The organism is Psychrobacter sp. Ps6, from assembly GCF_022129235.1.
GTDB lineage: Bacteria > Pseudomonadota > Gammaproteobacteria > Pseudomonadales > Moraxellaceae > Psychrobacter.
On sequence record NZ_JADQAI010000009.1, the window covers coordinates 1 to 57,671 of the forward strand.

Annotated in this window: 41 protein-coding genes and 1 tRNA gene (1 of these 42 running past the window's edge); 32 read left to right on the forward strand and 10 right to left on the reverse strand. The window is 43.5% G+C overall.

Features of this window, described 5'->3' with window-relative positions; all coding sequences use genetic code 11:
• Positions 1 to 424: 424 nt before the first annotated feature.
• The 10 genes from I3255_RS10645 (at position 425) to I3255_RS10690 (ending at position 14,297) form a co-directional block, all read left to right on the forward strand.
• Positions 425 to 500 (forward strand) — tRNA-Trp (locus I3255_RS10645).
• A gap of 51 nt (positions 501 to 551) precedes the next feature.
• On the forward strand, positions 552 to 1,037 hold the full coding sequence (gene secE, locus I3255_RS10650) for a preprotein translocase subunit SecE (RefSeq protein ID WP_238038792.1): 486 nt from the start codon (positions 552 to 554) through the stop codon (positions 1,035 to 1,037).
• 71 nt (positions 1,038 to 1,108) lie between these two features.
• Positions 1,109 to 1,639, forward strand: coding sequence for a transcription termination/antitermination protein NusG (nusG, locus tag I3255_RS10655; protein WP_201599900.1), 531 nt, complete (start codon positions 1,109 to 1,111; stop codon positions 1,637 to 1,639).
• A gap of 90 nt (positions 1,640 to 1,729) precedes the next feature.
• Entirely contained in the window at positions 1,730 to 2,161 is a 432-nt protein-coding gene (gene rplK / locus I3255_RS10660; protein WP_058025423.1) for a 50S ribosomal protein L11, read from the forward strand.
• Positions 2,161 to 2,862 (forward strand): 50S ribosomal protein L1, encoded by a 702-nt coding sequence (gene rplA, locus I3255_RS10665; protein WP_238038793.1) that lies wholly within the window; start codon positions 2,161 to 2,163, stop codon positions 2,860 to 2,862. Before rplK ends, rplA begins: the two co-directional genes overlap by 1 nt.
• A gap of 475 nt (positions 2,863 to 3,337) precedes the next feature.
• Positions 3,338 to 3,865, forward strand: coding sequence for a 50S ribosomal protein L10 (gene rplJ, locus I3255_RS10670; protein ID WP_025652244.1), 528 nt, complete (start codon positions 3,338 to 3,340; stop codon positions 3,863 to 3,865).
• 120 nt (positions 3,866 to 3,985) lie between these two features.
• Entirely contained in the window at positions 3,986 to 4,357 is a 372-nt protein-coding gene (rplL, locus tag I3255_RS10675) for a 50S ribosomal protein L7/L12 (RefSeq protein ID WP_238038794.1), read from the forward strand.
• Between the two features lie 762 nt (positions 4,358 to 5,119).
• On the forward strand, positions 5,120 to 9,238 hold the full coding sequence (gene rpoB, locus I3255_RS10680) for a DNA-directed RNA polymerase subunit beta (protein ID WP_238038795.1): 4,119 nt from the start codon (positions 5,120 to 5,122) through the stop codon (positions 9,236 to 9,238).
• Between the two features lie 151 nt (positions 9,239 to 9,389).
• A complete protein-coding gene (rpoC, locus tag I3255_RS10685; protein ID WP_238038796.1) occupies positions 9,390 to 13,607 on the forward strand; it encodes a DNA-directed RNA polymerase subunit beta' in 4,218 nt (1,405 codons plus the stop codon).
• A gap of 165 nt (positions 13,608 to 13,772) precedes the next feature.
• Entirely contained in the window at positions 13,773 to 14,297 is a 525-nt protein-coding gene (locus I3255_RS10690; RefSeq protein WP_238038797.1) for a DUF6586 family protein, read from the forward strand.
• A gap of 95 nt (positions 14,298 to 14,392) precedes the next feature.
• Here the strand turns inward: I3255_RS10690 and I3255_RS10695 are convergent, their stop codons facing one another.
• Positions 14,393 to 17,038 carry a PBP1A family penicillin-binding protein gene (locus tag I3255_RS10695; RefSeq protein WP_238038798.1) on the reverse strand — a complete coding sequence of 882 codons (2,646 nt, stop codon included), beginning with the start codon at positions 17,036 to 17,038 and terminating at the stop codon, positions 14,393 to 14,395.
• A gap of 192 nt (positions 17,039 to 17,230) precedes the next feature.
• Between I3255_RS10695 and pilM the strand changes: the two genes are divergently transcribed.
• The 11 genes from pilM (at position 17,231) to I3255_RS10750 (ending at position 34,163) form a co-directional block, all read left to right on the forward strand.
• Positions 17,231 to 18,286, forward strand: a complete 1,056-nt coding sequence (gene pilM, locus I3255_RS10700; RefSeq protein ID WP_238038799.1) for a type IV pilus assembly protein PilM — start codon at positions 17,231 to 17,233, stop codon at positions 18,284 to 18,286.
• Positions 18,286 to 18,936 (forward strand): PilN domain-containing protein, encoded by a 651-nt coding sequence (locus tag I3255_RS10705; RefSeq protein WP_238038800.1) that lies wholly within the window; start codon positions 18,286 to 18,288, stop codon positions 18,934 to 18,936. The genes pilM and I3255_RS10705 overlap by 1 nt, the downstream gene beginning before the upstream one ends.
• Positions 18,933 to 19,670 carry a type 4a pilus biogenesis protein PilO gene (gene pilO, locus I3255_RS10710; protein ID WP_238038801.1) on the forward strand — a complete coding sequence of 246 codons (738 nt, stop codon included), beginning with the start codon at positions 18,933 to 18,935 and terminating at the stop codon, positions 19,668 to 19,670. The genes I3255_RS10705 and pilO overlap by 4 nt, the downstream gene beginning before the upstream one ends.
• Positions 19,670 to 20,203 carry a pilus assembly protein PilP gene (locus I3255_RS10715; RefSeq protein ID WP_238038802.1) on the forward strand — a complete coding sequence of 178 codons (534 nt, stop codon included), beginning with the start codon at positions 19,670 to 19,672 and terminating at the stop codon, positions 20,201 to 20,203. The genes pilO and I3255_RS10715 overlap by 1 nt, the downstream gene beginning before the upstream one ends.
• 27 nt (positions 20,204 to 20,230) lie before the next feature.
• Positions 20,231 to 22,600 carry a type IV pilus secretin PilQ gene (gene pilQ, locus I3255_RS10720; protein WP_238038803.1) on the forward strand — a complete coding sequence of 790 codons (2,370 nt, stop codon included), beginning with the start codon at positions 20,231 to 20,233 and terminating at the stop codon, positions 22,598 to 22,600.
• Between the two features lie 205 nt (positions 22,601 to 22,805).
• Complete coding sequence (gene aroK / locus I3255_RS10725) at positions 22,806 to 23,366, forward strand: shikimate kinase AroK (RefSeq protein WP_093071072.1); 561 nt, start codon at positions 22,806 to 22,808, stop codon at positions 23,364 to 23,366.
• 78 nt (positions 23,367 to 23,444) lie between these two features.
• Positions 23,445 to 24,554, forward strand: coding sequence for a 3-dehydroquinate synthase (gene aroB, locus I3255_RS10730; protein ID WP_238038804.1), 1,110 nt, complete (start codon positions 23,445 to 23,447; stop codon positions 24,552 to 24,554).
• A gap of 135 nt (positions 24,555 to 24,689) precedes the next feature.
• Positions 24,690 to 25,778 (forward strand): hypothetical protein, encoded by a 1,089-nt coding sequence (locus tag I3255_RS10735; protein WP_238038805.1) that lies wholly within the window; start codon positions 24,690 to 24,692, stop codon positions 25,776 to 25,778.
• Between the two features lie 880 nt (positions 25,779 to 26,658).
• The gene (gene gltB / locus I3255_RS10740; protein WP_238038806.1) at positions 26,659 to 31,122 is read left to right on the forward strand and encodes a glutamate synthase large subunit; all 4,464 of its coding nucleotides are present in this window, start codon (positions 26,659 to 26,661) and stop codon (positions 31,120 to 31,122) included.
• Positions 31,123 to 31,354: 232 nt separating this feature from the next.
• Entirely contained in the window at positions 31,355 to 32,776 is a 1,422-nt protein-coding gene (locus I3255_RS10745) for a glutamate synthase subunit beta (RefSeq protein WP_238038807.1), read from the forward strand.
• 175 nt (positions 32,777 to 32,951) lie between these two features.
• Positions 32,952 to 34,163 carry an FUSC family protein gene (locus tag I3255_RS10750; RefSeq protein ID WP_238038808.1) on the forward strand — a complete coding sequence of 404 codons (1,212 nt, stop codon included), beginning with the start codon at positions 32,952 to 32,954 and terminating at the stop codon, positions 34,161 to 34,163.
• 82 nt (positions 34,164 to 34,245) lie between these two features.
• On the opposite strand, the gene I3255_RS10755 is transcribed toward I3255_RS10750, so the two are convergent.
• Together I3255_RS10755 and I3255_RS10760 are read right to left on the reverse strand one after the other, a co-directional pair.
• Positions 34,246 to 35,373 carry an extracellular solute-binding protein gene (locus I3255_RS10755; protein ID WP_238038809.1) on the reverse strand — a complete coding sequence of 376 codons (1,128 nt, stop codon included), beginning with the start codon at positions 35,371 to 35,373 and terminating at the stop codon, positions 34,246 to 34,248.
• A gap of 468 nt (positions 35,374 to 35,841) precedes the next feature.
• The gene (locus I3255_RS10760) at positions 35,842 to 36,681 is read right to left on the reverse strand and encodes an HAD family hydrolase (protein ID WP_238038810.1); all 840 of its coding nucleotides are present in this window, start codon (positions 36,679 to 36,681) and stop codon (positions 35,842 to 35,844) included.
• Positions 36,682 to 37,073: 392 nt separating this feature from the next.
• Between I3255_RS10760 and I3255_RS10765 the strand changes: the two genes are divergently transcribed.
• The 4 genes from I3255_RS10765 (at position 37,074) to I3255_RS10780 (ending at position 39,907) form a co-directional block, all read left to right on the forward strand.
• Complete coding sequence (locus I3255_RS10765; protein WP_238038811.1) at positions 37,074 to 37,664, forward strand: hemerythrin domain-containing protein; 591 nt, start codon at positions 37,074 to 37,076, stop codon at positions 37,662 to 37,664.
• A 241-nt stretch (positions 37,665 to 37,905) separates the two neighbouring features.
• The gene (locus I3255_RS10770; protein ID WP_238038812.1) at positions 37,906 to 38,397 is read left to right on the forward strand and encodes a BLUF domain-containing protein; all 492 of its coding nucleotides are present in this window, start codon (positions 37,906 to 37,908) and stop codon (positions 38,395 to 38,397) included.
• Between the two features lie 366 nt (positions 38,398 to 38,763).
• A complete protein-coding gene (locus tag I3255_RS10775; protein WP_238038813.1) occupies positions 38,764 to 39,255 on the forward strand; it encodes a BLUF domain-containing protein in 492 nt (163 codons plus the stop codon).
• Between the two features lie 172 nt (positions 39,256 to 39,427).
• Positions 39,428 to 39,907, forward strand: a complete 480-nt coding sequence (locus I3255_RS10780; RefSeq protein WP_238038814.1) for a BLUF domain-containing protein — start codon at positions 39,428 to 39,430, stop codon at positions 39,905 to 39,907.
• 172 nt (positions 39,908 to 40,079) lie between these two features.
• Here the strand turns inward: I3255_RS10780 and parC are convergent, their stop codons facing one another.
• Entirely contained in the window at positions 40,080 to 42,389 is a 2,310-nt protein-coding gene (parC, locus tag I3255_RS10785; RefSeq protein WP_238038815.1) for a DNA topoisomerase IV subunit A, read from the reverse strand.
• A gap of 782 nt (positions 42,390 to 43,171) precedes the next feature.
• On the opposite strand from parC, the gene I3255_RS10790 reads away from it, so the two are divergent.
• The 5 genes from I3255_RS10790 (at position 43,172) to I3255_RS10810 (ending at position 49,712) form a co-directional block, all read left to right on the forward strand.
• Positions 43,172 to 44,899 (forward strand): AMP-binding protein, encoded by a 1,728-nt coding sequence (locus I3255_RS10790; protein ID WP_238038816.1) that lies wholly within the window; start codon positions 43,172 to 43,174, stop codon positions 44,897 to 44,899.
• A 439-nt stretch (positions 44,900 to 45,338) separates the two neighbouring features.
• Complete coding sequence (locus tag I3255_RS10795; protein WP_238038817.1) at positions 45,339 to 47,138, forward strand: AMP-binding protein; 1,800 nt, start codon at positions 45,339 to 45,341, stop codon at positions 47,136 to 47,138.
• Between the two features lie 182 nt (positions 47,139 to 47,320).
• Positions 47,321 to 48,037 carry a ribonuclease PH gene (rph, locus tag I3255_RS10800; protein WP_058024458.1) on the forward strand — a complete coding sequence of 239 codons (717 nt, stop codon included), beginning with the start codon at positions 47,321 to 47,323 and terminating at the stop codon, positions 48,035 to 48,037.
• A gap of 119 nt (positions 48,038 to 48,156) precedes the next feature.
• Positions 48,157 to 48,648, forward strand: coding sequence for a hypothetical protein (locus I3255_RS10805; RefSeq protein ID WP_238038818.1), 492 nt, complete (start codon positions 48,157 to 48,159; stop codon positions 48,646 to 48,648).
• Between the two features lie 266 nt (positions 48,649 to 48,914).
• Positions 48,915 to 49,712 (forward strand): hypothetical protein, encoded by a 798-nt coding sequence (locus I3255_RS10810; protein WP_238038819.1) that lies wholly within the window; start codon positions 48,915 to 48,917, stop codon positions 49,710 to 49,712.
• A gap of 114 nt (positions 49,713 to 49,826) precedes the next feature.
• On the opposite strand, the gene hemJ is transcribed toward I3255_RS10810, so the two are convergent.
• The 6 genes from hemJ to serB all read right to left on the reverse strand — a co-directional run bounded on the left by hemJ (position 49,827) and on the right by serB (position 55,464).
• On the reverse strand, positions 49,827 to 50,261 hold the full coding sequence (gene hemJ, locus I3255_RS10815; protein ID WP_238038820.1) for a protoporphyrinogen oxidase HemJ: 435 nt from the start codon (positions 50,259 to 50,261) through the stop codon (positions 49,827 to 49,829).
• Between the two features lie 75 nt (positions 50,262 to 50,336).
• Positions 50,337 to 51,449, reverse strand: a complete 1,113-nt coding sequence (gene bioB / locus I3255_RS10820) for a biotin synthase BioB (protein ID WP_238038821.1) — start codon at positions 51,447 to 51,449, stop codon at positions 50,337 to 50,339.
• Positions 51,450 to 51,705: 256 nt separating this feature from the next.
• The gene (locus tag I3255_RS10825; protein ID WP_058024453.1) at positions 51,706 to 52,212 is read right to left on the reverse strand and encodes an SCP2 sterol-binding domain-containing protein; all 507 of its coding nucleotides are present in this window, start codon (positions 52,210 to 52,212) and stop codon (positions 51,706 to 51,708) included.
• Positions 52,213 to 52,400: 188 nt separating this feature from the next.
• Entirely contained in the window at positions 52,401 to 52,793 is a 393-nt protein-coding gene (aciT, locus tag I3255_RS10830) for an AciT family ciprofloxacin tolerance protein (RefSeq protein ID WP_238038822.1), read from the reverse strand.
• 284 nt (positions 52,794 to 53,077) lie between these two features.
• Complete coding sequence (locus I3255_RS10835) at positions 53,078 to 54,085, reverse strand: DUF368 domain-containing protein (protein ID WP_238038823.1); 1,008 nt, start codon at positions 54,083 to 54,085, stop codon at positions 53,078 to 53,080.
• Positions 54,086 to 54,273: 188 nt separating this feature from the next.
• A complete protein-coding gene (serB, locus tag I3255_RS10840; protein ID WP_238038824.1) occupies positions 54,274 to 55,464 on the reverse strand; it encodes a phosphoserine phosphatase SerB in 1,191 nt (396 codons plus the stop codon).
• Positions 55,465 to 55,942: 478 nt separating this feature from the next.
• On the opposite strand from serB, the gene I3255_RS10845 reads away from it, so the two are divergent.
• A complete protein-coding gene (locus tag I3255_RS10845) occupies positions 55,943 to 57,403 on the forward strand; it encodes a hypothetical protein (RefSeq protein ID WP_238038825.1) in 1,461 nt (486 codons plus the stop codon).
• Positions 57,404 to 57,603: 200 nt separating this feature from the next.
• A protein-coding gene (locus tag I3255_RS10850) for a hypothetical protein (RefSeq protein WP_057761656.1) crosses the window boundary here: on the forward strand, positions 57,604 to 57,671 show its 5' portion. It continues 169 nt past the right edge of the window; 68 of the gene's 237 nt are visible here — the first part of the coding sequence; it begins with the start codon at positions 57,604 to 57,606; its stop codon lies off the right edge, out of view.

Here is a 57,671-nt window from a genome sequence, read left to right on the forward strand (position 1 = left end):
TCGTGAAGGCGGCCGTACTGTAGGCGCTGGTGTTGTTGCTAACGTATTGAACTAATCTATAAGTCTCAGTAATGAGCTTATAAGTTAGTGATAAAAAAGCCATCCTAAATAGGGTGGCTTTTTTTGGGTAGTGAGATAGAGGTATTTGCAGAATTAGATCTAAGCTTTGGTAAAATGGTTCTTTTGATAGCATGGCTTTTGATACTAGTCATTTATTTATAATACGTTGTATTGTAATTTGCCGCATAGCTTGCTATATTAGCGCTGCATTTAACGTGTATGGTTAATCTAAACCATAACGAGAAAGCCTATGATTAATATAGTGACTTTTGGTAAATGCAACATCAGGTAAAAATTAACAATTTTACCGCCAAAGGCTTGCATTCTATGATAAATATTGTATAATGCTGTCCTTTACACCCATAGGCGATTGGCTCAATTGGTAGAGCATCGGTCTCCAAAACCGAGGGTTGTAGGTTCGAGTCCTACATCGCCTGCCATCTTCTTATCTCATCTTTGTTGTACCCCACCATCTCCGAAGCGAGTTCTTTATGAGCAATAATCAAGATAACCTCGAGACTAAGTTATCTGATGCCAAGGCGGTTGCTGGTGGAATGCTGTCTAAAGATAAGCACATCTCAGCGAACGGTACTTCTGCTGTTGAAGTTGCTAAGACTGGCTCAATCAAAGATTTGATTTTGTGGCTACTTGCCGCAATTGTTTTGATCGGTGCGACTCTCGTTAATCAGTATCTGCCAGGCTATTGGCAACCTGCCAACGATGTCTGGGTGCGTATTGGTATCATTGTCGCACTTATTGTATTTGCATTAATTTGCTTGGCGCTGACGCATCAAGGCCGTGCTTTTAAAATATTATTAAGAGACGCAGGCGTTGAGCTTCGCCGAGTAACATGGCCAGGTAAAGACGAAACCTTTCAATACACATGGCAAGTCATTGTTGTGATAGCGATTGCTGGGTTCTTTGTTTGGTTATTAGATAACTTTTTTAATTGGTTCGTTGGTATCTTTATCGGTTAATAGCGCGTATTAGTGACTATTAACGAGAGATTTACTTATAACGACTTATTTATAATGATCAGGAGCGTGATATGCGTTGGTATATTGTCCAAGCGTTTTCAGGATATGAAAAACAAGTACAACGTTCATTAACTGATCGTATTAACCGTAGTGACTTCACTGAGTCGTTCGGTGATGTATTGGTTCCTACTGAAGAAGTCGTCGAAATGAAAGACGGCAAAAAACGTAAGAGTGAGCGTAAGTTCTTTCCTGGATATGTATTGATCCAGATGGAAATGAACGACAATACTTGGCACATCGTAAAAGACTGTCCGCGTATTATGGGCTTCATCGGCGGTACGCCTGAGATGCCTGCACCGATTACGCAAGTAGAAGCTGATCGTATCTTAAACCGTTTGAACCAGACTGAAACTGACCCACGTCCTAAGACGCTATTTGAGCCAGGCGAAGAGTTGTTGGTTATTGATGGTCCATTTACTGACTTTAAAGGGTTGGTAGAAAAAGTGGATTATGAGAAGTCTAAGTTACATCTAACGGTAAACGTATTTAATCGACCTACACAGGTTGAGCTTGAATTTAGTAAAGTTGAAAAGCTAGACTAAACCAGCAAAAAGTTCATCAACCGGGGAGCTGTTAGTCAATTAGGTATATACCACGTTGATTTGGCGCTATTACCCATTTAGGAGAGTATCATGGCTAAGAAGATTGATGGTTACATCAAGCTGCAAGTGCCTGCAGGCAAAGCAAACCCTTCACCACCTATTGGTCCAGCTTTGGGTCAAAAAGGCGTGAACATCATGGCGTTCTGTAAAGAATTTAACGCTGCGACCTCAGGCCAAGAGCCAGGTCTACCGATCCCAACTGAGATCACAGTATATAGCGATAAATCTTTTACTTTCATCATGAAATCACCACCAGCTGCGTACTTACTACGTAAAGCTGCTGGCATTGCTAAAGGTTCAGGTACACCGAACACTGCTAAAGTCGGTAAAGTTGACCGTGCACAGCTAGAAGAAATCGTTAAAACTAAGAATGCAGACTTAACTGCAGCTGATCTTGACGCTGCTGTTCGTACCATCGCTGGTACTGCACGTTCAATGGGTATTACCGTGGAGGGTGTATAATGTCTAAGCTAACCAAACGTCAAAAAGAAATCCAAAGCCGTATTGATAACGAAAAGCAATACACTCTTGAAGAAGCCGTTCAAATCCTAAACGATTTGCCAGCGCTAAAATTCAAAGAGTCTATTGATATCGCAGTAAACTTGGGCGTTGACCCACGTAAATCTGATCAAGTGGTTCGTGGTGCAACTAACCTACCTGCGGGTACTGGTAAAACCAAACGCGTTGCTGTATTTGCTCAAGGCGCTGCTGCTGAAGCCGCTAAAGAAGCTGGTGCAGACATCGTTGGTTTTGAAGACCTAGCGGAAGAAATCAAAGCTGGTAACATGGACTTTGATGTTGTTATCGCAGCTCCAGATGCTATGCGTGTTGTTGGTCAATTGGGTACGATCCTAGGCCCACGTGGTCTAATGCCTAACCCAAAAGTTGGTACGGTAACGCCAAACGTTGCTGAAGCTGTGACTAACGCGAAAGCAGGTCAAGCACAGTACCGTGTTGATAAAGCTGGTATCATCCATGCAACTATCGGCCAAGTTGGTTTCACTGCTGAGCAAATCGAGCAGAACGTGCAAGCGATTCTTTCTGATCTAAAGCGTGCTAAGCCTGCTACTTCTAAAGGTACTTTCATCAAGAAAATTACCTTGTCTAGCACGATGGGCCCTGGTCTAACGATCGACGCTGTCCCTTATCGTACTGCAAAATAATTAAAGTCTCTATTTTTGAGTACTTGAACTTCAAGTACTTTGAATGATGAGCACATACTATATTTAAAACATTAGGTCAGCGTAGTATTTGCTACGCTGTCTAAGACCGTAGGTAGAGAGTGGTTTAGTGTCATAAGTAGCAATTTTCGAATGGTTAAATATGATACTGAGTCACTTTTGTTAATCGACGACAGATGAAAATCTTAGTTGTCCTACGCAGACGGTGGCCCACACAGTTTAAGACACGAGCGAATAGGGCGGTAAGGTTATTTATATAATCTTCGAACTATTACTCAACGTCATTCTGATAACGGTGCCGTAATCAGTCGTTACCAGTAGATGCTTTTTTTATTAATTGAATCCGCTGGTAATGTGTCGTATCAAGTCAGTCCCAGCTTAAAATTTAAGCCTGCAGAAATTTCGATTTTTAGCGCTTTTATGATAAGCAGATTGATAAGATTAAAGGAGTCAACTTATGGCATTAACGCTAGAGCAAAAACAACAAGTTGTGGCTGAAGTGTCTGAAGTTGCTGCTAATGCTTACTCAGCAGTAGCTGCCGAGTATCACGGAATTGGTGTTGCTAAGCTTACTCAGCTTCGCGAACAAGCTCGTGATAAAGGTGTTGTTTTGAAAGTGGTAAAAAATACACTAGCAAAACGCGCTTTTGAAGGCACTAAGTTTGAGAGCATGTCAGACCGTATGACTGGTCCACTACTTTTGGCTTTCTCTATGGAAGATTTGGGATCTGCAGCACGAGTCGTTTTCGACTTTAGCAAAGATAACAAAGCTTTAGAGACCAAATTAGTATCAGTCGGTGGTGAAGTTTATGGTCCAGAAGAGCTAGAGCGCGTATCGAAGCTACCAACTCGCGACGAAGCAATCTCTATCTTGATGGCTACTATGAATGCACCAGTGACCAAGCTTGTCCAGACTATGAACGCTGTTCCTGGCAAGTTCGTTCGCACTGTAGCGGCAATCAAAGACGCAAAAGAAGCTGCTTAATTGCTTGTTTTAACGTAACTTTAACATCGCTAATTTTGGTTGAAATTTATTGCCACATTCGGCAATCAATCAAAGCGATATTAGAATCAATTAATTTTTATCAGATAACGGAGAGTTCTCATGGCACTATCTAAAGATGACGTGTTAAATGCAATCGCTGAAATGTCAGTAATGGATATCGTTGAATTAATCAGCGCTATGGAAGAAAAATTCGGCGTAACAGCTGCCGTTGCTGCTGCACCTGCTGCTGCTGGTCCTGCTGCTGCTGCTGCTGAAGAAAAAGACGAGTTTGACGTAGTTCTTGCTAGCTTTGGCGAGAAGAAAGTTGGCGTAATTAAAGCCGTACGTGAAGCAACTGGTCTTGGCCTAAAAGAAGCGAAAGATTTGGTTGAAAGCGCTCCAGCTCCAATCAAAGAAGGCGCATCTAAAGCTGAAGCTGAAGAGTTGAAAAAGAAACTTGAAGAAGCTGGTGCAACTGTTGAACTAAAATAAGTTTAACACTGTACAGAAAAAAAGCTGGTAATGCCTTGCATTGCCAGCTTTTTTTTATTATAATTCGTAGCTTGACCTTTTGTGTCTGCCAACATACGTATGCATTAACGGTGGATACCCATCAAAAGGACAGACGATATACATGCAAGTACACATACCAGTTTTTAAAATCAGTTAATATCAGCTAAACGTCTGTAGATGTTTGGCATTTTTTTGTGTCTGCATGCTTTCCTATCAACACTATAGTTTATACTGATTCTTAAAGTTATAGTTACCCCGATTATTAATCCTGAAAAAAGCGGTATTCTGAAAAAGCTGTTGATCATAAGTTGCCTACTTGGTGTGGCATGACTGTCGATATTTAGTCTTATAGACAGTTTGTATGTGTAGGGAACATAGTTCGGTAATAAGCAGTCTAGATGGCAAGTGGTTTATATGCAATCTTAATAGACGTTATTTTCCAGCAAGGTATTTGTAAATTGAGCCTAATAGGCAATGCATTATAGATTATATAATATTGAATTTTTTGGTTGCAACAGTCATATAGATTGATTCACTTACCATGAATTTAGCAAGCAACGACGAGATTAAGTGAAGTGTGCTAGGTAAGCACTGATGAGTAAAGTAGTAATTGACAGAAAAGACATGAACTGAACACGAAAACCCGTTTTATATTATCGTTTACGTCGCCATGTTTGCATCGTATTTATGCATACTGGCCACGCTTTTAATTTGTTTCCACGTTTACTGTAAGGACTCTCGATGGCATATTCTTATACTGAAAAAAAGCGTATTCGCAAAAGTTTTGCTGAATTGCCCACTGTAATGGACGTTCCCTATTTACTGTCTATTCAAGTAGATTCTTATGAGCAATTTTTGCAAGAGCACAAAAAGCCAAAAGCTCGTGAGAATACTGGTTTGCAAGCTGCGTATTCCTCTATTTTCCCAATTGAGAGTCACTCTGGTAACGCCGAGTTGCAATTTGTTGAGTACTATTTAGGTACGCCTGAATTTGATGAGCGTGAGTGTATCTTACGTGGTTCAACGTTTGCGGCGCCAATGCGTGTCAAAATCCGTTTGATCATCAAAGACAAAGACAGTAAAGACAAAGATAGCAAAGCCGCTATCAAAGATATCCGTGAGCAAAGCGTCTACATGGGCGAGATGCCTTTGATGACTGCTAACGGTACTTTCATTATTAATGGTACTGAGCGTGTTATCGTATCTCAGCTACATCGTTCACCTGGTGTGTTCTTTGATCATGATAAAGGTAAGTCGCATTCAAGTGGTAAAGTGCTTTATAACGCACGTATCATCCCTTACCGTGGTTCATGGTTAGACTTTGAATTCGATGCAAAAGACTTAGTCTTTGCTCGTATTGACCGTCGCCGTAAGCTGCTTGCGTCAATCATTCTGCGCGCACTTGGCCTAACGACATCTGAAATTCTAGATTTGTTCTTTGATAAAGTGGCTGTTTATAAAGCTGAAGAGACGTTTGAAATTGATCTAGTGGCTGATCGCCTACGTGGCGAGATGGCTCAGTTTGACATCGTATCACCTGAAGGTGACGTTATTGTAGAGCAGGGCAAACGTATCAATGCACGCCGTATCCGTCAGCTTGAAGAAGCAGGTATGACGAAAATTGCTGTGCCTGATGAGTATCTATATGAGCGTATTTTAGCTGAAGATATCGTTGTTAATGACGAAATCATCGCTAAAGCCAACACGCCAATCGACCACGAGTTATTGGTGAAATTGAACTCATTTGAAGCCAGTGGTGCCATCAAAGAGTTCAGCATTCTATTCACGAACGATATCGACCAAGGTAGCTATATTGCCGATACGCTACGTGCTGATAGTACCTCAAGCCGTGAAGAAGCATTGATCGAAATCTATAAAGTCATGCGTCCAGGTGAGCCACCAACGGTTGAAACTGCTGAGAAACTGTTTGAGAGCATGTTCTTCAACGCAGATCGTTATGACTTATCTAACGTCGGTCGTATGAAGTTCAACCGTCGTCTTGGTTTGCCATTTGAAAACACCGATGATCCAGACGTACAGCGCGAACGCAGTGTATTGACCAACGATGATATCGTTAACGTTCTAAAAGAACTTATCGAGATTCGTAACGGTCGCGGCGATGTCGATGATATTGACCATTTGGGTAACCGCCGTATTCGTTCAGTGGGCGAAATGGCAGAAAACCAATTCCGTGTTGGTCTAGTACGTGTTGAGCGTGCTGTAAAAGAGCGTTTGAGCTCGGCAGAATCAGACAACTTGTCACCACAAGATTTGATTAACTCTAAGCCAGTAGCGGCTGCGGTTAAGGAATTCTTTGGTTCAAGCCAGTTGTCACAGTTTATGGATCAGAACAACCCGTTGTCTGAAGTTACCCATAAGCGCCGTGTATCAGCGTTAGGACCTGGTGGTCTAACTCGTGAACGTGCAGGCTTTGAAGTACGTGACGTACATGATACCCATTATGGCCGTGTATGTCCTATTGAGACTCCTGAAGGTCCAAACATTGGTCTGATCAACTCACTAGCGACGTTTGCTAAAACCAACAGCTTTGGTTTCTTAGAAACGCCATATCGCCGTGTGGTTGATGGTAAAGTGACTGACGTTATTGAGTATTTATCAGCAATCGAAGAAGTAGGTACTGTGATTGCACAGGCTGACTCTCCAATGACTGAAGATGGCGCGCTATCTGACGAGATGGTCAGTGTGCGTAGCTATGGTGAATTTGTTCGTATGCCGCCAGAAAAAGTGACGCATATGGATGTGTCACCAAGTCAGGTAGTATCGGTTGCAGCAGGTTTGATTCCGTTCCTAGAGCATGATGATGCTAACCGTGCCTTGATGGGCTCGAACATGCAGCGTCAGGCCGTGCCGACCCTACGTGCTGACAAGCCATTGGTAGGTACTGGTATGGAGCGTCACGTTGCTCGTGACTCTGGTGTTTGTGTGATCGCTAAACGTGGCGGCGTGATTGAAGATGTTGACGCATCGCGTATCGTTGTTCGTGTGAACGAAGACGAGATGACTGCTGGTGAAGCGGGTATCGATATCTATAACTTGATCAAATACACACGCTCTAACCAAAACACTTGTATCAACCAACGTATCATCGTTAACCAAGGTGACGAGATTGCTTTGGGTGATATCTTGGCTGATGGTCCATCAACGGATCTTGGTGAGTTAGCATTAGGTCAGAATATCCGCATCGCATTTATGCCGTGGAATGGTTACAACTTCGAAGATTCAATCTTGCTATCTGAAAAAGTAGTTAAAGAAGATCGTTTCACTACGATTCATATCCAAGAACTGACTTGTGTGGCTCGTGATACCAAGCTAGGTACAGAAGAGATCACGGCTGATATTCCAAACGTTGGTGAAGCAGCGTTATCAAGTCTTGATGAAGCAGGTATCGTTTATATCGGTGCTGAAGTTGACGCTGGTGATATTCTAGTTGGTAAAGTGACGCCAAAGGGTGAGACGCAACTAACGCCAGAAGAGAAACTATTACGGGCTATTTTTGGCGAAAAAGCGGCTGATGTGAAAGACACGTCACTACGCGTACCGACTTCAAGTAAAGGTACGGTTATTGATGTACAGGTCTTCACCCGTGATGGCGTTGAAAAAGACGCACGCGCAAGAGCGATTGAAAAATCGCAGCTTGATAGCTACCGCAAAGATTTAAAAGAAGAGCTACGTATCTTTGAAGAAGCGGCACGTGGTCGTATTGGTAACCTATTAGATGGCCAAAAAGTCAGCGGCGGTGCTGGTCTAAAAGCGGGTACAGTTATGGCTTTGGCTGATATGAAAGATATGAGCCTTGAGACGTTGCTTGATATCCAACCAGTAGAAGAAGAAATCTCTGAGCGTCTAACGCAAATCGCTGATTACTTGGTTGATAAGCAAAAAGACATCGATGTGAAGTTTGCTGAGAAAAAACGCAAATTGACTGCTGGTGATGACTTACAACATGGCGTACAAAAAATTGTTAAAGTATATCTAGCGGTTAAGCGTCGTATTCAGCCTGGTGATAAGATGGCTGGTCGTCATGGTAACAAAGGTGTTGTATCGCGCATCATGCCAGTTGAAGACATGCCTTATGATGAAAATGGTAACACCGTTGACATCGTATTGAATCCGCTTGGTGTACCATCTCGTATGAACATCGGTCAGGTTCTAGAGACGCATTTGGGTATGGCAGCGAAAGGCTTGGGCGAGAAGATTGATGGTATGCTCAAATCTCAAGCAGCGATCAAAGAGCTACGTGACTTCTTGGATAAAATCTATAACCAAGTAGGCGGTGAGCAAGTTGATCTTGATAGCTTAAGTGATGACGATATCATGGCGCTAGCAGACAACTTACGTGGCGGTGTACCGATGGGCACAGCAGTATTTGATGGCGCAAGAGAAAGCCAAGTTAAAGATTTGCTTGAGCTTGCTGGTATGGATCGCGATGGTCAGCAGACGTTATATGATGGTCGTACAGGTCAGAAGTTTGACCGTAAAGTAACCGTCGGCTACATGTACATGCTCAAGCTTAACCATTTGGTTGATGACAAAATGCATGCACGTTCAACAGGTTCTTATTCTCTAGTAACGCAGCAGCCATTGGGTGGTAAAGCTCAGTTTGGTGGTCAGCGCTTCGGTGAGATGGAAGTATGGGCACTAGAAGCATACGGCGCGACTTACACGTTGCAAGAAATGCTAACTGTGAAGTCGGATGACGTTGAAGGCCGTACTCGTATGTACAAAAACATCGTTGATGGTGAGCAGTATATGGATCCAGGCATGCCTGAGTCGTTTAACGTACTGACCAAAGAAATCAAATCACTGGGTATTAATATTGAGTTAAAACAAAGCAACTAGCCCGTTGTTTAACTTAGTTGTCCACTAAAGGCAGTCTGCTTTATTGCTGCTGCTTTTAGTGATTTGTCTCAACCCTATTCATTGCCTTCATTCATCTTATCTGCGTCAATGGTACGCTGTCAGATGATTATAAAGATAACGGAGAAGCAACTTGAAAGATTTACTCGATATCATGCAAAGCCCTACCGGCAACGGTAATACAGAGTTTGATAGCATCCAAATTACCTTAGCCTCACCTGACGTCATCAAGTCATGGTCACATGGTGAAGTAAAAAAACCTGAAACCATCAACTATCGCACGTTTAAGCCTGAGCGTGATGGTCTTTTTTGTGCCAAAATCTTTGGCCCAGTAAAAGACTTCGAATGTTTATGTGGTAAATATAAGCGCCGTAAGTTCCAAGGCGTCATCTGCGAAAAATGTGGTGTTGAAGTTACCACTGCTAAAGTCCGTCGTGACCGCATGGGTCATATCGACCTAGCCAGTCCTGTGGCGCATATTTGGTTCTTAAAATCATTACCAAGCCGTATCGGTCTATTGTTAGACATGACGCTACGTGATATCGAGCGCGTTCTATATTTTGAAAGCTACATCGTTACTGAGCCTGGTCTAACTTCTTTAGAAAAGTACCAGTTGCTTGATGATGAAGATTACTTTAAAGCCCTTGAAGAGTTTGGTGACGAATTCACAGCTAAGATGGGTGCTGAGGCTGTCCAAGACCTATTGAAAGATATCGATATGGATCTTGAGATTGATGAGCTGCGTGAAGCGATTCCGCAAACAGGTTCTGAGACTAAGCTTAAGAAGATGTCTAAGCGCCTTAAATTATTAGAAGCATTCCGTGATTCTAATAACAAGCCTGAGTGGATGGTAATGAACATCTTGCCAGTACTACCACCAGATTTGCGCCCGCTAGTACCACTAGAAGGTGGTCGTTTTGCGACATCAGATCTAAACGATCTATATCGCCGTGTGATCAACCGTAACAACCGTCTTAAGCGTCTGCTTGAGCTAAGCGCACCTGATATCATCGTACGTAACGAAAAACGTATGTTGCAAGAGTCAGTGGATGCGTTGCTTGATAACGGTCGTCGTGGTCGTGCCATCACTGGTAGTAACAAGCGTCCATTGAAATCTTTGGCCGATATGATCAAAGGTAAGCAAGGTCGTTTCCGTCAGAACTTACTTGGTAAGCGTGTCGATTACTCTGGTCGTTCAGTTATCGTTGTAGGTCCAACACTACGTTTACATCAGTGTGGCCTACCTAAAAAAATGGCGCTAGAATTATTCAAGCCATTTACTTATAACAAACTATTGTCTCATGGTTTGGCAACGACAATTAAAGCTGCCAAAAAGATGGTAGAGCGTGAAGAGCCACAAGTGTGGGATATGCTGGCCATGGTTATCCGTGAGCATCCAGTACTCCTTAACCGTGCACCAACACTTCACCGTTTGGGTTTACAGGCATTTGAGCCAGTATTGATTGAAGGTAAAGCGATCCAGCTGCATCCGCTTGTTTGTACTGCATTCAACGCCGATTTCGATGGTGACCAAATGGCCGTTCACGTGCCATTGACCCTAGAAGCGCAGCTTGAATCACGTGCTTTGATGATGTCTACCAACAACATCTTGTCACCTGCGAACGGTGATCCGATCATCGTACCATCTCAGGATGTTGTACTAGGTCTATATTACATCAGTCGCTCGTCGATCAATGCCAAAGGCGAGAGCATGATTTTTGCGACCGTTAACGAAGCATTGCGTGCAATTGGTTCAAACGATTTACATGTAAACGCGAAGATCAAAGTGCGTGTCACTGAGACGCAAATTGACGAAGACGGTAACGAAACCAAAGAAACCAGTATTAAAGATACGGTTGCTGGTCGTTTACTTATCTGGAACATCATGCCTAAAGGTATGACGTTTGATGAATGTAACCAAGAGATGACGAAGAAAAATATCTCTCGTTTGATCAACTCTTGCTACCGTAAAGTCGGCGTCAAAGAAAGCGTTATGTTTGCTGACCAATTGATGTATCTTGGTTTTGCTCAAGCAACGCTATCTGGTGTGTCTATCGGTATTGATGACATGGTCATTCCACCACTGAAAAAGCAAATCATCGAAGTGGCAGAAGGCGAAGTTCGCGAAATCGAAGATCAGTTTGAGCAAGGCTTTGTGACCGCTGGTGAGCGTTATAACAAAGTTGTTGATATCTGGTCACGTACCAATGACAAAGTCGCTAAGGCGATGATGGATAACTTGGCAACAGACAAAGTCATCAATGCGCAAGGTGAGGAAGACGAGCAGAAATCATTCAACTCGATCTTTATCATGTCGGATTCTGGTGCTCGTGGTAGTGCAGCACAGATTCGTCAGTTGGCCGGTATGCGTGGTTTGATGGCGAAACCAGATGGCTCAATCATTGAAACACCGATTAAGGCGAACTTCCGTGAAGGTTTGACCGTACTACAGTACTTCATCTCAACTCACGGTGCACGTAAAGGTCTAGCGGATACCGCACTAAAAACAGCTAACTCGGGTTACCTAACTCGTCGTCTGGTTGACGTGGCACAAGATTTGGTTATCACGAGTGATGACTGTGGTACTGAAGAAGGCCTACTCATGAAGCCACATATCCAAGGTGGTGAAATCATTGAGAAATTAGGTGAGCTAGTACTTGGTCGTGTGACTGCACGTGATGTGACTTATAACGATGATGCTGATAAAGTATTGGTTCCAGCTGGTACTTTGATTGATGAGTATTGGGTTAACGTCCTTGATAGCAACGCGATCGATGATATCTGGGTACGCTCAGTTATTACTTGTGATGTTGAGCATGGTGTTTGTTCACAGTGTTATGGTCGTGACCTTGCACGTGGTCATAAAGTGAACATTGGTGAGTCAGTTGGTGTTATGGCCGCTCAGTCTATCGGTGAGCCAGGTACTCAGTTGACCATGCGTACGTTCCACGTAGGTGGGGCCGCGAGTTCAGCATCTGTAGACAATAGCATCTCTGTACGTAATGCTGGTCAAGCGCACTTTGAAAACATGAAAACAGTACAGCATACCGATGGCCACTTAGTCATCGTATCGCGTTCAGCTGAAATCGCATTGACCGATGAGCTTGGCCGTGAGCGTGAGCGTTATAAAGTACCATATGGTTCAAGCGTACTTGTGAAAGATGAAGAGCAAGTTGAAGGCGGTCAAACTATCGCTAAATGGGATCCGCACACGCATCCAATCATCACAGAATTTGCTGGTACAGCGCGCTTCAGTGATATCACTGACGGTATGACTGCCACAGTGAAAGTTGATGATGCGACTGGTATGAGCTCATTTGAGATTCTAGCCACGCGTGACCGTTCAAGCTCAGCAAAAGACTTACGTCCTGCGATTATCTTGAACACTGACGAAGGTAAAGAAGTGGTTTACTTCTTACCAGCTGAAACCATCATCCGCGTGAGCGATGGTGAGAAAGTTGCAGCAGGTTCGATTCTAGGCCGTGTACCACAAGCGTCTTCTGGTACAAAAGATATTACCGGTGGTCTACCACGTGTTGCTGACTTGTTCGAAGCACGGCGTCCAAAAGATCACGCCATCATGGCAGAAATGACTGGTGTCGTAAGCTTTGGTAAAGAGACTAAAGGTAAGAACCGTTTCATTATTACCAATGAAGATGGTGAAGTACATGAAGAGCTGATTCCGAAATGGCGTCAAATCAACGTCTTTGAAAACGAGACGGTAGCACGTGGTGAGATTATTGCAGATGGTCCACAAAACCCGCATGATATCTTACGCTTGAAAGGCCAGACGGCACTTGCTGACTATATCGTCAACGAAGTACAGGACGTTTATCGCTTGCAGGGTGTAAAAATCAACGACAAGCACATCGAAGTTATTATTCGTCAGATGCTCCGTAAAGTTGAAATCACTGATGGCGGCGACTCAAGTCACTTCAAAGGTGATCAGGTCGAGTATGCAGATATCAAAGCGTTGAATGCGAAGCTAGAAGCGGAAGATAAATTCCCAGTACAGTTTGAGCGTCAATTACTAGGTATCACTAAAGCAAGTCTGGCAACTGAAAGCTTTATCTCAGCGGCTTCTTTCCAGGAAACAACCCGTGTACTAACTGCGGCTGCTGTAACTGGTAAAGTCGATGAGCTACGTGGTCTGAAAGAAAACGTGGTTGTTGGTCGCTTGATTCCTGCAGGTACTGGTCTTGCTTATCACAAGGCACGTAAAGAGCAAGCAGATCAGAAGCTACAAGACAGTGATCTAAATGCAGCGTTTGATATGACTGCAAGCACTGATAGCAAAGACTTTGCAAGCTTTGATGAAGCCTTTGCTCAAGAGTTAAATCAAAATAATTAATCGTATTGAGTATTTTGATTCATTCCCAACTTAAGAAAAAGCCAGCCTAAGTCGCTGGCTTTTTTGTGTGTGGAAAAACTGAGAAAGGCATGGTGCTATTATCTAAAAAAATAGTACACTGGAAAACAAGCCTCAATTTACTATCTATAGAAGGATAAGTCGCAAATGGCAGGTAAAACTCGCGTTGCCAAATATCAAGCAGATCGTACCAATCAAAAACTGTATTTCTGTCGTCTATCCTGCCAAACAGCAGGCAATACTAGCGATAAGCAGTTATATCAAGCCCATTGCGAAACCGCTATTTTTCATTTGTATGGTGCGTTACTGGCATTCACTCAAGAGCTGGGTCATTTTTATAGTTTAAATATGACTGCACCAACTTTGTCAGATATTGAGCAAGCATTAAGCGAGCGCACGCAGGTATCTCCTGAGGTTCAGCGCTTGCAGCAATTGCAGCAGCAAGGCTTTATTGCAAATATAGAGCGCGCTTATCAGCGTTGTCTCTATGCGGTACCACCAGATACGGTTGTGGATGAAAAACCAAGTAGCGATTTATCTGCGCCCGACCTTATTGTGAATGTCGTTACTTTGTCAAATCAATGGTTACCTGATGAGGCAACGATAAGAGAATGGCGTAATCAGCTTTTAGAGCTGATCGAGCAACTACGTGCAGGAATGGTTGAATTTTAGAAATATAAGTAAACCAAAACTCTGAGATATAAAAAAGGCTTATTCAGTAATCACTGAGTAAGCCTTTTTTATTTAGACAAATACCGAGCAGTAGATCACTCTGGCATCGGGGGCATACGCTGGACCGGTGTGACCGATAAAGGGTTTTGCGGCACGCTATCATTACTACGGCTACTGTTTGCTTGAGCTGCTGAGTTGTTAGTATCTGCAGTTGGTTCAGGTAGGGTCGGCTTACGCTGCTGAGTTTGAGTCTTGACTGGTTTTGCTGGTGCGCTGGTATCAGAGATGTCGTCATCATCAGTTATAATACCATCATCGGTCATTTCTATAATTTGCTGCTGCTGCTTTTTAGATTTTGAGCGGTTATTGATAGACACCCATTGGTTTGGCGTGTCTTTGAGCTGAGCTTTCATAAAGTCCATCCAGACGGGCAGGGCAGCCACACCACCATACTCTCGGCGACCCATAGATGTTGGCTGATCAAAACCCATCCATACAACCGTTGCATTGGTAGGATGAAATCCTGCAAACCAAGCGTCTTTGGCTTCGTTGGTTGTACCGGTTTTGCCGCCAATATCATCACGGCCTAAGGCTTTTGCTCGTACTGCAGTACCACGCTGCACCACATCACGTAAAATATCTGCCATTTCAAATGCTACTCTAGGCTTTAATATTCTTGGTGCTTGTTTGGCTGCTACGTATTGTACGACAGGTGCTTTTAGGCGATCTGATTGTGGACCAGCGTCATAGACAGTAAGGTCGATTGCTTCATCCGTTTCTTCTACATTTTCACTATTTTCTAGCTCTGTGCTCTCGTTAGCTGATTTATCAGTAGTACTGTTGTCGTCTTCTAATGATTTGTTATATTCTTCTATCAGGTTTTTATTAACCGCTTCAAGTTGCTCATTGAAGCATAAGGCGCAAGCCTGAAGTGGATTGGCCTGAAATAATAACTCGTTTTTATAGTTATAAATTTGTTCAATAAAGTAAGGTTGTACGCGGTGACCACCATTGGCAAAGGTTGAATATGCCGTTGCCATTTGCAATGGGGTTGCTTGTCCTGCCCCTAGAGCCAACGATAAAGTTGTTGGTAGTTTTTCTTTGTCTAGGCCGAACTCATCTAATAGATTGCGCGCGTCAGAAATGCCAATGGCTTGTAGGAGACGGATAGAAACCAAGTTGCGAGATAAATACAAACCACGACGTAAGGTAATATCACCTAAGAAGCGTTCATCAGAGTTTTTAGGTTTCCAGTCACTTACTTGAATAGGGCGATCTGAAACAATACTGTCTGGATGATAGCCTTTTTCCAAAGCGGCGGTATAGACCAATGGTTTGATGGTTGAGCCAGGTTGGCGCCATCCTTGTAAGGCTCGGTTAAACTTACTATGTTTGAAATCAAAACCGCCTACTAATGCATTAACTGCGCCAGTTTCTGGATTTAATGAAACCAGACTACCTTGTATTTTGGGTATCTGACCTAGCTGCCAATTACCATTTGCGGTAGGTATCACGCGGACAATATCGTTTTTGCTCACTATTTGGCTAGCATTATTAGGGTAGTAACCGATACGATTGGCAGAGATGTACTTGCGTGCCCAGCTCATGCCAGACCAATTGACCGTCACGCTTTCACCAGACTGTAATATCGCTTCAAAACTACGAGAGTTGACTTTGGTGACTTTGGCAGGAGACATATTGCCATAGCGTTGAAAGTTTTCGAGAGGCTCGTCATTTGCTTCCGCACCGCGCCAGCCATGACGATGCTCATAAGCTACTAAGCCTGTTAATACGGCCGCTTCTGCATCGGTTTGTGCCTTACTATCAACAGTCAGGCGAACACGCCAACCACCATGCATCACCTGCTCACCGTAACGCTCGACTAGAGCTGCACGCGTCATTTCTGCCAAATAGGGCATATTAACGTCAAGTTTTTCTTTATATAGCTTAATGCCAACAGGGGAGTTAACGGCCTCATCATGCTGAGCTTTAGTGATATAACCCAACTCATGCATACGGCCAATAATCCAGTTACGTCGAGTCAACGCGCGGCTAGGATTGGCAACAGGATTGTATTTAGAAGGGGCTTTTGGTAAACCGGCAAGCATTGCCATTTCAGCAATAGTAAGATTATCTAGAGATTTACTGTAGTATTTTTTGGCAGCAGCGCGGATACCATAAGCGCCTTCACCCAAATAAATCTTGTTGACATAGAGAGTAAGGATCTCATTTTTGCTCAGCTCATCTTCCATTTTTCGCGCCACAAACAGCTCTGTCAGTTTGCGGTTTAGCGTGCGCTCAGGACTTAAAAAATAATTTTTGGCGACCTGCATCGTAATAGTGGAGCCACCAGTCTGACTGTCATCATCAGTCACAACTTCAGTGACGGCACGCCCAAGACCCTTAATACTGATGCCACTATGCTGAAAGAAAGAAGCATCTTCTGCCGCTAAAAAAGCATGAGTCAAATCTTCAGGAATTTCATCAAATGTGACTGGTAACGATAAACGATTGCCGTATTGACCGATTAATTTGTCATCGCTACTATAAATCTGCAATGGCATTTCTAAATTGGCAGTTTTTATCTCTTGAATACTTGGCAAAGTTGGCGATAAATACATCGCCATCCCATAAAAACCAATAGGTACAGCAAGCGCCAAGATAACTGCCAATGCTAGGCAAGCGACAAAAAGTCCCACCAAGAAATGAATGAGACGAGCGGTAGCATTTTTTTTGGCCATAATAAGACTTATTCATTAGAATTTGTAGCGGATAAGGTATTATACCTTGAACAAAATTAACAGGTCATAATAAATGTGTAAGTAGGCCTTAATATATTTTTAAACGCTTGAATCTATCAATTAAGTAAAGTATTGTATTCAATTATTACAAATAACTATCAGATTGTACACTTAATATAAGGTATAGAGTTTGTGAGGCTATTTACTTCAAAAAGTCGACATTTGATTGGTGTGGATATTTGTGCCACTTCCGTAAAAATAGTGGACATACAGCGTCAACAAGGCATGTTCCACTTAAAATCCTACGGCATTGAGAGACTACCGGAAGGTGTGGTCGTCGACAAACTCCTAGTTGATACAGAGGCGGTTGGCAACATTATAGCGAGTCTAGCAAGGCGTTGCCAAGTTGCGGGTAGCAATGCTGCAACCGCCGTATCAGGATCTGCCGTTATCACCAAAATTATTGATATGGATATGATGCTAAGCGATGTTGAGCGTGAAGCACAAATACGTTTGGATGCTGATCAGTATGTGCCTTATCCATTAGAAGATGTCAATTTAGATTTTGAGGTGCTAGGCCCGTCTTTAGTGAGTGAGGATATGGTACAAGTACTACTTGCGGCCTCTCGCTCAGAAAACGTTGATCAGCGTGTTGATGCGTTGGCCTTCGGTGGCATGCAAACCAAGGTTATGGATATTGAATCACATGCAATAGAGCGTGCTTTTGGATTGATGACAGACAATCTGCCCAATATGCCAGAACTGGTCGCTTTGGTTGATATCGGTCATAATCAAACTACTTTGTACATCGCAAAGAATGGTGAGTTTATTTATAGTCGCGAGCAATTGTTTGGCGGCGTTCAGTTAACAGAAGCGATTCAAAACCGTTATGGACTGTCAGCTGAAGAAGCAACGCTGAGCAAACGTGAGCGCACACTGCCTGATGACTATTATCCTGAAGTTTTGACTCCTTTTATCGAAAATACCATTCAGCAAATCACTCGTTCCTTACAATTTTACTTCTCTTCAAGTCAGTATAGTAGTATTGACCACGTGGTACTTGCGGGTGGTAGTAGCTCCATTGCAGGTCTCGCTGGAATGGCACAACAAAAACTTGGTGTAAGCGTTAGTGTTGCTAATCCGTTCACCAATATGACCATTGCGCCTAGTATTGATAATGAGCAACTGACCATTGATGCGCCAGGCTTAATGGCTGCATGCGGTCTTGCGTTAAGGAGCTTTGACTAATGGCTCGTATTAACCTTTTACCTTGGCGACAAGAGGAGCGTGAACGTCGCAACAAAGAGTTTATGACTCTGATAGTTGCAGTGACTTTGCTCACTTTATTGGCGGCCTTTGCTTCATGGAGCTATTTTAACAATGAGCTTGATGAACAGCTTGATGCTAATGCCTTGATTGAACAAGAAAATGCACGCCTAGACACCGCATTGACTGAGATTGATAGTTTAGAGCAGCGCCGTGAAGATATTATCTCACGTATGCAGGTCATCCAAGATTTGCAAGGTCGGCGTCCCGTACCAGTACATTTGTGGGATGATCTGGCAAGAGCGGTTCCACCAGCGCTTTATCTAACCAATCTCAAACGCGAAGGCGATGTATTAACATTGACTGGTCTGGCTGATAACCCAAATATTGTATCTAGCCTGATACGTAATTTGGACAGTAGTAAATGGATGGGTAACTCAGCAGTTAGTAATATTCAACAGAACATTAGCGCTTATGAAGCGGCCCCTGTACTGAATAATACAGTCACTACGGCTGGTGAGACACCGCGTCCAGTCTATCCTGAAGACAGTTATGTGCAGTTCGTGGTGACGACTAAAGTACAATCAGAGACGCCTGTCCCTGCGGAAGATGGTGTGGGAGGGGAGTTATGAAACTTGTCCGTAAAAAAAACCTAATTAAGACCAAAAAAAGTGCTTCAAAACCAAAGAAGCAGTTTGATCTTAATGAATTTCGTCGCAGTTTTGAGTCACTAGACTCTGAAAACTATGGCAGCTGGCCGCTACCAGTGAAGGTGACGGTGATCGGTCTTATTATTACCTTTATAGCAGCACTATCATGGGCGCTACCGATTAGTAGTAAAATCGATGAGATCAATGCTGCTGAAAGTCAGCAACAGACCTTGCTTGAAAGCTATCGTGAAAAAGAATCGCGCGCGCGTCACCTAGAAGCCTATCAAGCACAGGTCGTTCAGATGGAAACGGAGTTTAATACCTTATTAGACCAATTGCCAAAAGACACGCGTGTGTCAGAGCTGGTAGAAGGTATCAATATGACAGGTGTCGGCAGTAATATTCGTTTTCAAGACATCTCTGTCGAACCTGAGATTGAAAATGAATTTTTCATTGAGCAACCGATTCGCATTGCTGCTTTAGGTGAATATCATCAGTTTGGTAGTTTTATCAGTGGCCTTGCAGCACTACCTCGTATCATCACCATGCATGATTTTGAGGTGAGTAATCCACAACCGAGCTTAGATGTTTTACCTGAGCTTAACCTAGTCTTGCAAACCAAAACCTATCGTTCAAAAGAAGCGACTCCTGAAGATGAAACGGCTCCTGCAGATGATGCCGCTGCCGCTACTGATGCAAACGCAGGAGGTAACTGATGAGTATGCAAAAACTACCCATGCTGTTCACTTTAAGTATCGCAGCGCTAGCTATGACTGGCTGTACGGATCGTATCGGTATGGCAGAGCAAGCGATGACTGACATCCGTAACCAGCCAGCGCAGCCTATCGAACCACCACCCAAAGCTGAACTGGTAGAAGACTTCGTCTATAGTGCAAGCTCACAGCGTAGCCCGTTTTTGCCACCGAGCTTGGTGAATGTAGAGGGTCCTACCACTTCTATTGATGGCGTACGCCCAGACATTACACGTGTGAAAGAACCACTTGAACAATACGAGTTATCGCAACTGGTTTTTCGAGGTGTAGTCGTTTCTCCCGAAGGTCAGCGATATGCATTAGTCCAACGTCCTGATGGTTCAGTTGCTAGTGTGAAGGTGGGTGATTATCTTGGATTGAATGACGGCCGTATTGTTGAAATCACGCCGACCCAGATCAACTTGATTGAAATTGTGCCAGACAGCCGCGCTGGGTTTATTGAAAAACCCCAGTCGCTGGTATCCCCTATAAGCTAAGTCGGCAGATTTTTTGAGGAATAAATAATGACAGTACGCAATAACAAGGTAATGATGATGAGCAACCGTGTTTCTTCTGCTTTTGCCATTTCAGCACTGGCAGTCAGCATGGTGGCAGTAAGTAGTAGCGCCCACGCTGCACAGCGCATCAATAATGTGTCTGTAGTGCAAACTGCACCAGCAGTGACACAAATGCGTTTGGGGTTCACAGGTTTACCAGTATTGCCTGCAGCCTACCAGCTTGATGATCCTAGCCGCTTGGTATTAGACTTTGAACAAGTGCAAAACGGTCTTGCCAGTCGTTTTAACGAATACAATATTGGTATGGTCAATGATGTCACCACGTTGAGTAGCGATAGTACGACGCGTCTTATCGTTGGTCTCAAGCAGTCAGGCAATTATACAACAGCGATTGAGGGTAACGATCTGCTACTGACCATTACCGATCCTGATCGTCCAGTGATCACTAGTGACCCTATACAAGACGTCCTTAATAACTCTAGCGGTATCACCACCACTGCAGTCGTCACGCCAATCGTCGAGACTAGTACGGTTCCTGTTGCGGCGGTTCGCACCACTAGCGCGACAGTCGTAAAAAACGACGTGCCAGCTGATACGATGGTAGTGAGGGTTAACCCATTGTTGAACCCACAACTCGCTTCTGCACAAGTAAGCAAACAGTACAGCTATGACGGCCTCAGTGCGGTCAATTTTTCGGCAGGTAATGATGGTGGCGGTAACGTCAGCATGGTACTTGCCAACGAAGCCATTCCGGTAGATGTACAACGTCAAGGTAATAAGCTTGTCGTACGTTTAACAGGCAGTACGGTCCCAAGAAACTTGCTACGTCGATTAAATATTAATAGTGGTCTGGTGAGTAGCATCGATACTAAAAACCAAGGACAAAATGGTGTTATCACTATTAATATGTCTGATGATTACGAGTATCAAGCTTACCAATCAGGCAATCAGTTAAATATTAGTATTAGCAAGCCTGAACTGCTACGTGAGCCGACACTTGAGGAGAGAGTATATAGTGGAGAACCGCTATCTATGGAATTCCAAGACGTTGAAATTCGCAGCGTGTTAGATATTTTAGCACAGTTTACCGAGATGAATATCGTTGCGAGTGATTCAGTCGCTGGTAACATCACCTTGCGTTTGATCAATGTACCTTGGGATCAAGCACTCGATATTATTCTAAAAAGTAAAAACCTAGGTAAGCGCGAAAACGGTAATGTGATTTTGGTTGCGCCTTCGACTGAACTTGCTGAACAAGAAGCACGTGAGCTTGAAGCACAGCAAGCCGTTCAATCTTATGCGCCATTACGTACTGAATATATTCGTTTAAGCTATGCAAAAGCACAAGATGTCCTGACTCTGATCTCTCAAGGAAGTGGCTCATCTGGTAGTAGCGGTATAGGCGGCACGAGCGGACTTACAAATCGTGGCAATGACAATAATACGTTATTGTCGGATCGTGGTACGGTGACAGTTGATGAGCGTACCAACACCCTAATTGTGAAAGATGTGGCAAATAGCATTGAAAATATTCGTACCTTAATTGGCAAAATTGATATCCCTGTGCGTCAGGTTATGATTGAGGCGCGTATCGTGAGTGCTACTGATAGCTTTAGCAAAGAGATTGGGGTTCGCTGGGGAATCTTATCAAATGGTGCAGCCAATAACCGTAGCTTACTGGTTGGTGGTAGTGAACAAACTTTGTGGGACTTAAAAGATTTTGACGTAGAAACGACGACTGTCAACGGACAAACGGTCTCTTATCCTTCGTATGATATCAGCCGTCCTGATAACTTAAACGTTGACTTAGGGGTTGCTAATCCAGCTGGTAGTATCGCCTTTGGTTTACTGAGCCTATCTGATGTGATGCTTGATCTTGAATTGTCAGCATTGCAAGCAGATAACCGCGGTGAGGTCATCTCAACTCCAAAAGTGTTGACGGCCGACAAGCAAACCGCAAAAGTTTCTTCTGGCACCCAGATCCCTTATCAGGAAGCATCAGCCAGCGGCGCAACCACAACCAGCTTTAGAGAAGCGGCATTAAGTCTAGAGGCGACACCAAATATCACGCCCGATGGCAAGATTGGTCTGCAATTACTTATCACTAATGGTACGCCTGTATTCACTAATGGTATCGTTGCTATCAACGAAGACTCTATCTCAACCAATGTGACTGTTGAAGATGGTCAAACGGTGGTATTAGGCGGAATTTTTAGAAACCGTACTAACAATAATGTGGACAAAGTGCCGTTTTTAGGCGATTTACCATACATTGGCCGTGCATTCCGTAAAGATGTGCGCAATAACAATAAGGAAGAGTTGTTGATATTTGTCACACCAAAATTGATCAATGATGGCACAAGTCGCTTGAATTAATCATAAATTTGTTGATTATTCACTAAAAAAGTAAGCCTTAGTGCTTACTTTTTTTTGTGCGTAAACTTAGCATCTTTAATATTGTGAGCTATATGCATGGATCAATGGATGATAAGCTCTAAATATTACTAACAATAATCACAGCGCATTACTAGCCAGAATATCAATGACGTTGTATGATAGCTAATTTAGCTGAGTGAGTATTATGGTGCAGGAATTGCCGTCGGTGTTTTTAGTGGGTCCGATGGGAGCGGGGAAGACGACGATCGGTAAGTTACTGGCCAAGCAGTTAGGTCGCACTTTTGTAGATAGTGATTGGTATATCGAATCGCAAACTGGTGCTGACATTGCTTGGATATTCGCCAAAGAAGGTGAAGCGGGTTTTCGTGAGCGTGAAACGCGTGCCATTGATGAGCTGACTCAAGCCCCTCAAATTGTATTAGCAACTGGTGGTGGCGCAGTATTGGCTGCTGAAAACCGAGAGTTCTTAAGACAGCGTGGCATCGTGGTTTATCTCAATGCCCCAGTCGATGTGCAAATGGCCCGCACTTCTAAAGACAAGTCGCGGCCTCTTTTACAACAGCCTAATCCTAGAAAAATACTGCAAGATCTATATAGTATTCGCGATCCATTATATCGTCAGGTCGCGCATATTATTATGCCCACTGGTCACACTTATCCGCGTCATATGGTCAGCCAATTAATGCAGCAGCTGAACGCATTTTTCGATTGTACTGACACAACACCAAAAGACAATAAAGAGTAGACCGATATTATCTATTGATATAATAGGTAGGTATACTCAGCTACTTTTACCCAATTATAAATGCTTAAGGAGTGTCTCATGGCAACGTCACTGTTTCATGACAGCTTAACAGTTCGTACGCAAAGTCATGATTATCCAATCATTATTACTGAAGATGCGACGTCAAAAGATAGCAGTATGGCAAAGCAAGTCGCACCTTATATTAAGGGTTGCCAAGTATTAATTGTGACTAACGATACCGTGGCACCTCTATACTTGCAAGCTTTAGAAGACGAGCTAGCAGAGCAATTTACGGTAAAAGTTTGCGTGTTACCAGATGGTGAGCAATATAAGAACCAGACAAGCATTGACCAAATATATGATGCGCTAATGGCGGAGCATTTTAATCGTGATGTCACGCTTATCGCACTTGGTGGCGGCGTAGTGGGTGATATGACAGGTTTTGCTGCGGCAAGTTTTATGCGCGGGGTCAACTTTATCCAAATTCCAACAACCTTATTATCGCAAGTCGATTCTAGCGTTGGCGGCAAAACGGGCATCAATCATGCGCAAGGCAAAAACATGATTGGCGCATTCTGGCAGCCGCAAATGGTGCTCGCTGATATGAGTACGCTCAAAACGTTGCCTGCACGTGAGCTGTCAGCAGGAATCGCCGAAATTATCAAATATGCGCTTATCATGGATGAAACATTCCTGACATGGCTTGAAGAGAATTTACCTGCAATGATGGCGCTAGATCTGGCAGTACTTGGCGAAGCGGTGAAGCGCTGCTGTCAATACAAAGCAGATGTGGTCGCTCAAGATGAAAGAGAGTCAGGTGTGCGTGCTCTGTTGAACTTTGGGCATACATTTGGTCATGTGATTGAAACCCATCAAGGCTACGGCAATTGGTTGCATGGTGAGGCGGTAGCGGCGGGCATGATGCAAGCGGCTGAATTGTCCCAAAAAATTGGTTGGTTGACCCTTGATGAGGTTGAGCGTATTAAGCGTGTTTTGATGCTAGGTAACCTGCCAACCAAACCGCCTGCCATTGATGTACAAACTGCTCTGAACTTAATGGGACACGATAAAAAAGTGAAACACGGACAAATCCGGCTGATTTTGTTAAAATCAATAGGGAGTGCGGTATTGACCAATGACTTCGATAACGATCTGCTGCTCGAAGTATTGTCACAACACAGCGCATAATGTATCAAAATTTTAGTGAGTATTTGTACTAAAACTTGATATGTATAGCAGATTCATAGGCTGCACTAACTGCACTTCTATTTGAATGAGCATTGATATAATGCTTTTAAATATGTTTTTATCAAGGACCTCCCCATGGCAGCATCAAAATCGAAGGCGCGTACCGCTGGTCAATCATACAGTCGTCAAGCCTTGATCTGGCTGGTTGCGACGTTACTATTAGGTGTTGTGACAGCGTTAGTCTGGATGCTAAGCCAAACGCCAGCGATGGGTGCCAAAATTGAAAACGAACCAGTATCAGCACCGCAAATGTTGGCTGATGAGTTTGAGCAACCATTAAAAATCGAGTCGCTTCACGAGCTGGATACTGATGTACAGCCGATTAGTTTTGATACGACTGTCCGTGACTTGCGTAATTATCCTGACGAGTTTAAAGACAAGCGCTATCTACTTGCCAACAAGGGTAAGTGGACCGTGCAGGTGATGAATGTCGCTGAAAATGACGTGATTGTCAGTTATTTAGAAGGCCGTGAAGATCGTGATAAGTTCGCTTATTTCCGCTATCTTGATAGTGAGAATCAAGTTCGTTATATGCTAACTTATGGGATCATGAGTAGTCCACAGGAGGCGGTTGGGGCAGCAAAGCTCATAGATTTTAAATTGCCTGCCAATGTGCGTGTGCTACCGGAGGAGATCAATCGATATGTCAGTATTATCGATAACTACGAGCGTCCTGATCCGGTAAAAGACTTAAGTACGAAGCGTACGCGCGCTGTCAATCTAAAACCGACTAAGCGCGAAATACCAGCACGCCAGCAAGCGCAAGCAGTCAACAATACGGCCAATGACCAAGCCACCAATAGTAATACCAGTCGCGATAGTCAAGGAAGCTTTAACGAAAGTATTTCAGAGGAGAGTATTCGCCAGTCCGCTGATACTTCTGAAACGTTATCTGTTACTGAAGAGCGGACGGTTGGTAATGAGTCACAGTCAGTCTCTGAAGCACCAACTCAAAACGAAGGCAATGCCAACAAGCCTAAACAGGATAATAAAAAACCAGTAGCATCGGGAACGGATAACAATAGCAGTATCAAAAAACCACCCGTCGTACCTGCGCCAAAACCGCCAAGCACAAGTAACAATGGTGCTAGCAATAATGCAAATACGCCCAAAAACAATAATAGTGACAGTATAAAAGCGCTCATAGAAGATAAAAGCAACTGATACGCATTTTCTGTCATCGAAAACCCCACTAGCTAATTGGTTAGTGGGGTTTTTTTATACTTCGTTTTTTTAATATATTAGTGGCTACTGTCGCTATTTTGGGGCAAAGTGTTAAAGGTAGACACAACTCATCCACTGCCTTATGCAACCCTACGTAGGCACTTTATATTATATTTCTAATGGGTTTTTAATCGTCCTATAACCAATAGTAATGAGACCTTATACAAATTATGGCTGATGAATCGATAGAAAAGACTAGATTTTTTGTGAATCATTAACTAATATAACTGTGGGCGACGTTCTGTATAGTTATCGTAAAAAACTATTATTAAACAAGCATTTAGTAACAAATCAACGATTTATAAGGTGTGTTGCTAAGGTTTGTTGTCTCAAGCGCGGCTACTTACTGGCTATGTTAAAGTTCTTGTAAGTGAAGCAACCTCTCTTATTGTCACTCTTTTTAGAGTGAATAAGGCGCTTGATTACAGAGCGTCAGATATTCAAGACGAACCACATTCATGGTTATTAAATGGTTGGATGTCCAGCGCTCATTGCTAGATATAACAACATAACAAACGATGCTTAAACGAACGACATAACGTATTACTGATTAGGCAATTGGCATTTAGGGGTATAAATTACTCTGTTTCAAAGGGCTGTCATTCACTATCTCTAATATACGACGTATATGTCACGACATTATCTAATGACCAGGAGGGTCAAAGGTTTACTTGCTGTTAGAGCATGATGTCGATTGAGCCTCGCACCATTTACTAATTCAACTATCCGAATATCCACTATCAGCCCGTTCTGCTTACGGGTACCAGCTTATGCTCCGCATTGGAGATGTAAGTTGCCCGTCTACTTAAAAGGACAAGCTATGTCAATGATTTCCTCGCAAACACACCTGGCCACGCCAGATGATTTTTCTGATAATTGCGGTTTTGGTCTAATTGCTCATATTAAGGGTGAAGCCAGCCATAATTTGGTAAAAACCGCCATTCATAGTTTAAGTTGTATGACACACCGTGGTGGTGTGGCGGCCGATGGTAGAACTGGTGATGGTTGCGGTCTACTATTAGCGACCCCTACCGACTTCTTTAAACAGATCGCCAATGAGCAGCAATTTGCAATTACAGACAACTTTGCCGTTGGTATGGTGTTCGTCAATTTGGATGATGATAAAGCCAAGCATAGTCAGCAAGTATTGAGCGATGAAATTACCGCCCAAGGATTAGAAGTCGCTGGCTGGCGTGATGTGCCACTTGATTTGAGTATTGTGGGTGAGATCGGCCGTGAGACATTACCAGATTTTAAGCAGGTATTTGTCAATGCGCCAGATGATTTAGCGGCTGATGATTTTAACCGTAAGCTGTTTGTTGCACGCAAAAAAGCAGAGCAGCGCCTGACAGATGACGAATTGTTTTATGTATGTTCATTAAGCTGCCAGACCATTATTTATAAAGGTCTAGTCATGCCATCAGACTTACCAGCGTTTTTCTTGGATTTGCAAGATGAGCGTTTGGCGTCACATATCGTAGTCTTCCATCAGCGTTTCTCAACCAATACATTACCGCGCTGGCCACTGGCACAGCCATTCCGCTATCTTGCGCACAATGGTGAATTGAATACCATCACAGGTAACCGTAACTGGTCTAAAGCACGCACGCCAAAGCTAAAATCAGACAAACTGCCGAACTTGAATGAATTGACGCCGCTCGTAAATAGCACGGGTTCTGATTCATCAAGCTTAGATAACATGCTCGAAGTGCTAATGTCTGGCGGTATGAATTTATTCCATGCGATGTCGATTTTGGTTCCACCAGCGTGGCAGAACGTCGATAGCATGGATATGGATTTGCGAGCGTTTTATGAGTTCTACTCACAGCATATGGAAGCATGGGACGGTCCTGCAGGGCTTGTTATTCAAGATGGACGCTATGCTGTCTGTATGCTTGATAGAAACGGTCTGCGTCCGTCACGTTGGGTGACCACCAAGAACGGTTATATCACGGTTGCATCAGAGGTTGGTGTTTGGGACTACTCACCACAAGATGTGTTGGCAAAAGGTCGTGTTGGCCCAGGCCAAATGCTGGTTATTGATACGTTGACAGGTCAAGTGATGGATACGACTGCTGTTGCAACGTTGCTGAAAAATGCGCATCCGTATCGAAAGTGGCTGCGTGAAGAAGCGACACGTGTCCGTGATGATGAGCGCTTAGAAGAAATCTTAGCAGCGCAAGCGTGCCGTGGCGATAAGCTAAAAGCCTTACAAAAAATGTATCACATCACCAATGAAGAGCGTACGGAAATCATCCGCCCTAATGCTGAAAACGGTCAAGAGCCAGTAGGCTCAATGGGTGATGATACGCCAATGGCAGTGCTATCGCAGCAAATCCGCCATGTCGGTGATTTTTTCCGTCAGCAATTTGCACAGGTGACCAACCCGCCAATTGACCCACTTCGTGAATCAATCGTGATGTCATTGCAGACTTGCCTAGGTGCTGAAACCAACGTATTTGCACCATCAGCGAGAGACGCGCATCGTATTATTTTGTCATCGCCAGTATTGTCAGCTAGCAAAATGCAGCAGCTTGAAACCTTGGATGATCCAGCGTTCAAGATGGCTCGCATTGATCTGAACTATGACCGTACTTTAGAGCTATCTGATGCTATCGTCGCTATTTGTGAGCAAGTGGCAGATAACATCCGCTCGGGCAACACCTTGATTGTACTGTCTGATAAAGATATCGATGCAGAAAAAGTACCCGCCAATGCCATTCTGGTCACAGGAGCCGTGCATCACTATCTAATTGCAGAAGGTATTCGTACTGACGCTAACTTGGTGATTGAGACAGGTCTGGCGCGCGATTCGCATCAAATAGCGGTATTGATTGGCTTTGGTGCGACTTGTGTGTATCCGTATCTGGCATATGATGTGATCGATGATTTGGTGGCTACTGGTGAATTGCTTGGTGATCCGATCCAAGCTCGCGTTAATTTCCGCAAAGGCTTGGATAAAGGTTTGCTAAAAATCTTATCAAAAATGGGTATCTCTACCATTGTTTCGTATCGCGGGGCGCAGCTGTTTGAAGCAGTTGGTCTGTCTGAAGAAGTGGTAAACCTATGTTTTAAAGGCGTACAAAGCCGTATTAAAGGCGCTACCTTTGCAGATCTTGCCGCTGACCAAGCGCAACTGGCTGCCAACGCGTTCAAGCGTCGTGCGCCACTAGATCAAGGTGGTTTGCTCAAGTTCGTCTTCAACAAAGAGTACCATGCCTTTAACCCTGACGTCATTAACAGCCTACATACGGCAGTACGTACGGGCGATTATGAGAATTATCAGAATTATGCCAATCTAGTCAATAGCCGCCCAGTGGCGACTTTGCGTGACTTGTTGCAACTAAAGACTGACAACAGTATCGATGTCGATGATGTTGAAGATATCTCTGAGATTTTGACGCGTTTTGACTCAGCTGGCATGTCGCTAGGCGCGCTGTCTCCTGAAGCACACGAGTCGATTGCGATGGCGATGAATACCATCGGCGGACGTTCAAACTCTGGTGAGGGCGGCGAAGATCCTGCGCGTTATGGCACGTTGCGCAACTCAAAAATCAAGCAAGTGGCCTCTGGTCGTTTTGGGGTAACGCCTGCCTATCTTCGTTCCGCTGAAGTCATGCAGATTAAAGTAGCTCAAGGTGCCAAGCCTGGTGAAGGTGGACAGCTACCTGGTGGTAAAGTGAATGCGTTGATTGCGCGCTTGCGTTACTCGGTGCCAGGCGTGACCTTGATTTCACCGCCGCCGCATCATGATATTTATTCTATCGAAGATTTGGCGCAGCTGATTTTTGATTTGAAGCAAGTCAATCCAGATGCATTGGTGTCGGTTAAATTGGTTTCACGCCCAGGTGTTGGTACGATCGCGACAGGTGTTGCAAAAGCTTATGCCGATTTGATTACGATCTCAGGTTATGATGGTGGTACAGCAGCATCTCCGCTATCGTCTATCCATCATGCAGGCTCGCCATGGGAACTAGGTCTGGCTGAAACCCATCAGTCTCTACGAGTAAATGGATTACGTGATAAGGTACGTGTTCAGACCGATGGTGGTCTGAAAACAGGACTGGATGTCGTCAAGGCCGCTATTCTTGGTGCAGAAAGCTTTGGCTTTGGTACCACGCCGATGATTGCAGTTGGTTGTAAGTACCTACGTATCTGCCATTTGAACAACTGTCCAACAGGGGTTGCTACCCAAAAAGCCAAACTGCGTGATGAGCATTTCATTGGCGAAGCAGAAATGCTGATTAACTTCTTTAAGTTTGTCGCAACTGAAACACGTGAATGGTTAGCAGCGCTAGGTGTTCGTAGTATGGAAGAGCTAGTCGGTCGTACTGACTTGCTCGATATCTTAGAAGGTAATACAGACAAGCAGCGTCATCTTGATTTAACACCATTGCTATTTAGTCACCCAGCCAGCGTGGGTAAGGCACAAACGTGTCAGGTAGAGCGTAATGAGCCGTTTGATAAAGGCTTGCTTGCTGAGCAGATGATTCGCGATATGATTGTGAACATTCGCCAAGGCTCAGGTGGCGACTATAGCTATTTCGTTGGCAACTGTGACCGCTCTATTGGTGCTCGGATCTCTGGTGAGATTGCGCAAGTATGGGGCAACCTTGGCATGAGTGATATGCCGATCAAGCTTCGTCTGACAGGTACTGCAGGGCAAAGTTTAGGCGTGTGGAATGCTGGCGGCTTAAACATCGAGCTTGAAGGCGATGCCAATGACTATGTAGGTAAAGGCATGGCTGGCGGTGAGATTGTCATTTATCCACCTAAAGACTCAAACTTCACGGCACAAGAAACCGCCATCATCGGTAATACTTGCCTATATGGTGCAACGGGCGGTAAATTATATGCTGCCGGTACAGCGGGTGAGCGTTTTGGCGTTCGTAACTCTGGCGCGCATGCAGTCATTGAGGGTACAGGCGACCATTGCTGTGAATATATGACTGGCGGTATCGTTACGATTCTTGGCCGTACTGGACTCAACTTCGGTGCTGGTATGACGGGTGGTTTTGCTTATGTACTCGATATGGAAGGCGACTTCTTTGACCGTTGCAACCATGAGCTAATCGATCTCAACCGTATCTCAAGCGAGCAAACAGAAGAGCATCGCATTCATTTACAACAAGTGATTGAAGCTCATGTAGATAAAACAGGCAGTGCATGGGGTCAGACGATATTGGACGACTTTGAGCACTATGTTCGTAAATTCTATTTGGTGAAGCCAAAAGCGGCGAACATTGCAAGTCTTCTTAAAACTACCATGGCCGACCCACAATAGCCGATTTGTCATTGTCGATCGTATCGATACATTGTCTTGAGAGATTGTATTGAGGAATCGATAATGACTTTGATTAGGGTAGCCAGCGTTCCGTTTTTAGAGACGTTTTAACTCACAGGTTTTCAGCAGGTACGTGACAGCAGCGATATATGTCTTAGATTTTAGACAAACAACACATCGCTTGACTGTCGCCACCCACTGCAAAAGAGCCTTATATAAAAGAGATAGCACCATGGCAAAACGCTTAGAAAATAATTTCCAGTTTTTAGATGTACCGAGATTTGATCCAACCAAAAAAGACATTGCAACGCGCTCAACAGAGTTTGTTGAGATTTATAAACCTTTTGAAAATGAAGCTGTTGCCCAGCAAGCGCATCGTTGTCTTGAGTGTGGTAACCCGTACTGCGAGTGGAAATGCCCAGTACACAACTATATCCCTAACTGGCTAAAACTGGCGACAGAAGGCCAGATATTTCAGGCAGCGGAATTGTGCCACCGTACTAATACCTTGCCTGAAGTATGTGGACGAGTTTGCCCGCAAGATCGCTTGTGTGAAGGCGCTTGTACATTGAATGATGGTTTTGGTGCAGTGACGATTGGTAATGTTGAAAAATATATCAACGATACCGCGTTTGCACTTGGCTGGCGCCCAGATATGTCTGAAGTCGTTTGGACAGACAAAAAAGTCGCTATCATTGGCGCAGGACCAGCAGGTCTTGGTTGCGCGGATATCTTGGTTAGAAATGGTGTCAAGCCTGTCGTCTTTGACAAGCGGCCTGAAATTGGCGGCTTATTAACATTCGGTATTCCTGAGTTTAAAATGGAAAAAGATGTTATGCGCAATCGCCGCGTGATCTTTGAAGACATGGGTATGGAATTCCGTCTAGAGACAGAGATCGGTACAGACGTCACCATTGATGAGCTGTTGGCTGAGTATGATGCGGTCTTTATGGGCATGGGTACATACACCTATATGCGCGGCGGCTTCGCTGGTGAAGAGCTGACAGGCGTCTATGATGCGCTAGATTACCTGATTGCCAACGTCAACCGTTGCAATGACTGGGAAAAAGATGCCGCAGAGTACATCGACTTTAAAGGCAAAAGAGTGGTCGTACTAGGAGGTGGTGACACAGCGATGGACTGTAACCGTACCAGTATTCGTCAAGGCGCTGAAAAAGTCGTCTGTGCTTATCGCCGTGATGAAGAAAATATGCCTGGCTCGCGCCGCGAAGTAGTCAATGCTCGTGAGGAAGGAGTTGAGTTTTTATTCAACCGCCAGCCTACTGAAATCATTGGCTTAAACGGCAAGGTCAATGGGGTCAAAGTAGTCACGACGCACTTGGGTGCGCCAGATAACCGCGGTCGTCAGCGTCCTGAGCCGATTCCTAATTCTGAAGAGATTATCCCTTGTGATGCCGTGATTATGGCATTTGGCTTTAGACCAAGTCCTGCTGATTGGTTCGAGTCGCAGCAAGTGGCAATGGACAGCTCTGGTCGCGTATTGGCTGCAGAAAAACAGACCTTTAAATTCCAAACCCAGAATCCCAAAATTTTTGCAGGTGGTGATATGGTACGTGGCTCTGATTTGGTCGTGACGGCTATTTGGGAAGGCCGCGAAGCCGCGGAAGGTATACTAGACTTTTTAGAGGTTTAGTGAAATTGATTCAAACTTAGCTATTCATCAATAAGGTTTGAGCTTGAACGTCTTTTGTCTTTTGATAGACAGAAGGCGTTTTTTTTGATGAATACTTTGTAAATCGAGGCTCGACTGCTAGCATGTTTGTGCGTTACCATTTATCTCGCTTATTAACCAAAAAGAGTAGCCTTGCGTGAAATTAACCCTTTACCAGCGTGTTACTGCTCCATTTACTGAGCCCTATGTTCGCTATCAACATGCCGACGTCTTGCACGCCATTCGCTTAGGAACGGCAGTCATATTGGCGCTACTGGTCAATAAACTCACCAATCTGCCACATGGGGAATGGACGACCATTACGGTTTTTATTATCTTGGGATTATTGCAGTATCAAGGCGCTATCTATACCAAAGCCAAAGAGCGTGTCTTGGGTACTCTACTAGGTATAGGTGCTGCCCTTGGGGTGCTGTGGTTCATTCAAAATGCAGGTGCATGGCCATGGGTGGACTACGCGCTCATCGGTCTATTAAGCGGCATCATTGGCTATTTAGCCGTTAGAAAGCTTGGGTATACAGGGCTGCTGACAGGTATCACTATGCTGATGATTGTCTCTGACTTGGGTCATAACAGCATCGGTCAAGATGGTATCTACCGCGCGCTAAATATTTTGCTGGGCACGGGGGTTTCGGTAGCAGTGACGCTGATTTTACCGCTCAAATCAACGCTGATGTGGCGATTTTTATTGAGTAGCAATCTCGATGCTTGTAGCAGTTTGTATGCAAGTGTCGGCCATCATATTGATACAGCGGAAGGAGCGGCAGGCAACACGACCCATAAATCACATCCAGTGGCTTTTTCAGCTGAAGAAATACCTGTTGATAGAGCATTGGTCACCACATTACAACAGATTAATAAACGCCTACTGGCCGTGCGTCCACATATCGCTGCGACCGCAAGTGAGTCGGGAATCGAAAAAGAGACACTGGAGACCATTCAGCGTACCCATCGCAATATCATTGGCACAATTGATTTATTGTTAAGTGCTGCTCCGCGTTTGGCGAATATCGAAATCGATGAGGAGAACCATGTTTTATTGGTTCATTATCAGCATGAGTTGACGCAAGCGATGCAACATATGGCGGCGGTACTTCGTAGTCCAAGCGATGAAGTGTTTCGCCCGATCACTCGTATTGCTGTGTCAGAATATCCAAGCGTGCAGCACTTAGCATTTGAGTGGCAGGGGTATTTTTGGTTAACACAGACGTTGCAAACGCAGTTGCAGCAATTGAGTGATCTGTTACAAGCCTCTAAGCTACACTGGTTTGCTGCATCTGGGCTAGGTTATCAGCGTCGTGAGCAGCGCCGGATGAAAGAGCAGGGCGGCGAGACAGATTTGCATTTATAACGCACAAAAAAACGCTGACCATTTAGGATCAGCGTTTTTTTCTTAAATATCTACTTTATTTTAAAATATTAAACCATGGCTATTAGCGCCCCGTTTTTAGCTTATCCCAGTATTGCTGATACACTTGTAATGCTTCATCACCCACATCTTCTTGGAACTCCGCTTTTGCTAACACGTCTTTAGATGGGTAAATCGTTGGATTGTTGCGAACACTTTCATCCATCAGCTCTCGTGCTGCTAGATTTGGTGAGGCATAACCAATTTCTTCACTCACGATTTTGGCGTTTTCAGGACGTAGTAAGTAATCAATAAATTTATGTGCTGCATCAATATGCTTGGCATTTTTTGGAATGACAAAGTTGTCCATCCACAAGATAGCGCCTTCAGTTGGGTATTTATAAGCTAGGCTCGTTAGACCTTCTTCATTCGCCATGACCGCTTCGCCATTCCATGTCATACCAAGAGACGTCTCACCTTCGATGTACGGCATACGCGTCGCATCAGAGTTAAACGTTTTGACGTTCGGCATTAAGGTTGTAAGCTTGTCGTAAGCCGCTTTGATTTCATCAGGATTGCTACTGTTGCCCGAGTAGCCTAACGTCAGTAATGCCATACCGAACACTTCACGCACATCGTTGGTAAGCATCACCTGACCTTTGTACTTAGGATCCCATAGGTCGTTCCAGCTATTCACAGTTGCAGGATCGACACTATCGCCATTGATGGCAAGACCCGTACTGCCCCACATATAGGGAATCGAATATTTGTTGTCAGGATCGACTTTGGTGTTGGTAAATGACGTATCGAGGTTTTTAAAGTTACTTAATTTGGACTTATCTAACTCTTGCAACAGCCCTTCTTTGGCCATCTTTTCGACATAATAAGTCGATGGAATGGCCAAATCATACTGGCTAGAATCATCGAGCAGTTTGAGCTTGGCATACATCGCTTCGTTTGAATCAAACGTCGTGTAATTGACCGCGATGCCAGTTTCTTCCTCAAATCCATCCAAAATCTCTTGTGGCATGTATTCTGACCAGTTATACAAATTGAGCGTCTCATTGCTCGCCGCAGCGCTAGCATCTGCCGCATTGTCAGAATTGCTACAGCTGGATAATGCCAAGCCAATAGCTGCCGCTAATAATGCCTTTGGTACTATACGTCCGATACGAGTTGGGTTGTCTGGATGGGACGATGATAAATGGGTCAAAATACCTCTCCTAAATAAAGATAATGCAAATCAAAAATGCGGATGAAAATGATAAGGCAATCAATGCCTAATGTCGCCAATAACACTATTATGGTTATCACTTTGCACAATTTAAAGGGCTATTATTAAGACGATGCTTAGTTATGCTAATAATACGAATCAAATGAGTAATGAAGATTGGTTTAAAGACAGCCAATGCTGAGTGGGTTTTCGAGAGTATTGCCAAGGATGAGGCAAATAATGGCCGTATAGACCTATGTTATTACAAGTGTAAGGATAGGATAAGCTAAAGCGCCAAGAACTTAGAACTTAGAACTTAAGATAATAATTAACCATACCAGAATAGCAAAGGGTGCGACGCGATGACTGAGCGCCGCTATCACCGAAGATTCAATGACTGTTGATGGTAGTTTAACGATGCTTTGGCAGGATATTGATAGGTACTTAATACATTCTCAAATAAGATTTTTATTTGGTTGACGAGGTGGCGTAGAACGGTTCAAGCACTGTCTGTATGCCATACTCTTCGATTGTCCCAGTGACGAAATCAGCACGCGCTATCAGATCAGGCTGCGCATCACCCATCGCCACGGCAAACCCCACCAAATCAAACATTTCTAAGTCGTTCATACCATCGCCAAACGCCATGCACTCGCTGACATCGACCGCATAGTACTCGCAGACATCTTTGATTCCGCGCGCTTTCGATGCTTCTATTGGCAATATATCTGCACCGATTTGATGCCAATGCACCAGTTTTAAATCATACTGCGCAAAGTCGATATCTTGCATTTTTTCTTGTTGATTATTGAAAAATACTGAGCATTGATAGACGATATTTGACTTGTAATACTCAGGGTCAAGAATGGAGTTGGGTGTGACAGCATTGAATTCACGTAAGCGGTCGTTTTCATCTGACCACGCGATATGTGTAGCAGAGTCAAACTTATGAATCAAGTCGCTCTGTTGACATAGACGCACGATTTTATCTGTTTGCTCAGCGGATAAGGGGTAGTGGCTGATTCGGCCATTTTTATCAAAGCTATACTGTCCATTCATGCAAATAATAGCATCCAATATACCCGCATCAAGCAGCGCTAGAATATCTGCAGGCAAGATGGCTTTGGAGCGCCCAGTTGAGATGACCAGCTTGATATCAGTCTTTGCCAGTTGTTCAAGAGTCGCTTTATTATGTTCAGCGATGACGCCGCTGCGACTCAAGGTATCATCGATATCGAAAAAGATGATTTTAGGTGTGAAAACTTTAGTATTCATACTTTCTTGAGCAATTTTATCTTCGATAAACATGATTGTCCTTTACATTTTAAGCGCTACTATTAAAGCTAATAGTAGCTGATTACTAATACCTGAGCGACTATATTATTCGTTTTATCCTACAGGCTCATCAGCCAAAAATGATGTTAGTTTTGACTATGTTATGTAACGCATTGGACTTATGTAACTAACTTTGATGCTTCATAAAATTGTTAACTTATTACCAAAAAATACGTTGATATTCTGTATTTAAACTATATATAGACTACACTTGCATTGGATATTTTTTAGTTTATCTAATGAGCTTTATCTAACGAATTGTTATGTTGTTTTCTGAACTCAATTTTTAAAGAGTGTTTATTAATAACGACTTAAACATTTGTAGAGAAAATTGAATAAGCAAAATAATTTATAGGAACAATATAATGACTGCTTCCGCTCAAAATTCAAACGCACAAGATATAGATGTAGGGCTGCTTGCTCCAACTCCACGTCATCCTGACAGTCGATTAGAGACTGATTGGCTGTTTTTATACGAGAAGCTACCGCCCAATCAATGGCTTAGTGCAGACTATATTTATAAGACATCGTTTTGGTTAAGTATTCATGCTGACATACGTAAACGCCAACACACTCTCACCCAAATCAGTGATGCCTATCATGCTGGTGATATTGAATGGTCAGAATACCGCTCACAAATCTCATCACGGATTAATCAATATATTTTTAAATTACATCAGCACCATAATATTGAAGATACAGGCTACTTTCCACAGTTCATTCGCATGTACCCTCAACTAAAAGCAGGTTTTGAGATATTAGATCGTGACCACGTACATTTGGATGCACTACTTAATGAGTTGCAAGTGCTAAATAGTAGGTTAGCATCAAACAATACTGAAGATGAAGCACTAAGTAAGCAAGTGCATCAGCGTTTGATTAATACCAGTGAGCTACTGTCGCAACACTTCACGGATGAAGAAGACTTGGTGATTCCTATTTTGGGGCTGAATTAGTGTTATAGGGAAAAATAGTTTAGCTTTTTTTTATCAGATAGGACTACCGTACTGAATGTACCAAAATCTGTAGTACTACGATGTGGCGATAGGAGAGGAGAGCGCGCTATCTTAGTGAAACTGCAACGTTGCCTCTCTAGAAAAGAGTGATAACGGGTAAAAAAATACAAAATGTTATTGATTGTTCTTTAGGTTAAAGGGTATCTTAATTTAAAACGGTTTTTGATCATTGGACTCTTTTATGCATAAGGTTATTGACTACACCTCAGGATCTGGTATCGAAGTTTTAGAGAGTAGAAATAAAGACGGTGCAGATATTCTGGTTAGCCTCACATATATCGGTAAAAATCGTGAGAAAGATAATGGCATAAAACTGACTCGCACCTTTGAGACGGCACGAAAAAATAATGAAAAAAGCGGTATCACTTCAGCGCTTGTCATTAATGATCATTATTTTATTCAAAACATTGAAGGCTCGAGAGTTGCTATTAATGAGCTTATCACTAGAGTGAATCATGAGCGACCACACCTCTTAATTCATATTATTGATCTTGAGGAGATAGAGACGCGGAGATGGAATGGGTTTTTGATCAAATACCTAACATCAGATACTAAAAATGAGGAATATGCTCTAAAACATTTTTCAGCAGGCACTGACTTCAATCCTTATATGATGAAGAAAGAGCAAATTACAGGCTTCTTAGAAGCAGTTTTTGAGGAGAAAGAAGCCTAAGCTGATATTGATAGCAGTATTTGATTTTGAGCTGTCTAGATCAGACCCGATGAACGGCTCTCGCAACATCTGCCTTGATAGAAAAAACTTAGCCATGTGTATTTTGGAACTTAGTAGAAGTTATAGGCTAATATAGATTAGAGTTTTAAGATATTGGAATAACGGCATCATGTAGTTTTTATCAGCTGTTGTAGTAAAATTCAATGATAAAATGCTGATATACATCTGATTAATATACTCATATCATGACCATAGAAAGTTAGGACAGCTAATAAAAACCTGCTCAAAACGTAACAATTTCATTGATTATATTTTATAATAAAGTGTATCTTAATTTAGATAAGTATTTTGCAAATAGGGTTCCTTATGAATATTATAACGACAAGCCATACTCCAGAAAATAAAAAAAGAAATGGCGAGCATATTCTTATTCACATGACATATATCGCCAAAAATGTCGAGCTGAATTCAGGAATCGAGCTGACTCGCGCACTTGAATACTGGCGCAGATATTTTGAACAAAATGATATCGTTTCAGCTTTAGTTATTAGTGAGGGGTATTTTGTTCAAAGTTTTCAAGGGACAAGACCTGCTATCAATACTGCCTTAGCGAAGATATTTGACGAGCATTCAACCATCTTTCCCAATATCGTTAATATAGAGGAAATAGAATCGCGTCAATGGAGTGGTTTTTTGATCAAACATCTCACCTCAAGCGCTGAAGACGAAGAATATGCTTTAAAAAGCTTCTCAGCAGGTTCTGACTATAATCCATATCTAATGACAAGTGCGCAGATTGAAAATTTTCTGAAAGCAATTTTTGATGAGAAAAAACCAAAAATTCATGATGTTATTTAACTTTAACTTTGATCTTCTGTAATTAAGGGCTTGTTAAGCAAAGGAATAACCACTTAACCGATGTGAGTGAGCCGCTATTATAATTCTGGTTGATTAGTAAAATTTGGAGATGAATAACTTGAGTTTAAAATTTGTTTTAGTTTAGAAAAGTGTTTTGCAAATAAGGTTGCTTATGCATATAACGACGAGCCATACTTCAAAAAATAATAATAGAAATGGCGAGCATATTCTTCTGAGTCTCACTTATATCGGAAGAAATAGCGAAAAAAATAACGGAATAGAATTAACTCGAATTCTTGAGCGATGGCGCAGAAACAATGAGAAAAGTGATATAACCTCCGCACTTGCTATTAATGATAACTACTTAATTCAAAACATTGAAGGCTCAAGGCCTATTATTAATGAAGTCTTAGCAATATTGATTAATGACTATCCTCATCTATTGCCTCATATCATCGGAGTTGAGGAAATAGAGGCACGGAGATGGAATGGATTTTTAATCAAATATTTAACATCAAGCATTGAAGATGAGGGATATACCTTAAAAAGCTTCTCAGCAGGTGCTGACTTCAATCCTTACCTCATGAAAAGTACTCAGATTACAAGCTTCCTAAAAATAATCTTTGAAGATACCGAATTTAATAAGTCTTAAGTAAGTTGTCTATTTTGATTAGTGTAAAAAAGCCGCCTATACATTGTGTATGGGCGGCTTTTTGCTGAGAGTGAACTGTGTTTGATTTACCTATGAAATAGGTCGACTAAATAATTGTTTAAAGTCATGTTTTGCTACTCCTTAATCAATTCTACTGAACTGGGCTTATGAGTTATCCTGCTATTTCAACACTCGTCACATTCTGAAAGCCTCGTGGCAATTGCCCACCGCGATTACCGCGACTGCCTGTATAGTTGGCCAAGTCATTTGGCTTTAGCGTCACATGGCGTTTGCCAGCAGTAATGACGAGGCTGTTTTGTAAATTGAGTGGCGTAATAGCCAGCACTTCTTCATCATCTTTTAATTTGATCAGTTTGTTACCTTTACCGCGAGCTTGTTCAGGCAAATCATCAAGGGCAAATATCAATAAATATCCTGCATTGGTCACCACAGCGACATGGTCAGGCGCTACATTTGTATTAGTCGTTTCACCGTCGGCATTGACAGTCGTATCTATTGGAGCATCAATGCGCGCAACAGGAAGTAGACGACTATCAGCTGCTAGGTTAATGATATTTTTCCCCGCCTTTTGGTTGCTATCAAGATTACCCAGTGTATTGATAAAACCGTAACCTGCGGAGCTGGCAAGGATAATGCGCTGATTGTTGTCACCCGTTAATAACTGCTCAAAGCTAGCGCCTGCTGGCGGTTTCAACACACTGGTCAGCGGATCGCCTTGACCACGCGCGGAGGCAAGATTGTGCGCATCAATACTATAGCTACGTCCAGTACTATCGAGGACGTAGATTTTTTCATTAGATTTACCGCGCACATGCGCCTGATAACTGTCCCCTGAACGATAACTCATACCAGCGGCATCGACGTCATGGCCTTTGGCCGCGCGAATCCAGCCTGCTTTAGACAGGATGGCGGTGACTGGCTCACTCGGCACCAGATCAGATTCTTTTAGTGCTTGTGCTTCTTCGCGTTCTGCCAGTGGTGATACACGCTCATTGCCGTGCTCTTTCATATCGGCAGTCAGCTCTTCAATCATCAGATTGGTGAGACTGTCTGGATTGTCCAAGTACTCTTGAATAATGGCGCGTTCGGCAGCCAGTTCATCTTGCTCGCGGCGTAGCTCAATTTCCTCTAACTTTGCCAACTGACGCAGACGAATATCTAAGATGGCATTGGCCTGAATGTCAGTCAGATCGTAGTCTTGCATCAATGTTGCTTTTGGATCGTCTTCTTCACGAATGATGCGTATCACTTCATCAATATTGAGATACGCAATCAATAAACCTGCAAGGATGTGTAAGCGCTTATCGATTTTATCAAGGCGATATTGCAGACGGCGCGTGACCACTGAGCGGCGACAAATGAGCCATTCTTCTAAGATTTCTTTTAGATTTTTGACCTGCGGCTTACCGTTTAGGCCAATCATATTCATATTGACGCGGTAGTTGCTCTCAAGGTCTGTACTGGCAAACAAATGGCTCATAACGCGATCGACATCGACGCGCGTTGAGCGCAATTCCAATACGATACGACAAGCGTTCTCATGATCTGATTCATCATGAATATCGGTAATCCAAGGCAGTTTTTTGTCTGTCATGAGCTTGGCGATTTGCTCTTGGATTTTGTTGCCTGAGACTTGGTAAGGCAGCGCATCGATAATGACTAAATTCTTTTCTTTGGGGTCGATATGAAAAGTCGCGCGCATTTTGTAACTGCCACGTCCCGTCTCATACATCGCTTGTAAGTCTTTTTTGCTAGTGATGATTTCCGCTGGCGTTGGCAAGTCTGGCGCTGGTATTGACTGAGTGAGCTGCTTAACAGACAGCTCAGGGTTCTTTAATAAACGAATCGCTGCGCGTACCACTTCGTTTAGGTTATGCGGCGGAATGTCGGTTGCCATACCGACTGCGATACCTGTGGTACCGTTTAATAAAATATTGGGCAAGCGGGCAGGCAGGGTGGTTGGCTCCTGCATTGTGCCGTCAAAGTTATCTTGCCAATCAACCGTGCCTTGCCCCAACTCTGCAAGTAGGGTGTTGGCATAAGCAGACATTTTGGCCTCGGTATAACGCATAGCCGCAAAGGACTTAGGGTCATCAGGGCTACCCCAGTTGCCTTGGCCTGTGATGAGCGGATAACGGTAGCTGAACGGCTGCGCCATCAGCACCATGGCTTCATAACACGCGATGTCACCATGCGGATGGTATTTACCCAGCACATCACCGACCGTACGGGCAGACTTTTTAGCCTTGGCAGTCGACTTTAGCCCCAGCTCGCTCATGGCGTAGACAATACGGCGCTGCACAGGTTTTAGACCATCGGCGATATTGGGCAGCGCACGATCCATAATGACGTACATGGCATAGTTGAGATAGGCCTGCTCGGTGAACTCCGCGACTGAGCGAGTATCCATCGGCTCATTAGGAATACTTGTGGCAATGGTAGGATCAATAACATCGGACATAAAATAGACTTCGCTTATGAATTTTTAATTAGTATGGTTTATATAGTCAGGCATAGTATGAATGTGAATCGCACTGTATGTTCATTTAGGTTCAGCGCGATATTCACGTAAAAATAAGATAGTGCTATCGTAAAGGATATTGATGCAATTAAAAAGGCATGTATCAGAATATACGACAGCTCATGACGTGCTTATGCTGGCTTTTATAGACTTTACTTACCATGTCCTCGTACGTGGCTTTTATAGATAAAGTTAAGTATAGTAAAACTAACATTTGTTTTTTTATTTTTAATAAATATCTCAGAGTGACAGTGCCGAATTAGTGACAAGAATGAGCGCATCTTGACCGAGCAGTGACAAAGATGTAGCTTGCCATAACTTTACGCCGCTCACTGAGCCAGTTGATGCCCTTAAGAGCACGCGCGAAGGCAGTTTTATTATGTAAATATTGTGACTAAAATAAAAGAGATACCGTGGGTAAAATTCAGTGACATGGCCAGTTTTCATTAATATAAACAATTGATATTAATAAAAATATTAGCCGTCAAGCCAGTTTGAGAACTCGTATAACAATCTTTTGTATTGAGTAGTCTATATAAAGTGTGTATGTTAATGAACAAAGGGCTATTTACCACTACATTGTTTGCTCATCACCCTACGATTATATCGCAGCCTTGCTTACCATTACGATGGTGAGACTGCGCTCTGATTTTTCGTCTGTTTATCACACTGTGATTTGCATGAGCTGACGGTAATGTATTATTACTAGGAGAGAAAAGATTATGGAAAATCAAGGTAACCTGATTCGTCGCAACGACAAAGTATGGCTCAAAACATACGAAAAACTTGGCATTCAGTATGATATCGATATGCCACCAGCCAACACCTCATTGATTGATATCATTGAGCAAAACTTTATCAACCATGCAGGCAAAACGGCGTTTGTCTGTATGGATGTTAAGCTATCTTTCGAAGAGTTGGATCTCTATAGTAAACAAGTTGCCGCTTACCTTCAGTCATTAGGACTACAAAAAGGCGATAAAGTGGCAGTGATGATGCCTAATATTTTGCAGCTACCAGTTGCAGTGCTAGGGGTGCTACGTGCTGGTATGACATTGGTCAACGTCAACCCACTTTATACCACCAAAGAGCTGTCACACCAGTTAAAAGATTCAGATACCAAAGTTTTGATTTTGCTTGAGAACTTTGCCAAAACTTATGAAGATATTGGTCAAGACCTCGTCGACCATGTCGTAGTTGCCTCAATGGGTGACATGATGAGCCCGCTCAAGGGTTTTATCGTGAATGCTGTGGTACGTCACGTCAAAAAAATGGTGCCTGATTATCATATCAAAGGCAGCGTTAAGTTCAAAAAAGCAATGAACCGCTTTTCTGCTAAAAGCTATAAACGTCCTAACAATATCAGCCTTGATGATGTCGCTGTACTTCAGTACACGGGCGGTACGACAGGGGTGGCCAAAGGCGCTATGCTAACGCATGGTAACTTGGTGGCTAACCTGATCCAAAGCGATACCTATCTAGGCGATGCTTTTGATAAGTTTGAGAAGAGTAATGAGCAGCCAGTGATTATGACGGCTCTGCCGTTGTACCATATTTTTTCGTTTACGGTCTGCGGAATGTTTGGCCTATACCGTGGTTGTATCGGTCTGCTAGTACCAAACCCACGTGATTTACCAAGCTTGATCAAAGCATATAAAGACTACCCACCTGCGTTTTTCCCAGCAGTAAATACCTTGTTTACCGCGCTTGCCAATAACGAAGAGTTCCAATCGCTAGATCATAGCAAGCTTGAGATGTCTATGGGCGGCGGTATGGCAGTACTCAAAGACACAGCGACCAAATGGGAACAAGTAACAGGCAATATCATCGTTCAGGGTTATGGTCTGTCAGAGACCTCGCCGGTTGCCTCAGCGAACCCACATGGTACGGGTGAGTTCTCAGGAAACATCGGTCTGCCAATGCCTGCCACTGATATGGCTATCTTGGATGAAGAAGGCAATGAAGTGGCCTTGGGTGAGCGTGGTGAGATTAGTATCCGTGGCCCGCAGGTGATGAAAGGCTACTGGAAGCGTGAAGATGCGACCGCTGAAGTCATGACTTCGGATGGTTACTTCCGTACTGGCGATATTGGCGTGATGGATGAAGACGGTTACTTTAAGATTGTCGATCGCAAAAAAGACATGATCTTGGTCTCTGGCTTTAACGTTTATCCAAACGAAGTAGAAGACGCCATGTCGACACATCCAAAGATTTTGGAATGTGGTGTGATCGGTATCGATGATGAGAAGAGCGGTGAAGTACCGAAGATTTACGTGGTACGTAGTGACGCCAGTCTGACTGCTGATGAAGTCATTGCTTACGGTAAAGAAAATTTAACTGGCTACAAACGTCCTCGCCATGTTGAGTTTATTGACGAGCTACCAAAATCGAACGTCGGTAAAATCTTACGTAAAGACTTACGAGCGCTCGAAGAAAAAAACCACGGTTAATCTACGAAGGCTTATCTTTAGATAGGGTTTTATCACTGGCTATTTATAAATACCTCTATGATTGATTGGTACTTGTAATATGCTGAGTAAATAGATTTAGTTATTGTTATAACCAAAATGATAAGGTTGCCTCGTGCTGCCTTATCATTTTTGTCTTTGAGCTTGTTGTGAATAGTGGGGCATAAGGAGTATAGATAGAGAATTTTTAGTAAAACTGCTATAGTGCCAGCCAAGAGGTTTTTGCATTTATTTATAGTAGAGTGATGATTTTACTCAATATGAATTGCAAAGCGATTATGATAAAAATGATATAGCTACGCTGACCTGTGAGCTCATTTAATACGATTTCACTATGCTGCATCAAGCATTACACAATCAAAAAAACAGAGTTTTTATATAAAGTATTCTATGTTTTTAACAGTAATATTTAGGGAAAATTATGACGGACAATATCAATAAAGAGACAACAGACAATAACGCTGGCACCAGTGATAAAGGCAATGCATCTGAGTACATTTATCAAGACAATGCATTCCCTACTATGCCTAGCATTGCCAGTGACAGTCCATGGTTGAGCGCTTATGAGCGTTATAGCATCGATGCTACGATTGAGATGCCAGAGGACAGTACCTCTTTACTTGATGTGTTTGAGCGTAACTTTAGCCGTTATGGCCAAAAAACGGCTTATATTTGCATGGGCGCTTCGATTAGTTTTAAGCAATTAGACCTATATAGCCGCCAGATTGCCAGCTATTTGCAATCGCTAGGGTTGGTTAAAGGCGATAAAGTTGGGGTCATGATGCCCAACCTCTTGCAGTATCCGATCATCGCGTTAGGTGTCATTCGCGCTGGTATGATACTCGTCAATGTAAACCCTTTATATACCAGTCGCGAATTGTCTCATCAGCTCCATGACAGTGGTGCCAAAGCCTTATTCATCGTTGAGAATTTTGCGAAAACCTATCAAGATGCCGAAGACAAAGGACAGATTGAGCATGTTGTCGTCTGTAAGATTGGCGATATGCTGGGTACGGTCAAAGGGGTTGTGGTCAACCTTGTCGCTCGTCATATCAAAAAAATGATTCCTCCTTATCGAATCCCAAATAGCGTGAGCTTTAAGGAGGCATTGGGCGCAGTCTCTGCCAGTAATTATGAGCGTCCTGAGTTGAACTTGAGTGATGTGGCATTACTACAATATACAGGCGGGACGACAGGCGTGGCCAAAGGAGCAATGCTGTCTCACGGCAACTTAGTCGCCAATATGCTACAGGTTAGTGCACTGATGAATAGTGCATTTGAAGATGATATAGACAGTAGAGATGTTATCTTGACGGCACTGCCGTTGTATCATGTGTTCTCATTTATGGTATGCGGTATATGTAGTATGTATCAGGGTTATACAGGCTTGCTTATTCCTAACCCGCGCGATCTCGATGGGCTTATCAAAGAGATGGGTAAATATAAACCTTCTTTTATACCTGCCGTGAATACGCTATTTAACGGCTTGGTGCACAAAGACAGCTTTGCAGACCTAGACTTCTCTAATCTAAAAGCTTCTATAGGCGGTGGTATGTCCGTATTGCCGAGCGTTGCCAAAGAGTGGCATAAGATCACAGGTCTACCTATCGTTGAAGGCTATGGCTTATCTGAGACGTCACCAGTCGTCGCTTTTAACCCAATGACCATCGCAGAGTTTACTGGCAAGATTGGTATTCCTGCCCCTAGTACCGATGTCGTGCTCATCGATGAAGAAGAAAACGTCGTAGCGCTGGGTGATCGCGGTGAGATATGCGTCAAAGGCCCACAGGTGATGATTGGTTATCAAAACCGTCCAGAAGAAACGACCGAGTCCTTTACCGCTAATGGCTACCTAAAAACCGGTGACATTGGCATCATGGACGAAAAAGGCTTTATCAAAATTGTTGATCGCAAAAAAGACATGATTTTGGTATCTGGTTTTAACGTTTATCCAAATGAAATCGAAGAAGCCATGAGCGACCATCCAGCTGTAGTAGAGTGCGGTGCTATTGGCGTTCCTAATGATGAGCGCGGTGAAGAGCCAAAACTATTTGTGGTCAAAAAAGGTGACGTCACCGAAAAAGAGCTGCTTGAGTACGGCAAAAAACAACTGACTGGCTATAAGCGTCCACGTCACATACAGTTCGTCGACGAATTACCAAAGTCGAACGTTGGCAAAATCCTACGTAAAGAATTGCGTAAGATGGAAGGCTTAGAATAGATTCTATCGTCTATTATTGCCTAACTGACGGCGCGATGGCGGGTGTGAATCTTGCTATTGCGCCGCTGTCACGTTAGGATATCTTAAGATTTTAGTCTACCAAATACCTGTCGGTTTGCTCATTAGCCACTGATAGCGTACTTTTATGACACTGCTTTTATAATATTGTACTAGGAATTTTTATGCGTATTGACAATCGTGAACTTGACCAACTTCGTTCTATCAGCTTTGAGCGCCACTATACTAAGCATGCTGAAGGGTCAGTATTGGTCAGTTTTGGCGATACCAAAGTGCTATGTACGGCCAGTGTCGAATCTGGTGTACCGCGCTGGCTCAAAGGTAAAGGCAAAGGCTGGATAACTGCCGAATACGGCATGCTGCCACGCGCAACCAATACCCGCAATCAACGCGAAGCGGCTCGTGGCAAGCAGTCAGGTCGTACGCAAGAGATTCAGCGTCTGATCGGTCGTAGCTTGCGCGCCATGATTGACTTAAGTAAGCTTGGTGAAAACACCATCTATCTTGATTGCGATGTGTTGCAAGCGGATGGCGGTACTCGTACGGCCAGTATTACTGGTGCGGCAGTTGCACTGATCGATGCATTAGAGACTATCCAAAAGAGCAAAAAACTCAAAGCTGATCCGCTGATTGGATTGGTTGCGGCGGTTTCTGTTGGTATGAAAGATGGTGAAGCCTATCTGGATCTGAACTACGAAGAAGACTCTAGCTGTGATACCGACCTGAACGTCGTTATGACTCAAAAAGGTGAGTTTATTGAGCTTCAAGGTACTGCTGAAGAAAAGCCGTTCACTCGCGCTCAAGCAGACGCTATGCTGTCATTGGCTGAAACAGGCATTGCTGAATTGATTAAAATGCAGCAGACTGCACTTGGCTGGTAGTCTGGTATTTAGACAAAACTTGCTGTCTTTATTTTTAGTTTTAATAACTGCCTGTTAGTTTCTGATAGGCAGTTTTTTCATAAAAAATACTTTTTACATCTCGCAATAGGTAACAATGCATGCTCAAGCTGACTGATGATGGCGCCAAAATCACCTTACAGGGTCAGCCGAATAATGCTGACAACGGTATGTTTTGGTTTGGATCTGCATTACTGATAGGGGCAGTGGCAGTCGCTATGGCAATGAGCTTATTGTCTGAGCGATTGGCTATCGGTGCGCTGGCACTGCTTATCGTCGGTAGTTTTATTTTTAACAAAAAACGCCAGCAGCATAAAAAAGCCATGAGTGGCATGATTAGTAGCGGTACATTATGGGTGCGGGCTGCTGAGCTGGTACATGACAATTTAGGCAAACGTGAACATATTCATTTGACTGACGACGATAAAGTTGTGCTTATCGGTGATGGGCTACAGATTGTCGATAGCAGTGAGGCACGCAAATATCATATTACTGGTTTTGAGAGTGCCCAAGAGGCGAAAGTGACTAAAGCCATATTAGAAGGGCAAGCACTGACAAAACGCCACGTAAATATCAAAATGAGTAGTGACTAGTATTTTTACGCCCCAGTCGCTTGATTCATCAAAAAGTCACTCCAGTCTCTATCCTATCTAACACCACCGCGCTTTATCTTATTTGTCCCTTCTTAACGCTCTTATTTATTATGACCATTCGTCATGGTTTTTATACCGTCTATCGCCTATCTAAGGTGAATAGTTCTTGCAGATGCCTGTCTAAATGGTTTATAAGTAAGATTGTAAAATTTAGCCTTCGCTATTATCCATACTGTCATTGATACTTTTTTGATTAGGAGTTAGTCATGTCGCGTTTGCCTATGTCGTCAGTTGCAGCGTCGTGCAGTTTGTTATTATTTACTTGTAGCATTATCGGACAAGCCCATGCAGATAGTATGAGTGCCCTTATCGCTCAAAAGTCCGTCCAGTCTGACTCTAGTGCGCGCTATACGTCCTCTTACCCAGCAGTTCCCTCCGTCAAAGTCAGTACACACTCTACCATTCAACGTGCTCACTCATCTCGAAGCGATGCAGAAGTTTCGCCAACGTATAACAGTTACTCTAATATAAGTAATGGTAGCAATCAGTCAACGATGAACAGCGCTTATCGTTACCCTGAAGTGCAGCGTCAGTCACCCACCGTGTTGCCAGCATTTTTATCAGGGAGTTACGACAATGTCGATAGCGAGTATTTACCGCTACTGAGTAGTGCGGAGACGCAAAGCAGTATGGCTGCCCGCGAGGTGGTCAGCATGGCACGTAAAATGGCACTGAACGAGCGGACGATTATCAAAGGTGGCTGCTGGGATTATTTGAATGCCGTGTTTAATCGAGCGGGAGTTTCGCGTAATACCATACATAAAGGCACGTATGCGCAAGGCCCTTATGCTAGTAGCAGTGAAATTGAGGCAGGTGACTGGCTTTATTATATCAATCATGGCTACAATGGCATTGAGCATAGTGGGCTGTTTGTCGGTTGGGTCGATGAGCGTGCCAAGCAAGCATTGATATTAAGTTATGCTGGTGAAAATCGCCGTGAGCCGGCGCGTTATCGCGTTTATGATTTGAGCAATGTCTATCAAATCATGCGCCCTAGTGTTTGATCTATAATATTTGGTAGAAAGTCCAAAAAACAAATAAAAAAGCGTCCGTCACTTCCATAAGTGACGGACGCTTTTTATTTGTAGGTCATCAGTCATAAGCATTTCGACTGGATTTTAGAATGGTTTAACGACCACTAAAATGACGATAATCACCAAGGCAAAAACAGGCACTTCATTAAACCAGCGCCAAAACTTATGGGATTTATAATGAGGGTTATCAATCAGTTTTTTGCGATAAAATCCGCAAGCGCCATGATAGCCTGATAGCAGTACGACCAATAGGAGTTTTACATGTAGCCAGCCTTGGGTTTTATAAACATCCCAGCCCAGTCCTAACATCCATAGACCAAATATCCATGTCGCTATCATCGATGGCGTCATAATACCGCGATACAGCTTGCGCTCCATAATAGTAAAGCGCTCTTGGCTGGTGCTATCGTTACTCATCGCATGATAGACAAACAGACGCGGTAAATAAAATATCGCCGCAAACCAGCAGACCATCGAGATGATGTGTGCAGCTTTAATCCAGTTAAAATAATCTGCCATTACTTAATCTCTTATTATCAGCCGTGTAATATCAGGCTTATTTTCCTACATTCTTGTTAGCTGCACACAGTCAAACTAATCGGCCAATACCACCTGCGATTGATGACCACTCATCGCATCCATTACAGGCAATACTTTGGGTGCTCTTGGTGCGGCAAACTGCTTGGTGAGACCAAGCTCACGCATGAGTCTGTCATCGCCTGATTGACTGGCATTCCCCGTCGTCAATAACTTATCGCCATAGAAGAAAGAGTTAGCACCCGCCATAAATGCCAAGGCTTGCTCTGAATCTGATAAGCTTTCACGGCCAGCAGACAAACGCACATAACTAGTCGGGCAGCAAATACGTGCCACAGCAATGGTACGAATCCACTCTAGCACTGATAACTGGCCTTCTGCCAATACTTTATCGCCGATTGGTGTGCCTTTAATCGGGACTAGCAGGTTAACAGGAATCGACTCAGGGGCTTTAGGCATTTTTAGGAGCTCATGCACCCAATCAATACGGTCATCACGGCTCTCACCCATACCGACGATGTTACCACTACAAACATTGATACCAGAGTTGCGTACGTTTTCGATGGTATCTAAGCGCTCGTCATAACTACGCGTGCTGACGACTTGCTCATAATAGCTGCGTGAGGTATCTAGGTTATGATTGTAATAATCCAGCCCTGCATCCGCAAGTTGCGACGCTTGATCGGTATCGAGCATACCTAACGTCATGCAAGTCTCAAGTCCTAGCGCTTTTACTTCTTTGATGAGCTCGACCACATAAGGCATGTCTTTGGCGCTTGGGTGTTTCCATGCAGCACCCATACAGAAGCGAGATGAACCAGTTGCCTTGGCACGTTTGGCCGCGGCGATAACTTTATCCACTTCTATGCGTTTTTCTGCCTGAAGTTTCGTCGTATCGCGATGATGACCCGATTGTGAGCAATAGCCACAATCCTCAGGACAGTTACCTGTCTTAATAGATAGTAGCGTACTGATTTGTATTTCGTTGGCGACAAAGTGCTCTCTATGAATGGTCTGGGCTTTTAACAACAAGTCCATCAAAGGCAAATCAAACAACTGAGCGATGTCGTCACGATTGTATGTGTGAGCGGCTGTGTGAGTATCAGGCTGGTTAAGTAGGTCAGTTGTGCTATCGGCGTTTGGTTCAGAGATGCTAAGCAATCCTGCCATAAGGTAAATCCTTTTATAAAATTAAATGGTATCAGGTAATATCAATGTATGTGTCTATTGTCATTTATAAGGTAATAAAAAAGGTTGCCGTATAGTATACCGCAACCTTTTTAGAAAATCAGAACACTGCTAGAGAGTATGTATAAATGTCACAATAGCGAACATAAATAGTAACTATCTATTTGACCCTATTTCAGCCATTTTACCAGTGAATATCCTGCAATGCATTACTCATTTATAAGAAAGGGTCAGCTATTTACTTGCCCAATTTATGCTTAGCAAAACCTACCCAATGCTCAGCAAACTTCTGGGCTTTATACGCATAAGGCTTGGCTTTTTGGAGGTATGGTTTGCACTCTTCTGGTACGGCTGGCACGATATGCTTAGCAAGTTTGTTAAACCACATCATTAGGCTGTAGTCACCCTCGATGCTTAATTTGCCTTCTTGCACGGCAGTCATAAATGCAGGCAAGCTGCCTTTAGTCAATAGCTTGACGCCCGTCATAGAATCTTTAAAAGTAATGGTCAAATCTGCTGCTTTTGCATGACCACTTTGTTGACTAAACTGTCCGTTATCAAAGCGAAAAGAACGCGCGATATCAGATTCGGTGCTGGCAAACTCAATCGTGACATTACGATCAGCAAAGAGTGCTTTGACGTCTTCGTTGTCGCTATCAGCGAGCATAGACAGACGATAGCCAACCACGGCCAACAACGCATCTAATGGGTCAGATTTGATATCTAATACAGGAATAGTAAACATAGTGGAACTCCTAAAAGTAGGGCATAAGAATAAAGCGTACTTTATACCAGTTTTTATGATAAATATATAACTAGATTATAAACTACTGAGTGATTTCAACTCTTTAGGAGTTAAGTAGAAAGCGTTAAGTATCTTGTAACATTAAATGTCACTGTTATGGGTAGGGTATTCATATCAATATGGCAGTATCAATGAAAGCGCGGCTTATAATCATCATCGTAAACAGGCGTATGTTCGACATAGCGAGCTGCTTCCAACTCGCGCTGCCGACTGACTGCATGACTCACATCTTCGTAGCGTAATGCTCGGTATAGTACCCAACCTGCCAAAGGTAGCCAGCTGATTCCCATTGCGATAACATAACGGTGCCATTCCGAAAGCGCAGACAGCATCGGACGACCTACCAATATATTCTGTATCATCTCAACAGCCAACCAGTAGACCATACCACCAAACAGATATAGCAGCAGCCAACGCTGCGACGATAGAGCGAGCGCCACGATCATACCTGCTAGCAAGCTATAGCCTAGCCATGCCGAGCTGCTCCACGTCTCTACGCCAATTAAAGAAAAAATAGTCATTGCCATCATTCATCTCGCTATTCATAAGGTGAACTCCAATGAGACTATTATGAAAGGTTGCTGAGCAAAGCTAAAGAGGCGCTAGGCGACTTTGCGACAACCGCTGACGTTTGATTTTTTAGATTAAAGTTGCTTTTTTTTTGGATAGTTTTTACGATTTTTAATCGTTAGCTAGTAGGCTAAGCGCCGCAAGAAAGGGCGCTTATATTAGGGAAGGTAGGAGCCGTTGTAATGGTTCAAATAGAGGCTTTTTAATCAGGTATTTAGACAGAGAGGATCAACAGTTAAGCCTTATTGGTCCGTCTGCCCCACCAAGATAGTAACGACACCAAAATAGCACCGAGTAGCATAAGACCAATTGTGGTCAGCCAGTGCGGACCAGTAGGATACTGCCATGGCATGACGTTATTGACCGCTTCGCTGTTAAGAGCACCTAATACATCTACTTTCCACGGCCATACCTTGACTAAAGAGCCGGCAATAAAACCGGTCAGCAGTGCCAAGGTAGCTTGATAGTAGCGGGCTAATAACCATTTTAGAGCACGGGTAAATAATAACAATCCAGTTGCCATGCCCGCCATCACAGTCAATAGTACCGTAAAGTTAAGAGTATGTACGGCTTCCAATACGGTGTCGTAGGCACCTAATAACAACAATATAAAAGACCCTGAGACCCCAGGCAATATCATGGCGCAAATCGCAATCGCGCCTGCAAAAAATAAGTACGGTAAGCTAGGTGTCGCCGCGAGTAATGGCAAACTACTAATGACCACGGCAGCAATAAGTCCGGCAGCAAACAATGCCACACGTCCCATATTCCAGCGTTTAATCTCACTCAATAAGATAAATACTGTTGCGACGACCAATCCAAAAAAGAATGACCAAATGAGCAGAGGCTGATTGTCTAGCAAATACTTGATAATACCGGCCAAGGTAGCAAAACTTGTCGCAATACCAAGTATCAAACACAATAAAAATGTCGCATCAACCTGTCGCCAAACCGCAATTAGTCCTTTGATTCCGCCGTCTTGTCGAAATATCTGCCAAAGATTGGGGCCAATGCTACCGAGTGCATTAATCAGGCGCTCATAAATCCCTGCAATCAATGCAATAGTGCCACCAGAGACACCAGGGACGATATCAGCAGCGCCCATCGCCATGCCTTTAACATAAATCCCTAGCAGCTCTTTTGGGTTATCCGTATGCGCAGGGACAGAGACAGGGTTCTTGCTTGCGTCTAATGGATGCGCTGCTGACGGCTGGTTTGGCCGTGGAGATTGTGGTGCCGTCATGAACAGTCCTTTAATATATGAGAATAAGTGTTATCTAAAAATAAATGTCTGGCGTTATTTCAACCAAATGTGAATGTACTTGAAGATCAAAGCAACATCATCCTATGAAACATGTGCTAACGCATAAAAGCTGGATTAATGAGACAGACATTAACCCAGCTTAGCGGATAATCTAGAATACTTAACGATTACTTAGTAGGAGCGAGGGCTGGGTAACCAAGCGCATAAAGCGTCCCTTCAAGTCCTGTCACATTGACCGCCGCATCGGCACGTGCTTGCACGATGGGCTTAGCGTGATAAGCCACTCCTAAATCAGCAAGCGCCATCATCGGCAAGTCATTAGCACCATCACCGACACAGACCGCTTGAGACATCTCGATACCTAAGCGCTCAGCAGTGTGCTCGACGATAGCGGCTTTTTTGGCACCATTGATGATAGGCAGCTGTATGTGCCCCGTTACTTCGCCTTCTTCGATGTCTAAGGCATTGGCATGAACTTCGTCGATGCCCAATTGCTCAGCGATATAGCGTGCAAAATAAGTGAAACCACCTGACACCAGTACAGTATGATAGCCCAATGCTTTTAACGCACTGATGGTGGTACGCGCACCGACTGACAATGTTAAACGGCTGCAAATATCATCAAGTACATCAGTAGAGATACCTTTTAATAAGGCCACGCGCTGAGCAAATGATTCATCAAAGTCAATTTCACCGCGCATCGCCGCCTCAGTAATGGCTTCAACTTGCTCACCAATACCAGCCGTTTTTGCCAGCTCTACAATGACCTCTTGTTCAATCAATGTCGAATCCATGTCAAAACAGGCAAGCTTGTGAGTACGTAGCATATGACCGACCGATAGGATGTGACAATCGACGATATCTAGGTTGCCTGTACTATCCTTACTGCGCGTGCGGTTGTATTCTTCAGATAAGTCATGGCGCAGACGAGTGGTCAGCTGATCATCAATGATGTGAGCGGCGGCGGTTTTTTTGCCAGGGTGCATCAGCGTGTCTGTCACAGGTACCAACAAATAACGGTATACTTGAGCATTGGTAAAGGGTAGACGCTGTGTGTCGGCTGCCGTTGGCTCTGTGTCAGAAACCGTAATATTAACAAAGCTCGCCTCAGTATCCTCAGCGACAGTCACCAAATGCCAGCTTGGCTGTTCATCGACCCAAGACTGAACATATTGATGAATATCCATCGCTGATACTTGAGTCGGTAGCACGACGATAAGCGCAAAAACAGGCAGCGACTGTAGCGCATCAAAATCTCGCAGATTGGTATCATCAGGTAATAATTCTGCAATAGAGTCGACGGCTTGTTGCCATGCTTTGCTGTCTTTTGGTAACGAATAAGATGTATTTTTTGGCATGGCTCAATTGTCCCTTGTATGCTCATATAAGATTGGGAATAATAACAGTTTTACTGAGCAGCGCCTATAGATGACGCGCAAAGTATCATGGGTGTCCAAAAATGCTTATCAGCGCGTAAAGTCTGCTGAAATGCAACAAAGTTATTATGATAAATTTATAAATCGACTAACGCTATAAGACTTATTATGGTGATATAGTAGATGACTTAAACTGACCCCTTGGTAGCGATGCTGTGGCAAAAATAGCAGCGATAATCATGAGGCAGCGCGCGATAGTATCATCGTTCGAATTTAGCTCAATAAATGGGTGTTATTTTACGTAGTAGCATTTTATATGATGACTGATTTCAATGAAATACGATCGATTTTCCGTGAATATCGATCAATATTCGCGCATTACAATCGTTTAAAAATTAGCCAAAAAATGAGCAACAGTCTCGTTTTTTAATTTCTTTTCTCCAAAAAAGTTTAACATATCATGACGTATTTAGCGCCGCGGCAAGGGTTGTTTGCCATTATTCTTCTGGTTAGTTTTTGTTTGCAGACGCTGTTATTGGTCATCAGTACCGACCAACAGCTGAGCAAAAGTCGTGCGTTAAAAGGCGAGCAGATGGTCGCCCAGCTGATTGATGAAGCAAGGTTGTCTTTAGAAAACAAAGACCGTGTCAGTCTCAGTGTAATTGCCAATCGCTATACTAGCGAGCAAGATGTGACACGGATACTGATTAAAGACAACAACGATGATATTTTGGTACCTGTAGGTAACGCGCCGATGCAGCAAGGCGATACAATTCGCCAAATCGCAACCAACGGCGATGCGGTGATTGGTAGTGTTGCCCTGACGTTAAAAGACGTTAGTAAAGGTGAAATCATCGCGATGCAGTGGCCGTTTGTGATTGGCACTATGTTGCTGCATTTATTGCTTTGGCTAATCTATGGTTATCTTGCTCGTCCGACCAAAGAGCAAATCAGTGCGCTGAGCCGTAATATTCAGGACTTGTATCGTGAGCAGTACAATCAAGGCGATCAGCGTGGCTACAGCCGTGACCTTGAGCGCGGCACAGGCGGCACAGTTGGTAACCCAGCTGATGCTCAACTATCTGACGGTGATTCTGAAAGCGTTACAGAGAATAAAGTAACGAGCAAGCGCACATTCAATGTACACAACGAAGTCAACGAATATCTTAGAAATCAGCAGAACCAAGAGACTGGTGACGAAACTGGTAGTCTAACGGCTGCATCTGAAGGCGATACTGAAGACAAGGTTGTTAGCATCGCGAAGCGTTATGGCTCGCAGTCTAGTGGTCAGACGTCTAAATTGTCTACCACACGCGCAGTCGATAGCGTGAGAGTACAGATCGTCTTTCATGATGAGTTCAATATGCTTGAGCGCCTTGCGCCAGCGCAGCGCTTGCCTTATCTAGCGCTATGCACGCAGCTGCTCAATCAAGCGGTGACCGAACTACTCAAGCAGCCATTGCTACTGGGCGTGAGTGCGACCAATGAAGCACGTTTTAAGGATGATGGTGCAAGCGTGGTGCTAAAAGCGGACAACAGCCATGCCAAAGTAGCACTGGCAGGGGTCATGCTTGCCAAGCTGTACTTGATGCTCAACAAAATCATTCATGACAAACATATCGAGCTGTCGCGTTTTGCGCTACCAGCGAAAGCTGGGGTGAGCGATGAGGCGCAATCAGAGCCCATGACCCATCTACTAGAAAGCATCGGCAAAAAAGAGCAACTGCTTATCCTATTACCGACCGCCGGCCTCAAACAAATCAGCAATCATGTACAGGTCCATAGCATCATGCGCCCAACCACTGTCTACGAGCGCGAGTGTGCGATATTCGATGGTGGTAATGACTCGCTCATCCAGCGTTTAGCTGATGTCCGTAATGCCGTTCTTATGATTGAAGACGAAGATGAGTCGCTTATTTAATAGTGCTGTTTTTAATGATACTATTTTGGGTAATTTATACTACAATTGTCCGCTAGATAATTCATATCTTCGTCTTGGCACTTTAGGCTAAATGTGACATATTAAGAAAAAGGATTGACAACTTTCAACAGAGACTTTATAAGGCATATATATATTGATGTATTTTTAATACCCATGCCTAAAAATGATAGGAGTTTGTCATGAGTGACGCTGATATTGACGACGATTTTGATGATGATTTTGTCGACGATGACGATGCAAAGATGGT

What these genes read in the sequence shown, in the direction of transcription:
- secE (WP_238038792.1), top strand. Translation starts at nt 552, where the DNA reads ATGAGCAATAATCAAGATAACCTCGAGACTAAGTTATCTGATGCCAAG.
- nusG (WP_201599900.1), top strand. Translation starts at nt 1,109, where the DNA reads ATGCGTTGGTATATTGTCCAAGCGTTTTCAGGATATGAAAAACAAGTA.
- rplK (WP_058025423.1), top strand. Translation starts at nt 1,730, where the DNA reads ATGGCTAAGAAGATTGATGGTTACATCAAGCTGCAAGTGCCTGCAGGC.
- rplA (WP_238038793.1), top strand. Translation starts at nt 2,161, where the DNA reads ATGTCTAAGCTAACCAAACGTCAAAAAGAAATCCAAAGCCGTATTGAT.
- rplJ (WP_025652244.1), top strand. Translation starts at nt 3,338, where the DNA reads ATGGCATTAACGCTAGAGCAAAAACAACAAGTTGTGGCTGAAGTGTCT.
- rplL (WP_238038794.1), top strand. Translation starts at nt 3,986, where the DNA reads ATGGCACTATCTAAAGATGACGTGTTAAATGCAATCGCTGAAATGTCA.
- rpoB (WP_238038795.1), top strand. Translation starts at nt 5,120, where the DNA reads ATGGCATATTCTTATACTGAAAAAAAGCGTATTCGCAAAAGTTTTGCT.
- I3255_RS10690 (WP_238038797.1), top strand. Translation starts at nt 13,773, where the DNA reads ATGGCAGGTAAAACTCGCGTTGCCAAATATCAAGCAGATCGTACCAAT.
- I3255_RS10695 (WP_238038798.1), bottom strand. Translation starts at nt 17,038, where the DNA reads ATGGCCAAAAAAAATGCTACCGCTCGTCTCATTCATTTCTTGGTGGGA.
- I3255_RS10705 (WP_238038800.1), top strand. Translation starts at nt 18,286, where the DNA reads ATGGCTCGTATTAACCTTTTACCTTGGCGACAAGAGGAGCGTGAACGT.
- pilO (WP_238038801.1), top strand. Translation starts at nt 18,933, where the DNA reads ATGAAACTTGTCCGTAAAAAAAACCTAATTAAGACCAAAAAAAGTGCT.
- I3255_RS10715 (WP_238038802.1), top strand. Translation starts at nt 19,670, where the DNA reads ATGAGTATGCAAAAACTACCCATGCTGTTCACTTTAAGTATCGCAGCG.
- pilQ (WP_238038803.1), top strand. Translation starts at nt 20,231, where the DNA reads ATGACAGTACGCAATAACAAGGTAATGATGATGAGCAACCGTGTTTCT.
- aroK (WP_093071072.1), top strand. Translation starts at nt 22,806, where the DNA reads ATGGTGCAGGAATTGCCGTCGGTGTTTTTAGTGGGTCCGATGGGAGCG.
- aroB (WP_238038804.1), top strand. Translation starts at nt 23,445, where the DNA reads ATGGCAACGTCACTGTTTCATGACAGCTTAACAGTTCGTACGCAAAGT.
- I3255_RS10735 (WP_238038805.1), top strand. Translation starts at nt 24,690, where the DNA reads ATGGCAGCATCAAAATCGAAGGCGCGTACCGCTGGTCAATCATACAGT.
- gltB (WP_238038806.1), top strand. Translation starts at nt 26,659, where the DNA reads ATGTCAATGATTTCCTCGCAAACACACCTGGCCACGCCAGATGATTTT.
- I3255_RS10745 (WP_238038807.1), top strand. Translation starts at nt 31,355, where the DNA reads ATGGCAAAACGCTTAGAAAATAATTTCCAGTTTTTAGATGTACCGAGA.
- I3255_RS10760 (WP_238038810.1), bottom strand. Translation starts at nt 36,681, where the DNA reads ATGTTTATCGAAGATAAAATTGCTCAAGAAAGTATGAATACTAAAGTT.
- I3255_RS10765 (WP_238038811.1), top strand. Translation starts at nt 37,074, where the DNA reads ATGACTGCTTCCGCTCAAAATTCAAACGCACAAGATATAGATGTAGGG.
- I3255_RS10770 (WP_238038812.1), top strand. Translation starts at nt 37,906, where the DNA reads ATGCATAAGGTTATTGACTACACCTCAGGATCTGGTATCGAAGTTTTA.
- I3255_RS10775 (WP_238038813.1), top strand. Translation starts at nt 38,764, where the DNA reads ATGAATATTATAACGACAAGCCATACTCCAGAAAATAAAAAAAGAAAT.
- I3255_RS10780 (WP_238038814.1), top strand. Translation starts at nt 39,428, where the DNA reads ATGCATATAACGACGAGCCATACTTCAAAAAATAATAATAGAAATGGC.
- parC (WP_238038815.1), bottom strand. Translation starts at nt 42,389, where the DNA reads ATGTCCGATGTTATTGATCCTACCATTGCCACAAGTATTCCTAATGAG.
- I3255_RS10790 (WP_238038816.1), top strand. Translation starts at nt 43,172, where the DNA reads ATGGAAAATCAAGGTAACCTGATTCGTCGCAACGACAAAGTATGGCTC.
- I3255_RS10795 (WP_238038817.1), top strand. Translation starts at nt 45,339, where the DNA reads ATGACGGACAATATCAATAAAGAGACAACAGACAATAACGCTGGCACC.
- rph (WP_058024458.1), top strand. Translation starts at nt 47,321, where the DNA reads ATGCGTATTGACAATCGTGAACTTGACCAACTTCGTTCTATCAGCTTT.
- I3255_RS10805 (WP_238038818.1), top strand. Translation starts at nt 48,157, where the DNA reads ATGCTCAAGCTGACTGATGATGGCGCCAAAATCACCTTACAGGGTCAG.
- I3255_RS10810 (WP_238038819.1), top strand. Translation starts at nt 48,915, where the DNA reads ATGTCGCGTTTGCCTATGTCGTCAGTTGCAGCGTCGTGCAGTTTGTTA.
- hemJ (WP_238038820.1), bottom strand. Translation starts at nt 50,261, where the DNA reads ATGGCAGATTATTTTAACTGGATTAAAGCTGCACACATCATCTCGATG.
- bioB (WP_238038821.1), bottom strand. Translation starts at nt 51,449, where the DNA reads ATGGCAGGATTGCTTAGCATCTCTGAACCAAACGCCGATAGCACAACT.
- I3255_RS10825 (WP_058024453.1), bottom strand. Translation starts at nt 52,212, where the DNA reads ATGTTTACTATTCCTGTATTAGATATCAAATCTGACCCATTAGATGCG.
- aciT (WP_238038822.1), bottom strand. Translation starts at nt 52,793, where the DNA reads ATGACTATTTTTTCTTTAATTGGCGTAGAGACGTGGAGCAGCTCGGCA.
- I3255_RS10835 (WP_238038823.1), bottom strand. Translation starts at nt 54,085, where the DNA reads ATGACGGCACCACAATCTCCACGGCCAAACCAGCCGTCAGCAGCGCAT.
- serB (WP_238038824.1), bottom strand. Translation starts at nt 55,464, where the DNA reads ATGCCAAAAAATACATCTTATTCGTTACCAAAAGACAGCAAAGCATGG.
- I3255_RS10845 (WP_238038825.1), top strand. Translation starts at nt 55,943, where the DNA reads ATGACGTATTTAGCGCCGCGGCAAGGGTTGTTTGCCATTATTCTTCTG.